General features: G+C 60.3%; 49 protein-coding genes, 5 tRNA genes and 1 riboswitch (1 of these 55 running past the window's edge). Of the genes, 37 read left to right on the top strand and 17 right to left on the bottom strand.

The genetic code is table 11. The annotated features are described in order from the left end of the window. Positions 1-172 precede the first annotated feature (172 nt). Entirely contained in the window at positions 173-847 is a 675-nt protein-coding gene (locus tag BUB62_RS05630; protein ID WP_073107216.1) for a DedA family protein, read from the top strand. A 97-nt stretch (positions 848-944) separates the two neighbouring features. After that, on the top strand, positions 945-1685 hold the full coding sequence (locus tag BUB62_RS05625; RefSeq protein ID WP_073107215.1) for a shikimate dehydrogenase family protein: 741 nt from the start codon (positions 945-947) through the stop codon (positions 1683-1685). Between the two features lie 114 nt (positions 1686-1799). Here BUB62_RS05625 and BUB62_RS05620 read toward each other — a convergent pair whose 3' ends face one another. The 3 genes from BUB62_RS05620 to BUB62_RS05610 all read right to left on the bottom strand — a co-directional run bounded on the left by BUB62_RS05620 (position 1800) and on the right by BUB62_RS05610 (position 6353). Then, positions 1800-4382: a TonB-dependent receptor gene (locus BUB62_RS05620; protein WP_073107213.1), complete on the bottom strand. Its 2583-nt coding sequence runs from the start codon at positions 4380-4382 to the stop codon at positions 1800-1802. 202 nt (positions 4383-4584) lie between these two features. Then, on the bottom strand, positions 4585-5427 hold the full coding sequence (locus tag BUB62_RS05615; protein WP_073107212.1) for an ABC transporter permease: 843 nt from the start codon (positions 5425-5427) through the stop codon (positions 4585-4587). Beyond that, positions 5424-6353, bottom strand: coding sequence for an ABC transporter ATP-binding protein (locus tag BUB62_RS05610; RefSeq protein ID WP_073107210.1), 930 nt, complete (start codon positions 6351-6353; stop codon positions 5424-5426). The genes BUB62_RS05615 and BUB62_RS05610 overlap by 4 nt, the downstream gene beginning before the upstream one ends. A 225-nt stretch (positions 6354-6578) precedes the next feature. On the opposite strand from BUB62_RS05610, the gene BUB62_RS05605 reads away from it, so the two are divergent. Together BUB62_RS05605 and BUB62_RS05600 are read left to right on the top strand one after the other, a co-directional pair. Further along, on the top strand, positions 6579-7793 hold the full coding sequence (locus tag BUB62_RS05605; protein WP_084538845.1) for a sensor histidine kinase: 1215 nt from the start codon (positions 6579-6581) through the stop codon (positions 7791-7793). Next, positions 7790-8527, top strand: a complete 738-nt coding sequence (locus BUB62_RS05600; protein ID WP_073107206.1) for a LytR/AlgR family response regulator transcription factor — start codon at positions 7790-7792, stop codon at positions 8525-8527. Before BUB62_RS05605 ends, BUB62_RS05600 begins: the two co-directional genes overlap by 4 nt. Positions 8528-8659: 132 nt before the next feature. On the opposite strand, the gene wrbA is transcribed toward BUB62_RS05600, so the two are convergent. Further along, positions 8660-9274, bottom strand: coding sequence for an NAD(P)H:quinone oxidoreductase (wrbA, locus tag BUB62_RS05595; protein ID WP_073107203.1), 615 nt, complete (start codon positions 9272-9274; stop codon positions 8660-8662). Between the two features lie 423 nt (positions 9275-9697). On the opposite strand from wrbA, the gene BUB62_RS05590 reads away from it, so the two are divergent. The 3 genes from BUB62_RS05590 to uvrB all read left to right on the top strand — a co-directional run bounded on the left by BUB62_RS05590 (position 9698) and on the right by uvrB (position 14439). Then, on the top strand, positions 9698-10390 hold the full coding sequence (locus BUB62_RS05590) for an RNA polymerase sigma factor (RefSeq protein ID WP_084538844.1): 693 nt from the start codon (positions 9698-9700) through the stop codon (positions 10388-10390). Further along, on the top strand, positions 10371-12035 hold the full coding sequence (locus BUB62_RS05585; RefSeq protein WP_073107201.1) for a hypothetical protein: 1665 nt from the start codon (positions 10371-10373) through the stop codon (positions 12033-12035). Before BUB62_RS05590 ends, BUB62_RS05585 begins: the two co-directional genes overlap by 20 nt. 370 nt (positions 12036-12405) lie before the next feature. Next, positions 12406-14439 (top strand): excinuclease ABC subunit UvrB, encoded by a 2034-nt coding sequence (uvrB, locus tag BUB62_RS05575; protein ID WP_073107196.1) that lies wholly within the window; start codon positions 12406-12408, stop codon positions 14437-14439. Between the two features lie 206 nt (positions 14440-14645). On the opposite strand, the gene BUB62_RS05570 is transcribed toward uvrB, so the two are convergent. Continuing rightward, positions 14646-16019: a T9SS type A sorting domain-containing protein gene (locus BUB62_RS05570; RefSeq protein WP_073107193.1), complete on the bottom strand. Its 1374-nt coding sequence runs from the start codon at positions 16017-16019 to the stop codon at positions 14646-14648. A 203-nt stretch (positions 16020-16222) separates the two neighbouring features. On the opposite strand from BUB62_RS05570, the gene uvrA reads away from it, so the two are divergent. Further along, complete coding sequence (gene uvrA / locus BUB62_RS05565) at positions 16223-18769, top strand: excinuclease ABC subunit UvrA (protein WP_073107191.1); 2547 nt, start codon at positions 16223-16225, stop codon at positions 18767-18769. A gap of 82 nt (positions 18770-18851) precedes the next feature. Here uvrA and BUB62_RS05560 read toward each other — a convergent pair. Beyond that, positions 18852-18924: transfer RNA gene (locus BUB62_RS05560), tRNA-Gly, on the bottom strand. Between the two features lie 129 nt (positions 18925-19053). On the opposite strand from BUB62_RS05560, the gene BUB62_RS05555 reads away from it, so the two are divergent. The 4 genes from BUB62_RS05555 to BUB62_RS05540 all read left to right on the top strand — a co-directional run bounded on the left by BUB62_RS05555 (position 19054) and on the right by BUB62_RS05540 (position 21686). Further along, positions 19054-19284 (top strand): hypothetical protein, encoded by a 231-nt coding sequence (locus tag BUB62_RS05555; protein WP_073107188.1) that lies wholly within the window; start codon positions 19054-19056, stop codon positions 19282-19284. Positions 19285-19313: 29 nt separating this feature from the next. Next, on the top strand, positions 19314-19550 hold the full coding sequence (locus BUB62_RS05550) for a hypothetical protein (protein ID WP_073107186.1): 237 nt from the start codon (positions 19314-19316) through the stop codon (positions 19548-19550). A gap of 18 nt (positions 19551-19568) precedes the next feature. After that, positions 19569-20105: a GNAT family N-acetyltransferase gene (locus tag BUB62_RS05545; RefSeq protein ID WP_073107183.1), complete on the top strand. Its 537-nt coding sequence runs from the start codon at positions 19569-19571 to the stop codon at positions 20103-20105. A 192-nt stretch (positions 20106-20297) separates the two neighbouring features. Next, positions 20298-21686, top strand: a complete 1389-nt coding sequence (locus tag BUB62_RS05540; RefSeq protein ID WP_143164041.1) for a serine aminopeptidase domain-containing protein — start codon at positions 20298-20300, stop codon at positions 21684-21686. A 231-nt stretch (positions 21687-21917) separates the two neighbouring features. Here the strand turns inward: BUB62_RS05540 and BUB62_RS05535 are convergent, their stop codons facing one another. From BUB62_RS05535 to BUB62_RS18930, 3 genes are all read right to left on the bottom strand, one after another. Further along, positions 21918-24179, bottom strand: coding sequence for a B12-binding domain-containing radical SAM protein (locus BUB62_RS05535; RefSeq protein WP_073107177.1), 2262 nt, complete (start codon positions 24177-24179; stop codon positions 21918-21920). Between the two features lie 218 nt (positions 24180-24397). Next, positions 24398-24970 (bottom strand): AraC family transcriptional regulator, encoded by a 573-nt coding sequence (locus BUB62_RS05530; RefSeq protein ID WP_084538843.1) that lies wholly within the window; start codon positions 24968-24970, stop codon positions 24398-24400. Next, positions 24967-25326, bottom strand: a complete 360-nt coding sequence (locus BUB62_RS18930; RefSeq protein WP_143164040.1) for a hypothetical protein — start codon at positions 25324-25326, stop codon at positions 24967-24969. Before BUB62_RS18930 ends, BUB62_RS05530 begins: the two co-directional genes overlap by 4 nt. Before the next feature lie 217 nt (positions 25327-25543). Between BUB62_RS18930 and BUB62_RS05525 the strand changes: the two genes are divergently transcribed. Beyond that, complete coding sequence (locus BUB62_RS05525) at positions 25544-25807, top strand: hypothetical protein (RefSeq protein ID WP_073107175.1); 264 nt, start codon at positions 25544-25546, stop codon at positions 25805-25807. 92 nt (positions 25808-25899) lie between these two features. On the opposite strand, the gene BUB62_RS05520 is transcribed toward BUB62_RS05525, so the two are convergent. Then, positions 25900-26973, bottom strand: a complete 1074-nt coding sequence (locus BUB62_RS05520; protein WP_159437408.1) for a YncE family protein — start codon at positions 26971-26973, stop codon at positions 25900-25902. 45 nt (positions 26974-27018) lie between these two features. After that, on the bottom strand, positions 27019-28977 hold the full coding sequence (locus tag BUB62_RS05515) for a TonB-dependent receptor (protein WP_073107170.1): 1959 nt from the start codon (positions 28975-28977) through the stop codon (positions 27019-27021). 160 nt (positions 28978-29137) lie between these two features. Further along, positions 29138-29367, bottom strand: a riboswitch (cobalamin riboswitch). 203 nt (positions 29368-29570) lie between these two features. Between BUB62_RS05515 and BUB62_RS05510 the strand changes: the two genes are divergently transcribed. Further along, positions 29571-30170, top strand: coding sequence for a DNA-3-methyladenine glycosylase (locus BUB62_RS05510; protein WP_073107168.1), 600 nt, complete (start codon positions 29571-29573; stop codon positions 30168-30170). A 109-nt stretch (positions 30171-30279) separates the two neighbouring features. Here BUB62_RS05510 and BUB62_RS05505 read toward each other — a convergent pair whose 3' ends face one another. Both BUB62_RS05505 and BUB62_RS05500 read right to left on the bottom strand, forming a co-directional pair. Next, positions 30280-31479: a class I SAM-dependent methyltransferase gene (locus BUB62_RS05505; RefSeq protein WP_073107166.1), complete on the bottom strand. Its 1200-nt coding sequence runs from the start codon at positions 31477-31479 to the stop codon at positions 30280-30282. 33 nt (positions 31480-31512) lie between these two features. Further along, a complete protein-coding gene (locus tag BUB62_RS05500) occupies positions 31513-32073 on the bottom strand; it encodes a hypothetical protein (RefSeq protein WP_073107163.1) in 561 nt (186 codons plus the stop codon). A gap of 222 nt (positions 32074-32295) precedes the next feature. Here BUB62_RS05500 and BUB62_RS05495 point away from each other — a divergent pair, with 222 nt between their 5' ends. Together BUB62_RS05495 and ahcY are read left to right on the top strand one after the other, a co-directional pair. After that, positions 32296-33045, top strand: a complete 750-nt coding sequence (locus tag BUB62_RS05495) for a DUF4397 domain-containing protein (RefSeq protein WP_084538842.1) — start codon at positions 32296-32298, stop codon at positions 33043-33045. Positions 33046-33169: 124 nt separating this feature from the next. Continuing rightward, positions 33170-34489, top strand: a complete 1320-nt coding sequence (gene ahcY / locus BUB62_RS05490) for an adenosylhomocysteinase (protein ID WP_073107159.1) — start codon at positions 33170-33172, stop codon at positions 34487-34489. A gap of 56 nt (positions 34490-34545) precedes the next feature. Here ahcY and BUB62_RS05485 read toward each other — a convergent pair whose 3' ends face one another. Beyond that, entirely contained in the window at positions 34546-35202 is a 657-nt protein-coding gene (locus BUB62_RS05485; protein WP_073107156.1) for a class I SAM-dependent methyltransferase, read from the bottom strand. Between the two features lie 315 nt (positions 35203-35517). Here BUB62_RS05485 and BUB62_RS05480 point away from each other — a divergent pair, with 315 nt between their 5' ends. The 7 genes from BUB62_RS05480 (at position 35518) to nadD (ending at position 40861) form a co-directional block, all read left to right on the top strand. Beyond that, on the top strand, positions 35518-36291 hold the full coding sequence (locus BUB62_RS05480) for a glycosyltransferase family 2 protein (protein WP_073107153.1): 774 nt from the start codon (positions 35518-35520) through the stop codon (positions 36289-36291). Further along, positions 36288-37328 (top strand): glycosyltransferase family 9 protein, encoded by a 1041-nt coding sequence (locus tag BUB62_RS05475; protein ID WP_073107151.1) that lies wholly within the window; start codon positions 36288-36290, stop codon positions 37326-37328. The genes BUB62_RS05480 and BUB62_RS05475 overlap by 4 nt, the downstream gene beginning before the upstream one ends. A 27-nt stretch (positions 37329-37355) precedes the next feature. Beyond that, positions 37356-38651 carry an O-antigen ligase family protein gene (locus BUB62_RS05470; protein WP_084538841.1) on the top strand — a complete coding sequence of 432 codons (1296 nt, stop codon included), beginning with the start codon at positions 37356-37358 and terminating at the stop codon, positions 38649-38651. A gap of 68 nt (positions 38652-38719) precedes the next feature. Continuing rightward, positions 38720-39358 carry a sigma-70 family RNA polymerase sigma factor gene (locus tag BUB62_RS05465; protein ID WP_073107143.1) on the top strand — a complete coding sequence of 213 codons (639 nt, stop codon included), beginning with the start codon at positions 38720-38722 and terminating at the stop codon, positions 39356-39358. A gap of 28 nt (positions 39359-39386) precedes the next feature. Further along, complete coding sequence (locus BUB62_RS05460; RefSeq protein WP_143164039.1) at positions 39387-39674, top strand: hypothetical protein; 288 nt, start codon at positions 39387-39389, stop codon at positions 39672-39674. A 9-nt stretch (positions 39675-39683) separates the two neighbouring features. Further along, complete coding sequence (gene gmk / locus BUB62_RS05455; protein ID WP_073107138.1) at positions 39684-40268, top strand: guanylate kinase; 585 nt, start codon at positions 39684-39686, stop codon at positions 40266-40268. Next, complete coding sequence (nadD, locus tag BUB62_RS05450; RefSeq protein ID WP_073107135.1) at positions 40265-40861, top strand: nicotinate (nicotinamide) nucleotide adenylyltransferase; 597 nt, start codon at positions 40265-40267, stop codon at positions 40859-40861. The genes gmk and nadD overlap by 4 nt, the downstream gene beginning before the upstream one ends. Before the next feature lie 172 nt (positions 40862-41033). On the opposite strand, the gene frr is transcribed toward nadD, so the two are convergent. From frr to BUB62_RS05435, 3 genes are all read right to left on the bottom strand, one after another. After that, a complete protein-coding gene (frr, locus tag BUB62_RS05445; protein ID WP_073107132.1) occupies positions 41034-41597 on the bottom strand; it encodes a ribosome recycling factor in 564 nt (187 codons plus the stop codon). Positions 41598-41688: 91 nt separating this feature from the next. Then, positions 41689-42477 (bottom strand): UMP kinase, encoded by a 789-nt coding sequence (gene pyrH, locus BUB62_RS05440; protein ID WP_073107128.1) that lies wholly within the window; start codon positions 42475-42477, stop codon positions 41689-41691. Positions 42478-42579: 102 nt separating this feature from the next. Continuing rightward, on the bottom strand, positions 42580-43083 hold the full coding sequence (locus BUB62_RS05435) for an acyl-CoA carboxylase biotin carboxyl carrier protein subunit (RefSeq protein ID WP_073107125.1): 504 nt from the start codon (positions 43081-43083) through the stop codon (positions 42580-42582). A gap of 98 nt (positions 43084-43181) precedes the next feature. Here BUB62_RS05435 and BUB62_RS05430 point away from each other — a divergent pair, with 98 nt between their 5' ends. The 14 genes from BUB62_RS05430 to rpoC form a co-directional block, all read left to right on the top strand. Further along, positions 43182-45782 carry a M1 family aminopeptidase gene (locus tag BUB62_RS05430; RefSeq protein ID WP_073107354.1) on the top strand — a complete coding sequence of 867 codons (2601 nt, stop codon included), beginning with the start codon at positions 43182-43184 and terminating at the stop codon, positions 45780-45782. Positions 45783-46036: 254 nt separating this feature from the next. Then, positions 46037-46116: transfer RNA gene (locus BUB62_RS05425), tRNA-Tyr, on the top strand. Positions 46117-46203: 87 nt separating this feature from the next. Beyond that, positions 46204-46276: transfer RNA gene (locus tag BUB62_RS05420), tRNA-Gly, on the top strand. A gap of 103 nt (positions 46277-46379) precedes the next feature. Further along, positions 46380-46451 (top strand) — tRNA-Thr (locus BUB62_RS05415). Between the two features lie 167 nt (positions 46452-46618). Next, positions 46619-47809 carry an elongation factor Tu gene (gene tuf / locus BUB62_RS05410; protein ID WP_073107122.1) on the top strand — a complete coding sequence of 397 codons (1191 nt, stop codon included), beginning with the start codon at positions 46619-46621 and terminating at the stop codon, positions 47807-47809. A gap of 127 nt (positions 47810-47936) precedes the next feature. Beyond that, positions 47937-48007: transfer RNA gene (locus BUB62_RS05405), tRNA-Trp, on the top strand. A gap of 53 nt (positions 48008-48060) precedes the next feature. Then, positions 48061-48255, top strand: a complete 195-nt coding sequence (gene secE, locus BUB62_RS05400; protein ID WP_073107351.1) for a preprotein translocase subunit SecE — start codon at positions 48061-48063, stop codon at positions 48253-48255. 12 nt (positions 48256-48267) lie between these two features. After that, positions 48268-48828 (top strand): transcription termination/antitermination protein NusG, encoded by a 561-nt coding sequence (nusG, locus tag BUB62_RS05395; protein WP_073107120.1) that lies wholly within the window; start codon positions 48268-48270, stop codon positions 48826-48828. A 127-nt stretch (positions 48829-48955) separates the two neighbouring features. Continuing rightward, positions 48956-49399 (top strand): 50S ribosomal protein L11, encoded by a 444-nt coding sequence (gene rplK / locus BUB62_RS05390; RefSeq protein WP_073107117.1) that lies wholly within the window; start codon positions 48956-48958, stop codon positions 49397-49399. An 18-nt stretch (positions 49400-49417) separates the two neighbouring features. Further along, on the top strand, positions 49418-50113 hold the full coding sequence (rplA, locus tag BUB62_RS05385) for a 50S ribosomal protein L1 (RefSeq protein WP_073107114.1): 696 nt from the start codon (positions 49418-49420) through the stop codon (positions 50111-50113). 17 nt (positions 50114-50130) lie between these two features. Beyond that, the gene (gene rplJ, locus BUB62_RS05380; RefSeq protein WP_073107113.1) at positions 50131-50685 is read left to right on the top strand and encodes a 50S ribosomal protein L10; all 555 of its coding nucleotides are present in this window, start codon (positions 50131-50133) and stop codon (positions 50683-50685) included. A 66-nt stretch (positions 50686-50751) separates the two neighbouring features. Further along, on the top strand, positions 50752-51132 hold the full coding sequence (rplL, locus tag BUB62_RS05375; RefSeq protein WP_073107110.1) for a 50S ribosomal protein L7/L12: 381 nt from the start codon (positions 50752-50754) through the stop codon (positions 51130-51132). A gap of 229 nt (positions 51133-51361) precedes the next feature. Continuing rightward, positions 51362-55228, top strand: a complete 3867-nt coding sequence (gene rpoB, locus BUB62_RS05370) for a DNA-directed RNA polymerase subunit beta (protein WP_073107107.1) — start codon at positions 51362-51364, stop codon at positions 55226-55228. A gap of 339 nt (positions 55229-55567) precedes the next feature. Next, positions 55568-57671, top strand: the 5' end (the start) of a protein-coding gene (rpoC, locus tag BUB62_RS05365; protein ID WP_073107105.1) for a DNA-directed RNA polymerase subunit beta'. 2252 nt of this gene lie beyond the right edge of the window; 2104 of the gene's 4356 nt are visible here — the first part of the coding sequence; it begins with the start codon at positions 55568-55570; its stop codon lies beyond the right edge, outside the window.

Here is a 57671-nt window from a genome sequence, read left to right as displayed (position 1 = left end):
CAACGACAGTCGTTCGCTCATGATAAGGTCCTTCGCAAGCTCAGGATGACAGACAGTGGCCACCTGAAAACCGGAAACATTCGGGCCGCAGGCTGCCACTTTGCCGGCAGCCTGTTTTCTTTGTAGCATAATTGATTGACGGCGGCCGTCCTTTTCCTTACCCAATCTTGCAATGGAGATTATCAAGCACTTTTTTGACCTCGTTCTACACCTCGACAAAACCCTGATCGACGTGGTGCATCAGTACGGCACGCTCACGTATCTGATTCTGTTCCTGATTATTTTCACCGAAACCGGGGTCATCGTATTTCCCTTTCTGCCCGGCGATTCGCTGCTGTTCGTGGCCGGCACGCTGGCGGCCCAAACGGCCAACCCCGGCTCGCCCGAAACGCTGCTCAACATCTGGCATCTGATTCCGCTGCTGTTCGCGGCCGCTTTCCTCGGCGATAATCTGAACTACTTCGTGGGCGACTATCTGGGGCCGCGTGTGTTCCGCGAGGATTTCCGCTTTCTGAAGCGCAAGTACCTAGAGCAGACCCAAGCCTTCTATGCCAAGCACGGCGGCAAAACCATCATTATGGCGCGCTTCGTGCCCATCGTGCGCACGTTTGCGCCGTTTGTGGCGGGCGTGGGCACCATGAAGTACAGCTACTTTATCAGCTACAGCATTGCCGGAGCGCTGTTCTGGGTGATTTCGCTCACGGCGGCCGGTTACCTGTTCGGCAACATTCCGGTGGTGAAAAACAATTTCACACTGGTGATTTACGCCATCATCCTGGTGTCGATACTGCCGCCGATGTTCCAGTTTCTGAAGTCGAAGCTCAGTGGCAAGCCGGCGCAGGCATAAGCTTGGCTTTGGATTATTTTTTTAGAAAACCGCCTCACTCCTACGGAAGTGGGGCGGTTTTTTTGTTTTTTCGGGTCCTCATCAGCTACGCCAGCCCATGCGCGAATTCGGCCTTATCGGGCAGTCGCTCGGACATTCCTTTTCCCAGACCTACTTCAATCAGAAATTCCATAATCTGGATATTGACGATTGCCGCTACGATCTGTTTGAGCTGCCCACCATTGCGCACCTGCCCGCGCTGCTGGCCCAGCGGCCGGGCCTGGCCGGGCTGAACGTGACCATTCCCTATAAAGAGCAGATCTGGCCCTACCTCGACGAAGTGGCCCCCTCGGCGGCCCGCGTGGGAGCCGTGAACGTGGTAGAGTTTGCCGCCGACGGCCGCCGCATCGGCCACAACACCGATGTGACCGGGTTTCGGGAGTCGGTGCGCGGCTTCTATCCGGAGCGGGGCGAGGCTGCTGGGGCGCTGGTGCTGGGCACCGGCGGGGCTTCCAAAGCCGTGGAGGCGGCGCTGGCCGAGCTGGGCATCCGGCGCTGGGTGGTGTCGCGCAACGAGCTGGGCCGCGGCCTTACCTACGCCGACCTGACCCCCGCCATTCTGGAAGCGCACCCGCTCATCATCAACTGCACGCCGCTAGGCACCGCGCCCAACGTGCACGAGTGCCCGCCCATTCCCTACGCTGCCCTCACGCCCCAGCACTACCTCTTCGACCTGATCTACAACCCCAGCGAAACCCTGTTTCTGCAAAAAGGCCGCGAAGCCGGCGCCCAAACCAAAAACGGCTTCGAAATGCTCTGCATCCAGGCCGAAGCCGCCTGGGATATCTGGAATAAGTGAAATGGTGAGATAGTGAAATGGTGAGTTTGCTGTTCAATCTGCGCTAAATGCGCCGCTTGCGCCAGATGCGCAGATTGAACAGCAAACTCACCATTTCACTATCTCACCATTTCACTACTGCTGTCCCTGGTTGCTTTCGCCTTGTTTCACGTCGTCGTTCTGGATGCCACGGCGGCGCTTTTGGGGCTGGGCCGATACCTTGCCGAAGCGGTAGTTGAAGGCCAGGCGCACGCCGCGCATGTAGATATAGTTGTTGCTTTCCTGACGAAACTGGTCAGTGTCGAGCGTGGCGCTCAGGTTGCGGGTGGCTTGCAGAAAGTTGTCGGCGTTCAGGGTCAGGTCGGCTTTGTCCTTGAGCAGGCTTTTGCGCAGGCCCACCGAGTAGAACGTCCAGGCGGCTTGGCGGCCCTGCAGCTGCACGCGGGGCGAGTTCAGGCCGCCGTTGAACTGCAGGCTCAATCCCTTGTCGAATTTGTAGCCGGAGTTGATATTCAGGCTGGCTATCATCCCGGAGTTGCTGAGGCCCAGCGAAGGGCTTTTCAACGACACGTAGTACACGTTCAGCGTACCGCTCACGTCCCATTTCGGCACCGGCTTCACCGAGCCAAACACGCTCATGCCGTAGGTGGCGTTGCGCCCTATGTTGCGGAACGTCTGATTCTGCACCAGGCGGTCGGGGCGGCCGGCTACGCGCACGGTATCCACGAAGCGGAAGGGCTCGATGGCGCTGCCGGTGCGGCGGGCGTAGGTTGAAATGGTCAGCACCGAGCCCTTGATGAAGGTGGTGTAGCTCAGCTCCACGTTGTGCGTCCGCTCCGGCTCCAGCTGCGGGTTGCCGTAGGTGATGTTGAGCGAATCGGTGGCGTTGACGAACGGATTCAGGTAGAAAATCTGGGGGCGCTGAATACGCTGCGAGTAGGCCGCGCGCAGACTCTGGCCGGGCATTTTGGGGTTGCCGGGCTGGTAGCTCAGGCTCAGGTTGGGCAGCAGCGTGGTGTAGTCCTGCTGCACGCCCTGGTCGGAGCCCTGCTTAAAGCTGCCATCAATGCGGGTCTGCTCGACGCGGGCGCCGGCTTTGCCGCTCACCTTTTTGTTCAGGCTGAAGCCGTAGGATCCGTAGGCCGCCAGCACATCCTGGTCGTAGCTAAAGTTGTTGGAGCGGGGCTTATTGGTCTGCAGGCTGCTCTGGCCGGTGGGGTCGGTCTGCACGGTGTAGTCGCTGCTCACGCGGCGCATAATGGCTTTAGCTCCGGTTTCGAGCGTCGTGGTTTCCGAAAGCGGATGCACGTAGTCGGTCTGCAGCGTGGTTTCCAGGTTGCGCGAGAGGTTCAGGCTCTGTTCGCGGTAGTTGGGGTTCGCCGCCACGCCCTCACCGGGGTATTGGTCGAGGCTGAAATCCTGGTTGTTGCGGTTGCGGGTGTGCTGGCCCAGCACGTTCCACTCGCGGCGCTTCTGCGCAAAAGTGCGGGTGTAGCTGCCGCTCACGTCGTAGCTCTGGGTATGGAAGCTGCGCTCGGAGTCGCGGGTGAACCGGTTGCTGAACGCGGGCGTGGGCGTGCTTTCGTTGAAGAGTTGATTGTCGCCGCTGTTGCGGAACATGCTGCCCTGCACGGCCAGCGTGAGGCTGTGGTACTGGGCGGGGTCGTAGTCGAGGCCGAGGCGGCCGAAGCCACCGCCGCCCAGCGAGTTGCCCTCGCCGCGCTGTAGCAGGGTCAGGCGCTCGGTGCCGTCGGCGTTTTTCAGATAGCGCTCCAAATCATTGCGGTTGGGACTGTAGTAGGCAAAGCCGCTGGCCGAGCTGGTCAGCCCAACTTTGCCCTGGCGGTAGTTCAGGGCCGCGTTGGCGTTGGAGCTGCGCGTGCCGCCAGCCAGCCCCAGGCTGCCGTTGGTGCCCTGCAGGTTGTTTTTCTTGAGCGTGATGTTGATAATGCCGCCGCTGCCCTCCGCATCATACTTGGCCGAGGGCGAGGTAATAACTTCCACCGTCTTGATCTGGTCGGCCGGAATCTGCTTCATGGCATCGGCCACCGAGCCCGCCACAATGCCCGAGGGCTTGTTGTTGATGAGTACCAGCACGTTGCTGGTGCCGCGTAGCTGCACGTTGCCCTCGGGGTCCACGCTCAGCAGTGGTACTTTGCGCAGCACGTCGGCCGCGGTGCCGCCGGCGTTGGTGAGGTCCTTTTCAGCGTTGTAGACGATGCGGTCAGGCTTGGTTTCCACCACGTCCCGCTCACCGGTCACGGTCACCTCGCCCAGCTTCTGGACCGCCGAGGTCAGGGCCACAGTGCCCAGATCGGTGCTGCCTTCGCCCACGGTCACGGTCTCGGTGCGGCCGGTGTAGCCCACAAAGCTGAGCTGCACGCGGTAGGTGCCGGGGGCCAGCCCTTTCAGCACGAAGCGGCCTTTTTCGTCGCACACGGTGCCGTCGAGCGGGGTGGTGCCGGTGGCGGGCAGCAGGGCCACGGTGGCAAACTCCACGGGCTTTTTGGTGGCCGCATCTAGCACCGTGCCCGTCAGGCGGCCCGTCCCGCGCGGGACGGTGGACAGGGCCAGCGGCTTAGGAGCCGTGGGGGCCGGCGCGCCGGCTGGTAGGGTAGGGCGGGCAGTTGGTGGGGCTCCGGCGGGCGGGATAGTCTGGGCGAGGGCGGGGGCGGCCAGCAGGCCACCGAGCAGTACGGGTAGATAAGCGTGCTTCATCAGATATAGAAACTCAAGTGGGTAGGAACCGGAAGGCGGGACAAAGAGAAGGCAATGCCCGCCCACCGACAACTAAAAAAGGTTAAGTGGTTACAATTCGGCCCTGAAATGCAGCAGCCGGGAGATGAATGGGAGAAGATCAGGTCTGCCAAGGGTCACACCGGTGGCGGCGGGGTTGCACGAGGCCGGCCGGAATCCGGCATTATTCGCTTTGTCGGAAGCGCAGCAGCGCGTAACCCAGCAGCACCGCGCCTCCAAACCAGGCCAGGCTATACCATTCGGCCAACGACACGGCCGGGTCCACCGTCAAGACTGCTTTGCCGCTCAGCGCGTGCAGCACCCGCGCCGGCGCCGCGTACGGAATCACATCGACATGCTCCCAGCGCAGCAGCGTGAGGCCCGTGACGATGCCGCCGATACCCAGGGCCAGCGGCACCACGAAGCTGCGCCACCACAGCGCCGCCACGTACTGAATGCCCAGCAGGCCCAGCGTAGCCAGGAAGGTATGCCCCAGCATCAGCCCCACCGGCCCCAGCGCGATGCTGCCAGCCCGAAACCCCAGCTCCGGCCGCAGCCAGCCCAGCACCCCGCCCGCCGCCAGCAGCAGCCCCGCATACAGCATCTGGGCCAGCAGCGTGAGCTGGAGCAGAATCAGCAGCTTACTGACGTAGACGGCTCCCCGGCCCACCGGCAGGGCATGCACATGTTTCCAGCCCACGGCCTGGTGCTCAATGGCGGCCAGCAGGCCCGTGAGCAGCACCACAAACAAGGGCAGCAAAAAGGCCGAAGCCGTCTGCCAGCTCATCGTCACGTAGTGCGGCCATGGGTTCTGGCCCGGCTTCACCAGGTATTCGCCTTTGAAGTAGAAGATACAGAAGTTGAGCAGCACCGGCAAAGCGCCGCCGGCCAGCGCCAGCCACAGGGCCGGCGTGCGGTACAGCTTGCCATAGTCGGCGGCGAGGCAGCGCCGCAGTTGCGTGAGGGCACCGGGGGCGGCGGGCAGCGTAGCCCAGTGCGGCGGGGGAGGGGTGGTCAGGGTTTTCATAGGGCCGTGCTGGTTTCGGTGAGCTGGAGAAATGTGTCTTCGAGGCTGGGCTGCTCCTGGCGCAGGCCGTAGATGGGCTGGCCGGCCGCCACCAGGGCCTGGGCCAGCGTGGCCACCTGGTCGGGAGTGGAAAAGGGCAGCCGGAGCGTGCCGGGGCCGGTTAGCAGGGCGCCGCTCAGCAGCTGGGGCAGCAGGTTGCGGCAGGTGTCGGCGCTGGCGGTATCGAGCACCAGCCAAGTCTGGTCGGCCTGCCGGTGCTGCAGCGCCGCCAGGCTGCCCTGAAAAACCAGCCGGCCCTGCTGAATGACCCCCACATGCGTGGCTACTTTCTCAATCTCGCTGATCAGGTGGCTCGACAGCAGAATGGTTTTGCCGTGCTCCTGGCGCAGCCGCAGCAGCAGGCCGCGCATCTCCATGATGCCGTTGGGGTCCAGGCCGTTGGTGGGCTCATCGAGCAGCAATAGGTCGGGGTCGGGGAGCAGGGCCAGGGCCAGCCCCAGGCGCTGGCGCATCCCCAGCGAGTATTCCTTCACCAGCCGGCCGCCCGAGTTGCTCAGGCCCACTAGCGCCAGCACTTCGGTCGTGCGGTGGGCGGGCAGGCCCCGCAGGCGACGGGTGGCCTCTACGTTTTCGCGGCCCGTGAGGTGGCCGTAGAGCGAAGGGTTTTCGATGAGCGCGCCCACCCGGCTCAGCAGGGCCACCTGGTGCCGGGCTAAGTCGTGCCCGAACAGCTGGACCGTGCCGGCCGCCGGCCGCAGCAGCCCCAGCAGCAGGCGCATAGTCGTGCTTTTGCCGGCCCCGTTCGGCCCCAGAAAGCCGTAGATGCTGCCCGGCGGCACCTGCAGGCCGATGTCGTGCAGAATGGGGCGCTTGCCAAAGCAGAAATGCAGCCCCTGGGTTTCCAGCAGCAGATCAGAAACAGCCATCGTATCGGGTAGTGAGGTGGAACATGGTGGCAAACCTAGCCGCCCGTCGGCAGTGCCGGCCGACTATTCTACCAACCAGCCCGCGGGTGTCGGCAATGGTGGTTTTGGGGTGGCCAACGCCGGCTGAGGCCCCCGGCGCGCTGGGCTCCGGCGTTGGCGGCTGCTGGCGGGCCGTTGGGCTGGCCGGGGGCGGTGTTGGTTGAAAACTATAGCCGCAATCCGTGGATGCTGGTATCTTCCGGCGTGGAAATCGTACTGCCCGCTGCTTTGCCCCCTGCTGTTTCACCCGCCTCCGGCCGATGGAGCCGTGTGCGGGCCTTTTCCCGCCTGCACTGGTGGCCCCACGCCGATGGCGCGGCCGTTCCGCTGTGGGTTCATCTGCTCTTCTGGGGCATTCTGCTGCTGTTTGATGGGATGATGCTGGCCTATGAGCCGACCAAATTCGGCAGCCGCCTGGGGCTACGCGGGTTTCTGCTCCGGGCCGGGCTCACCGACCTGCTGGCGGCGGCCATGTTCTATACCAACTGGATGCTGCTGATTCCGCGCACCCTGAGCCGGGGCCGGCTCATTCCCTACATCATCGGGGTGCTGTTGCTGCTGCTGCTCTACGTGCCCGCCCGTTTTGGCGCTTCCGTGCTCATCGGCGGAGCCGCCGAGCAGGCCCGCACTCAGCCGCAGACGCTGGCCATGATTGTGCCCTATACCCTGATGGGGCTGATGGCCATTTTCTTCAGCTCGGCGCTGCGCATCACCGGCGACTACCTGCGCGGCCTGCGCAACCGCCGCGAGCTGGAGCACCAGCAGTTGCTCACGGAGCTGGCCATGCTCAAAACCCAGATCAACCCGCACTTCCTCTTCAACACCCTCAACAACATCTATTCCCTCACCAGCCGCAAATCCGACCGCGCCCCGGAGGCGGTGCTGCGGCTGGCTGAAATCATGCGCTACCTGCTCTACGAAAGCAGCACCGACACCGTGCCGCTGAGCCGGGAGCTGGTGCATCTGCGCGCCTTCCTCGATTTGCAGCGCCTGCGCCTGCCCGCTTCTGCCCCCGAGGCCATCTGCTTTCAGGTCGAAGGCATCGCGCCCGATTCCGCCCATCCCATTGCCCCGCTGCTGCTGCTGCCGCTGGTCGAAAATGCCTTTAAGCACGGTGATCTGACCGTGCGCCCCGTCGCGGTCCACATCAGCCTGACCCTGCTGCCCGACGATGGCCGGCTGCGCTTCACCGTGCTCAACCACCTGCCGCCCGCCGATGAAGGCCGCCACCTGCCCGAACAGCCCGGCGGCGTGGGCCTCGCTAACCTGCGGCGGCGCCTCACGCTGCTCTACCCCGGCCGCCATGTGCTGGATGTGCAAACGCCCCCCGGCCAGCACCTAGTCACGCTCACGCTGTGGCCTGATAGCCGCCCGGCCTCTCCTTCAACCCCCGCTCCATGACCTGCGCTATTCTCGACGACGAACCTCTGGCCCTCGATCTGCTGGCCGATTATTGTGCCCAGATGCCCGGCCTGGAGCTGAAGGGGCAGTTTGATGATGTTCTGGCCGGGCTGGCCTTTCTGCAGGACAATCCCGTGGATGTCGTGTTTCTGGATATTCACATGCCCCGGCTCACGGGGTTGCAACTGGCCCAGCTGCTGCCCCAGCCGGGGCCGCGCATCGTCTTCACCACCGCCTACGACCAATATGCCGTGCGCAGCTACGAGCTGAACGCCACCGATTATCTGCTCAAGCCTATTGCCTTCGAGCGGTTTGTGCAGGCCGTGCAGAAAGTGCGGCACCAGCTGGCCCCCAGTGCCCCCAATGCCCTGCTGCCCGCCGATGCCAGCCCGCCGCCGGCGGCGCTTGGCAGCCCGAAGGCAATGTTCGTAAAGAATGAGAACCGCCTGCAGCGCGTAGATTTCGATGATATTCTCTACATCGAGGGCATGAAGGAATACCTGATGATTTATACCACGGCGGGCAAAGTCCTCACCCTGCAGTCGTTTCGGCGGGTGGAAGAGGTGCTGCCCCCGGAGCGATTTGCCCGCATCCACAAGTCCTATCTGGTGGCCCTGGGCTGCATCGAGCACGTGGAGCGGGGCAAGGTGCAGGTGGCCGGCCGCCTGCTCCCCATCGGCGACACCTACCGCGAGGCCTTTGCCAGCCTGATCAAAGCCTACAATCAGCTTTGAACCAGGGCAGACGGATGGCTGCCAAGCCCCGATAAAACAACAGCAGCCAACCGAGAACGGCTGGCTGCTGCAGGATGCAATAGAAGTGCGAAGAAGCGGTAAGTACCGCATTTAATCCGAAAAAAGCGAGGGTTATTTTGCCGCCAGCTTGCGGGCAATTTCGGCCGTGTGCCGGCCCTGGAAACGCGCGCCTTCCAGCTCGTTGGCGCTGGGCTGCCGCTCACCTTTGCCGCCCGCTATGGTGCTGGCGCCGTAGGGCGAGCCGCCGGTTATCTCCTCAATATTCGTCTGCCCCTGCCAGGAGTAGGGCAGCCCCACGATAACGAAGCCGTGGTGCAGCAGCTCGGTGTGGAAGCTACGGATGGTAGTTTCCTGCCCCCCGTGCTGGGTGGCCGTGCTCACAAACACGCCGCCGACTTTGCCCACCAGCGCCCCCTTGGCCCACAGGCCGCCGGTGCCATCCAGAAACGACTGCATCTGGCCGCACAGGTTGCCGTAGCGCGTGGGCGTGCCGAACAGAATGGCGTCGTATTGGGGCAATTCCTCCACGGTAGCCACGGGCAGATGCGCGAAGGCCTGCTGGGCCTGCGTGGCCCCAATCTGGTCGAGCAGCGCCGTGGTCAGCGTTTCGGGCACGCGCTTTATCACTACTTCATTGCCGGCCACCTCGCGGGCACCCTCGGCAATGGCTTCCGCCATCTTGTAGATATGGCCATACGTGGAGTAAAACAGAACCAGGGTTTTCATGGGGCTTGGGCGGAAAAAGTGAAAGAATAGCTGGGCAAATCTGCAGCGGCCGGGGCAAAAAAGGCCCAGACCGCCCCGCAAGCTGCCCTAGCCGCCGTGGGCAGCTAGGTGTGTACATACATGTATTTGGCAAGCCGGGTTGTAATGACTTATTTTTTGCCAGCAACATCTTCATTGTAAATGCTTTCCTTAGGGCATTGCAGATTTTTACGGTCCTTGTGCAACCTTCTGACGGGCGACCTTATCTTCCTTTTGCCGTCCGGGATTTTAGGCCGCCGGGCGCATCGATTTTAGCGCATTCTACCCGTCGCATATGCCACACGCTATTCTCACTTGCTCGCTGCTCCCGGAGCCAGCCGCTATTTCTGCTAGTCCCCGTATGGTTGCACGCGCTAACGACGGCCAGCTGGGCCGCTCCTGGTAATGGGCGCGCTATCTGCCGCGCTGGGCACTGCAAATGGGCTGCGCAGCCTGCTGCCGGATGGCCTGTCGGCTTCCCGTCCTGCTTCCTCCCCGTCCTCGTCGTCTGCTGCTGTGCGCCACCTCACTCCGCCCTCCCAGCTCAGCGAGGCCGAGCTGATTGATGGCTGCCTGGCCGGCAGCCGCCTGATGCAGAAACACCTCTACGACCGGTTTTCGGGCAAGATGATGGCCGTGTGCCTGCGCTACGCCCAAACCACCTTCGAGGCCGAAGACGTGCTCCAGGAGGGCTTTATCACCGTGTTCAACAACCTGCGCGGCTTCCGCCGCGAGTGCCCGCTGGAGTTCTGGATCCGGCGCATCATGGTGAATGCCGCCCTGCGCCAGCACCGCCGCAACGCGCCGCTGGTGGCCGTGAGCGAGGGCGAATACCCGCAGGATCTGGCCGGCGAGGAATTTACGCTCTCCAACTACGCTTTCGAGGAAATGCTGGCCATGGTGCAGGAGCTGGCTCCGCGCTACCGCATGGTGTTCAACCTGTTTGCCATCGAAGGCTACGGCCACAAGGAAATCGGGGAAATGATGGGCATTTCCGAAGGCACCAGCAAGTCCCAGTATTCGCGCGCCCGCGCCATTCTCAAGTCCAAACTGGAGCGTCTCGACGCCCACCGTCCTAATGCTACCTTCCGAAACTAATCATACGCCGCCTTCCGGCCCGCCCACCGGCGACCTGGAGCACCTGTTCCGCCAGAAATTCGCGGAAGCCGAGGTGCCGCCCCGCGCCAGCCTCTGGGAGCAGATCGACCACAACCTGGTGGTGGGCCAGAACGAAACTTACCGCCGCCGGCTGCTGCTCTACCGCTGGGTAGCGGCCGCCAGCGTGGCGCTGCTCGTGAGCTTTGGCAGCTGGTTTGGCCTGCGCTACGGCGGCCTGTCGGGCGGAAAGCCTGAGCTGGCGGCCCGTACTGCGGCTTCGGCGCAGCCCGGCCGGGCCAGTGCTGTCGGTACTGACGCTGCTTCATCGGCCGCCGAGCGGCTGGCGCTGGGGCAGTCGGCAGCGGAAGCTGCTACGGCTGCTGCATCCAGCACCATGAGCAGCAGCGGCATGGCTGCGAACAATGGCGCGTTGGCCGCAGGTTCGGCTTCGCCGCAGGCCGCAGGAGCGGTGCTGGCTGATGCGGCCGTCGCAGCCAGCCAGCGGGCCGCGGGCTTCGCGGCCCGGCTGGGTGCCCTGGCCGGCGCGGAAGCCCCGCGGGCCGGGCGCACTGGTACTGGCTCCGGCTCCGCTGACTTCCGTTCGGGCGTGGCCCGCTCGGCCGGTGCGGCTGGTGGCCCGGCGCAGCTGGCCCTGGCTTCGGGCCCGATGCTGGCGGCGGCTTCCCAATCGTCGCAATCTGCCGGATATTCGGCTGCGCTGGCCGAATTGGATGCCCGGCTGGCAGCGCTGCAAAGCGGCCTGAGCTACGGCCGGCCCGCGCTGCTGCCTCAGCAGCCGCTGGTGGCCAGCCTGACTTCGGCCCCCGGCCAGCCCGCCGACGCAGAGCAGAAGGAAACGGCCGGCCGGCCCCGCCGGTGGCGGCTGCTGGGCTCCTATGCCGCCTCAGCGTATTCGCCCAACGCCGACTTCTCCCGTCCCGGTGCCAGCGCCACCTACTCCAGCCGAAACGCGCCAGTTGGCAGTCCGGACTCGTATGGGGTGGCCGCCGCCGAATACCGGCAGCACCTGCGGGCCGGCCTCGGCCAGCGCGCGGCTCTCACGGCCAGCTACACCATGAACAAGCACTGGACGCTGCTCACGGGCCTGGAGGCCGCCGAACAGCGGGCCTCGTCGCGCACCTCCTACGGCTTTCTGGACAGCCACCACGCCGCCGTAGAGGCCGGCGCGGCCAACATGGACCCCGATATCATTCAATACCGGGCGCCGGTGTCGCATGCCACGTATTACCGCTACCGCACGGCCGGCTTGCCGGTGGGTGTGCGCTACGGCACGGCCAAGCCCGGCGTATCGGTGTATGCCAAAGTAGGGGCAGTGGTGAACGTGCTGCTGAACAGCCGCGCCGAGCTGGAAGGCGCACCCGAAGCCACCAAAGTCTACAATCTGGCCTCGGCCAGCTCGCCCTACCGGCGGGTGCAGCTGGCCGCCCGCGCCGGGGCCGGAGCCCGCTACCAGCCCGCCAACGCCCGCTGGAGCGTATCGGTAGGCCCTACGGCCGAGGCCGGCCTGAACACGCTCAATGCCGACCCCAACCAGTCGGTGCTGCGCCGCTCGCGGCCGTACTCGGTGGGCCTGGAAGCCAGTGTGGAATTCGGTGGCAAGTCGAATTCGCTGCTAACTCCTTAAATTGCGCAACGCAACGGTTTTTTTATCTTACCCTAACGCTTATTCATGATGAAAACAGTACTCTTACTTTTAGCGGTTTGGGTGTGTTTGGGACTGGTGCGGTTCGGCGAAGCGCCGGCCCGGCCGGCGGCTCTCGGACCAGCCAAAGCGGAAAAGCTACTGCCCCAGGCTGCGTCGTCAGGCGCTGAGGCCACCGGGTCGCCCACGGCTTTCCCGCTGAGCAGCATCACCCGCTTCTGACAGCGACCCCGCAATGCGCGAAAAAAAACCCGTCGGGCCACCCGGACGGGTTTTTTCGTTTCCAAAGAAACCTACCTTGCCGCAATGGAGTTATCCGGGGCTGCCTTAGTCGCCAAAATTTTCCTTCTGCATGGAGTATAAACTGACCTCTGAATTCAAACCTACCGGCGACCAGCCCAGGGCCATTGCCCAGCTCGTGGCGGGCGTGGAAAGCGGCGAGCCGGCCCAGGTGCTGCTGGGTGCCACCGGCACCGGCAAAACCTTCACCGTAGCCAACGTGGTGGCCCAGACCGGCCGCCCCACGCTGGTGCTCTGCCACAACAAAACCCTGGCCGCCCAGCTCTACAGCGAGTTCAAGTCGTTTTTCCCGAACAACGCCGTCGAGTACTACATCAGCTACTACGACTACTACCAGCCCGAGGCCTACATTGCCAGCACCGACGTCTTTATCGAGAAGGATCTGGCCATCAACGAGGAGATTGAGAAGCTGCGGCTGCACTGCACCGCCACGCTGCTCTCGGGCCGCCGCGACATCATCGTGGTGGCCTCGGTGTCGTGCATCTACGGCATCGGCAACCCCGAGGAGTTCAGCAAAAACGTCATTTACCTGGCCCCGGGGCTGAAATACTCGCGCAACAACCTGCTCTACCAGTTCGTGCAGATTCTGTACTCGCGCACCGAGGTGGAGTTCACGCGCGGCACGTTCCGGGTGAAGGGCGACACGGTAGACCTGTATCCGGCCTACGCCGACTTTGCCTACCGCATCTTCTTTTTCGGCGATGAAATAGAGGCCATTCACAAGATTGACCCGCAGAGCGGTAAGAAGCTCAGCGATGAGGACAGCGTGACGCTCTACCCGGCCAACCTGTTCGTGACCGGCAAGGACACGCTGAACCAGGGCATCAAGGAAATCCAGTTCGACCTGGTGCAGCAGCACGCCTACTTCGAGAAGGAAGGCCGCGACTCGGAGGCCAAGCGCATTATGGAGCGCACGGAGTTCGACCTGGAGATGATCCGGGAGCTGGGCTACTGCTCGGGCATTGAGAACTACTCGCGCTACTTCGACGGCCGCCAGCCCGGCGGCCGGCCCTTCTGCCTGCTCGACTACTTTCCCGACGACTACCTGATGGTGATTGACGAGAGCCACGCCACCATTCCGCAGGTGCGGGCCATGTGGGGCGGCGACCGGAGCCGCAAAACCGCACTGGTCGAGTACGGCTTCCGCCTGCCGAGTGCGATGGACAACCGTCCGCTCACGTTCAACGAGTTCGAGAGTATGTACCGGCAGGCCATCTACGTGTCGGCCACGCCTTCCGATTATGAGCTGGCGCAGTCCGGCGGCGTTATCATTGAGCAGATCATTCGCCCCACGGGCCTGCTCGACCCCGAAATCGATGTGCGGCCCAGCGTAAACCAGATCGACGACCTGCTGGATGAGGTGGACAACCGCGTGAAGATGGGCGACCGGGTGCTGGTGACCACGCTTACCAAGCGCATGGCCGAGGAGCTGCAGAAGTATATGGAGCGCCTCGGCATCAAGTCGCAATACGTGCACTCCGACGTGAAAAGCCTCGACCGGGTCGAAATCCTGCGGCAGCTGCGTTTGGGTGTTATCGATGTGCTCATCGGCGTAAACCTGCTCCGCGAAGGCCTCGATTTGCCCGAGGTGAGCCTGGTCGCCATTCTGGATGCTGACAAGGAAGGCTTCCTGCGCGACCAGCGCAGCCTGATTCAGACGATGGGCCGCGCCGCCCGAAATGAGAAGGGCAAAGTCATTATGTACGCCGACCGCATGACCGGCTCTATGCAGCGCGCCATTGATGAAACCAACCGCCGCCGCGCCGTGCAGCTGGCCTACAACGAGGAGCATGGCATCACGCCCCGCACCGTCCGCAAGTCGCACGACGAAATCAACGCTTCCACGTCTTTGTCGGATAAGCGCCGCATCGAGCCGGATGCCTACGCCGGGCCGGACACGGATACCATGCTGCTGGCCGCCGAGCCCGTCATTGCCATGATGACCAAAACGGACCTCGAAAAGCTCATCAAGCAAACTGAAAAGCTGATGGAAGGGGCCGCCAAAGACCTCGACTTTCTGCAGGCCGCCAAGTACCGCGACGAACTGGCGCAATTGAAGCAGATGGTGAAGACGAAGCGGGAATAGGTTGTTTTAGACAAAAGGAACGTCCTGCTGAGCTTGTCGAAGCATCTCTACTGCTTCATCTGATTAGTAACTCAACGAAGCGGTAGTGATGCTTCGACAAGCTCAGCAGGACGTTCCTTTTGGCCGATAGTTATTAAAAAAAGCGCCCTGGCCATACTGGCCGGGGCGCTTTTTTTAATACACCAAGCGGTAAGAAACGCCGCCGCTTACTGAATCACCAGCTTCTGCTGGGCGGCACCGCCTTCGGTTTTCACCTGTAGCGTGTAGATGCCCGCGGCCTGCTGGCCCAAGTCCAGCGTGAGGGCCGGCGTGGCGGCTTTGGCCGCGCGGCTGAATACTGGCCGGCCCAGCGCATCGAACACGGTCAGTTGGGCGTCGGTGCTGAGGCTGGCCAGCTTCACCGTGAAGCGGCCGTCGGCGCTTGGGTTCGGAAACACGCTCAGACCGCGCTGCAGCGCCACATCTTGGCGGCTGCCGAGCACGGTGCTGGTCAGCTTGTAAGCTCCCAGGCCGGTGCCGGTAGCCGGAGCAAAAGCGCCGGACCAGGCCACCGTGGGCGAGGCTACATCCAGCGCTACGTGGCTGCGGGTATTTTCAATATTAACCCAGGTCTGGCCGTTGTCGCGGCTGTAGGAGGAGCCCGCGTCGTTGTTGCCACCCAAACTGCTCAGGTCCGCGCCGACGGAAAGAAACTGGCTGGTGCCGGGTACGTTGTCGAGGGCCATAGGGTGCAGTGGGCCGGTATAGGGGAGCATTTGCCAGGTGGTGCCGCCGTCGGTGCTGCGGGCCAGCTGGTGGTTGGCTCCGCCGGTATCGTCGAGGCCGATGGCCAGGCCGTTGTTGGCATCACGGAAAGCGACGCTCTGCCCGCTAAGCCCGAGGCCCGCGTCGCTGATTGTCCAGGTGAGCCCTTTATTGGCCGACTTGAGGACCCGGCCCTCGCTGGTCAGGCACCACACGGAGTTGCCAACCACCGAAGGCGTAATCTGGTTATTCAGCACCCCATTATAAGCAGGGAATTCGTCGGCCAGGGGCACGGGTAGGGTCGCGTCCGGGATGCGGGTCCAGGTAGTACCTGCATTGGCGGTGGCATAGATTTCGAAGCTGTTGTCGCCGGGGAGTTTATCGCCTACGCATACGCCTTCGGTAGGACTGAAGAAGGCAATCATATCCGGGAAGCTGAACTGGCCGCCAAACTGGGTGGCGGTAGTCTGCACCGTCCAGGTCGTGCCGCCATCGATGGTGCGCAGGATACTGCCCCCGCCTTGGTCATTATGCACGCAAATCAGCGCAACGGTGGCGCTTAACCCCACAAGGCCCGTCACGGATTGGCCATCTAATAGTGTGGGGATGGTCGTTACCGTCCAGGTAGCGCCGCCGTTGATGGTGCGGGCTACTTGCCGGTCGCCGATGGAGGAAGGGTAGTCAAAATCGGCGGCCCAGGCTACGTTCGCATCCACCGCATCAATGTAGGCAGGCGTAGCATCGTAGCGGAAGCCGATGGGCTGCAGCGCCCACTGGGCCTGCGCCGCCGCGCCGCTCAGCAGCAAACCGGCCAGAAATAGTACTGTTTTTTTCATACGGGTAATCGGTGATAGATGAGGAAAAATGAGGTTTGGAACCAAAGATAGAGAACTGCAGAGTGTGGGCGGAGTAGTTGCGGCGAATTGAAGAGAATCAAACAATAGAGCGCTCCGGCGGGCGGCTGTCCGGTCGCGCCGCAAGCCGGCACGCAGGCCAGCCCCGTCATAACCGTGCCCCGGCCCGCACCGTTAGACCGCGTATGCCAAACCACCCTTCCCAGCCCACTCTCAATGATTTCACCGGCTTCGTGCAAGTGCGCGGGGCCCGCGAGCACAACCTCAAAAACGTCAGTCTCGATATTCCACGCGATGCGTTGGTGGTGTTCACGGGCGTGTCGGGCTCGGGCAAATCGTCGCTGGCCTTCGGGACGCTGTATGCTGAAGCCCAGCGGCGCTACCTGGAATCGGTTTCGCCCTACGCGCGGCGGCTGTTTCACCAGATGGCCGTGCCGGAAGTAGATACCATTGAGGGCTTGCCGCCGGCCGTGGCGTTGCAGCAGCAGCGCGGCACGCCTACCACGCGCTCCTCGGTAGGCTCGGTCACCACGCTTTCCAACCTGGTGCGGATGCTGTATTCGCGGGCCGGGCAGTATCCGGCGGGGCAAAGCATCGTGTATGCCGAAGCCTTTTCGCCCAACACGCCCGAAGGCGCGTGCCCCACCTGCCACGGCCTGGGCCGCATCTACGAAGTGACGGAGCAAAGCATGGTGCCCGATCCTTCGCTCACCATCCGCGAGCGGGCCATTGCGGCCTGGCCCCAGGCCTGGGGCGGCCAGAACCAGCGCGACATCCTCGTCGCGCTCGGCTACGACGTGGATACGCCCTGGCGCGACCTGCCTCAGCAGGACCGCGACTGGATTCTGTTCACTGATGAGCAGCCCGTGGTGCCGGTATACCCCGGCTACTCACCCGAGGAAACGAAGCGCGCCCTGAAGCGCAAGGAGCCGCCGAACTATATGGGCACTTTCACCGGCGTGAAGCGCCATGTGCTGCACACCTTCGCCACCACTCACAGCCCGCTGATGAAGAAGCGGGCGTTGCAGTATATGCTCAGCAGCGAGTGTCCGCTGTGCCACGGCAAGCGGCTGCGGCCCGAGTCGTTGGCTGTAAAGTTCGCGGGCGTCGATATTGCCGACCTCTCGCGGCTGCCGCTGCAGCGGGTGGCGGCGCTGCTGCGCCCGTATGCCGCGGGCCACAGTACCGGCAACAAAAAGCAGGACATTGCTCACCCCGAGCAGGCCGTAGTGGCCCAGCGCATCGCCGCCGACCTCTGCGCCCGCCTGCAGGTGCTCCTCGACTTAGGCTTGGGCTACCTGGCGCTGGAGCGCAGCACGCCCACGTTGTCGCCGGGCGAGCTGCAGCGGCTGCGGCTGGCCACGCAGCTGTATTCCAATCTGTTTGGGGTGGTGTATGTGCTCGATGAGCCTTCCGCCGGCCTGCACCCGGCCGATACCGAGGCCCTGCTGGCGGCGTTGGCCGAGCTGAAGCGCGCCGGCAACTCGCTGTTTGTGGTAGAGCACGATCTGGACGTTATCCGGCAGGCCGACTGGCTGGTAGACGTAGGTCCCGCCGCCGGCGAGAAGGGCGGCGAAGTGCTCTATAGCGGCCCGCCCGCCGGCCTGGCCCACATCGCCGCCTCCCAAACCCGCCGCCACCTCTTCGACCTCGCGGCCCTGCCGCCCCGCCAGCCGCGCACCCCCACCGGCTGGCTAAAGCTAGCCGGCGTAACGCGCAACAACCTGCACAATCTCAGCGTGGAGTTTCCACTGGGCGTTTTCACGACGGTCACGGGCGTGTCGGGCTCCGGCAAATCGAGTCTGGTAAGCCAGGTGCTGGTAGATTTGGTCGCCGCCCAGCTCGGCCACGAGCTACCGACGGAAGAAGAGGAGCTGGATCCGCTGGAACGCGCCGCGCCCCCGGAATCCGGGGGGCGCATCGTGGGCGGCATGGAGCACCTCAAGCGGCTGGTGCGCGTCGACCAAAAGCCCATCGGGCGCACGCCGCGCTCCAACATGGCCACCTACACTGGCCTGTTCGACCACGTCCGGAAGCTGTTTGCTGCCACCCCCGAGGCCCGCAAGCGCCGCTACGATGCCGGCCGCTTTTCCTTCAACGTAGCCAAGGGCCGCTGCGAAACCTGCCAGGGCGAAGGCTTTGTGATGGTGGAGCTGCTGTTTTTGCCCAGCGTGTATTCGCCCTGCCCCACCTGCCACGGGGCCCGCTACAACGCCAAAACCCTCGAAATACAGTATCAGGAGAAGAATATCGCCGAAGTGCTAGCTCTGAACGTGGACGATGCCTGGGACTTCTTTGCCCAGGAACCCACGGTGCAGCGGGCCCTCACGGTGCTGCGCGAAGTGGGCCTGGGCTACCTGCGTCTCGGTCAGCCCGCCACCGAGCTATCGGGCGGCGAGGCCCAGCGCATCAAGCTGGCCACCGAGCTGCAGCGCGCCCAGCGCGGCAACTCCCTTTACGTCCTCGACGAGCCCACCACCGGCCTGCACCCCGCCGACGTAGAAAAGCTTCTAGTGCAGCTCGACGGCCTGGTAGAAGCGGGCAACACAGTGATAGTAGTGGAGCACGACATGCGCGTAGTAGCTGGCTCCGACTGGGTGCTGGACATTGGCCCCGGTGCCGGCGAAGAAGGCGGCCACGTAGTAGCCGCCGGCCCGCCCGCCACCGTAGCCAAAGCCACCAAAAGTCGCACCGCGCCGTATCTGGCGCGTTTCCTGGCGGGCGGGGCATAGGGCAGGCCTGGGTCTGCAATAGCCGCCGCGGCGAAAATAAAACAGCCACCCAAACTTGCGTTTAGGTGGCTGACTCTAACTGAGCGAGAAACGAGGTTCGAACTCGCGACCCTCAGCTTGGGAAGCTGATGCTCTACCAACTGAGCTACTCTCGCTGAAAAACTTTGGTAGGCCAAAAGTACGCACGTAAAACCAATTTGCAACCCCGCCCGGCCGGCTGGGCTACCGGGCAACGGCAGCCAGTGCGAATTTCCTACTAAGTTTGCCTTTCAACCCCCGTTTCTATGGCCACTCCCCACCCCGACCGCACCCGGAGCATGATATACCTGCTGGCGGGCGCTCTGCTCCTCATTGTGCAGGCCATGCGCTTCCCGCAGTTCTACACCGACTGGGCGGCCAATAGCCTGGACAATACCCGGCTGGTCATCAGCCTGATTGGCATTGTGGTGGCGCTGTTTATGATGCGCACGGGCTGGCGGCTGCGCCGCAACAGCCGCAACGACGTTATCGACTAACCGCCACCCGTTGGCCCCGCCGTGTCCGTATGCCGCGCAAGCTCCATCCCGTTTCCCAGAAGATAGTCGGCTGGCTGTTCCTGACGGCCGGCGTGCTGCTGCTGCTGGGCCTGGCGCTGCAGGTGGTGGTGGCGTACTACCGCTGGCAGCAGACGGGCCAGACCGGCCTCGGCGGCCAGCAGCTGGTGCTGGGACTGGCTATGTTGGCCGCCGCCGGTATCATGGTACGCATGGGGTGGCGCATGCGCACCGACCAGGACAGGTAGCTTAACTCTCTCGCCTTCATGACTTCTCCGCTTCGCATCACCCTGGCCAAACGCACCGCGTCCGTAGCCGCGCAGCTCGCCGTGCTGGGCCGCCAGACGTTTCACGATACCTTCGCCGCCGTCAACACGCCCGAGGACATGGCCGCTTTCCTGGCCTCAACCTTCAGCCCTGAGAAGCAGCTGGCCGAGCTGGAAGACCCTGAAAGCATATTTCTATTGGCCCAGATGGTGCAGGAAGTGGTGGGCTACGCCAAGCTGCGCCTCGGCTCGGCGCTGGGGTTGGAGCCCGGCCAGCCCACCGCCGGCCGCCTGGAAATAGAGCGGCTCTACGTGCGCGAAGACTGGATTGGCACCGGCCTGGGCGCGTCGTTGATGCGCAAGGCCCTTGACCAGGCCCGCGCCCACGGCTGCCGCACCGTGGTGCTGGGTGTGTGGGAACACAACCCGCGGGCCCTGGCCTTCTATCAGCGCTTCGGCTTCAAGCAAATCGGCACCCACGAGTTCCGCCTCGGGCAGGATATTCAAACTGATTTGATTTTGCGCAAAGGTCTTTAAAGGTGAAGTTGTGAAAAAGGCTCTGTCATCCTTCATCTGGCGTATGCTTGCTAAGGACCTTATGGAATGAGAACGGCAGACGTAACAACGACTCGTTCAACTGACATAAGGTCCTTCGCAAGTTCAGGATGACAGAGCCTTTTCCACAACTTCACAATTTCACCCTCCACAACTTCATAACTCCGCAACTTCGTGAGCAACGGCAGGTCGGTCTTCTCTTTGGGTAAAGCGGGCCACACCGTGGCGGCCGGGCTGCTGGGCGCGGCCCTGCTCGCCGCCTGCTCCCCGGATAGCGGCCCGAAGGCCCTGCCGCCGCCCACGGGCCATTTTGAGGGCCGCGTCACGTATCAGGGGGCCGACCTGCGCACGACCCTCGACCTGCGCGAAACCCGACCCGGCCAGCTCCAGGCCGACCTGCGCTTTCCCGATTTGCAGGGGCTGGGCTTTCCGGCCGAAAACCTCACGTTCAAGTCGCCGCAGCTGCGCTTTGAGCGCCAGCCGGGGGCAAAAGCGGGTAACCTGGTCGTGGAGGCTATCCGGGAAGGCGACTTCCTGCGCGGCCTGCTCACCACCGACAGCGTGAAGGCCGACTTGCTGCTGGTGCGCCGCGGCAAGCCCGATCCGCGCCCCTACCGCGAAACGCCGGTCCGCTTCCGTAGCGGCCCGCTCACGCTGGCCGGCACCCTGCTCATCCCCACCGCCGATACACTGCGCCGCCACCCGGCCGTGGTGCTATTGCATAGCAGCGCCTCCCCGCACCAGCGGGCCCTCCGCGCCTACGCCGACCTACTGGCCCGGCATGGCTTCGCCGCCCTCCTCTACGACCGCCGCGATGCCGCCCGCCCGCCCGCCATTCCCAGCCCTCCGGAGCTGGCCGAAGATGCCCTGGCCGCCGTGCAGGCCCTGAAGCGCAACGCGGCCGTCGATTCGGTGCACATAGGCTTGTGGGGCATTGGGCAGGGCGGGCACGTGGCGGCGCTGGCGGCCGGCGGGCCGGGCAAAAAGGTGGCCTTTGTGGTGGCCGTATCGGGGCCGGGCGTGCCGCTGGCTACGGCCACTCGCTTTCAGGCTATGGCTGCTTTGCGCCAACGTGGAGCCGCGCCGGCCGAGGTGCGGCAGGCCACGCAGGCTTTTGAGCAGCTGGAGCGCTACGTGCGCCGCAATGGCCAAGGCGACACCACGCAGCTGCACCAGACGCTGCAAACCCTCTGGCAGCAACCCTGGGCCGCTTTCACCACGCTGCCCCGCCGTATTCCGACCACCACTGAGCTGCAAACCCAGCCGCGCTGGCGCGACCTGCTGCTGGACCCGCGCGCCGCCTGGCAGCAGGTGCGCGTGCCGGCCCTGCTGCTCTACGGCGCAGCCGACGACCAGCAGGATGCCCGCGAAAGTGCCCGCCGCCTGCGCGGCGTGGTGGGCTACCGCCGCGGCTCAGTAGTGCGCGTATACGCCAATGCCAATCACGAAATCATGCTCCCCGCCGGCGTACGCCCCGATACCGACGGCAAATGGGACTGGCCCCGCCCCGCCCCCGGCTACATCGACGATATGATGACCTGGATGAAGCAGGCAGCGAAATAAAACAGCCCCAGCAGGGTAGCATATCGGTAGAAAGTATAGGCGCACACATAACAGAAGCCCCAGCGAGGCGGCACCAATCGTTGAACAAAGGTGCCGCCCCGCTGGGGCTTTAATCGTTTGGGTACGTCGGTTTTCTACCAAGATGCCGCCCCGCCGGGGCTTGGATGCTGCTTCCGTTTGGCGCTATGCTGCTGTTCAGCGCCACTACAGGACGCTAAAAGTGAAGGTGCCTTAAAACAATAGCAACCCCTTTTCGCGGAGCAAAAGCCAGGCAGGCGACTGCAGAAACGCCTCGGACGACGTGCCGGCATCCGGCGGGAAAGTAGCGGCGGCATCTTTCAGCAGCACTTTGGTGCTGTAGTCGGTGCTTAGCCTGGTAAGCAGATCGTGCAGCCACTGGCCTAGCGCGGGGGTAGTTTTTAGCTCGAAATCTTCGGCCTGCTCGTAGAAGGTGAGCGTGGCGCGGGCACCGGGGCGCGGGTCGAGAGGCGGCAGCTCGGGGGCGTTGCCCAGCCAGAACAGGCGAAGGTTCTGCTTCGCAAAATCCGGCTTTGGCGCTTCCTGAAGGGCTTTCTGGATGAGCTGGCGCGGCACGGTGGGGCGCGGAATGCGCAGGCCATCGAACCAGAACTGGAGGGGCTCGTGCAGGGCCACACCGTGCATGTAGTTGTAGAGGGCTTTGGCCAGACCGGGGCCGAACTGCTCGTGGTCGGTGCCGGTGGGGTCGTCGTGCCAGAGGTCGTTCCAGGCGAAGTCGCCGGGCTCGGGGCCGATGGCAGCCACTTGGTACTTCGCGGGGTTTTTGCCTACGGGCGAGTGCGCCGTCATGGAGAAGCGGTGCCAGTAGCCGCTCTGCACGATGCCCGCTTGGAACAGCTGGCGCACTACTTCCAAAGAGTCCACGGTTTCCTGGGCGGTTTCGGTGGGGAAGCCATACATCAGGTAGGCGTGCACCATGATGCCGGCCTGGGTGAAGCCATCCGTGACGCGGGCCACCTGGGCAATGGTAACGCCCTTTTCCATGAGGGCCAGCAGGCGGTCGGAAGCCACTTCCAGGCCACCGCTCACGGCAATACAGCCGCTGGCGGCCAGCAGGCGGCACAGGTCGGGGGTGAAGGTTTTCTCGAAGCGGATGTTGCCCCACCACGTAATGCTGACCTGCCGGCGTAGCAGCTCTACGGCCAGGTCGCGCAGGGCCAGGGGCGGAGCGGCCTCATCCACGAAGTGAAAGCCAGTCTGGCCGGTTTGCCGCACAATCTGCTCGATGCGGTCCACGAGCAGGGTGGCGGGCGCGGTTTCGTAGCGGCCGATGTAGTCCAGGGTCACGTCGCAGAAGGAGCAGCGCTTCCAATAGCAGCCGTGGGCAATGGTGAGCTTGTTCCAGCGCCCGTCGCTCCAGAGCCGGTGCATCGGGTTCAGCACCTCAATCACCGACAGATATTCCGTGAGCGGCAAATCGGAATAGTCGGGCGTGCCCACCTCGGGGTGCGGAATATCAGGGTAGGGGTGGTTGATGTACTCGACCTCACCGACCGCATTGCGCAGGAAGGTGCGTTGGAGGTTAGTTGTTAGTTGTTGGTTGTTGGTTGTTGGTTTCTCGCCTGAAGAATCAGGCACTTCACTAACAACTGACAACTGACAACCAACAACTAAATCCAATATCCGCAGCCACGGCCCTTCGCCATCGTCCAGGGTCAGATAATCGACATAATCGAAGAAGCGCGGCTCCCGGATCTGGCGCAGCTCAGTGTTGGGGTAGCCGCCGCCCATCAGAATTTTCACCGTCGGCCGCAGCTGTTTGATGCGCCCGGCCAGCCGGAGCGCCCCGTACAGATTGCCCGGAAACGGCACCGTGAAGCCCACCACATCCGGCTGCACGCGGGCTACCAGCGCGTCGGCCAGCTCCAGCAGCATCCGGTCTACGAGGTTGGGCGGGGTGTGCAGGGCTTCGTGCAGGGCATCAAAGCTCGTGGCCGACATGGCCAGCTTTTCGGCGTAGCGCGAGAAGCCAAACTGCGGCCCCACGGTTTCCTTGATCAGGTCGGCCAAGTCTTCGAGGTAGAGCGTGGCCAGGTGGCGGGCCTGGTCGGTGAGGCCCATCGTGCCAAAGGCCGATTCCAGGTCGGCCACGTTGTCGAAGCGGCCGGCTTCGGGCAGAAAGCGGCTGTGGCAGATGCGTGGGGCCAACGTATTGTCCTTGTTCTGCAGAAAGCGAATGACGGGCCCGATGGTGCTCAGGTAGCTGCGCTGCAGGCGCACCATGCGGCGGGCGTTGTCGGAAAGCTCGAAACCCCCGGCTTCGATTTCGGCGAAAACCCTAGCCAGCCCTTCTTCCGAAAACAGCTTCAATACCAGCTCCAGGCCCAAATCGGCCTGGGTGCAGGCGTAGCCGCGGCTGCCCAAAAAGCCCTTCAGGTAGGCCGTAGCCGGGTAGGGCGTGTTCAGCTGGGTGAGCGGCGGGGTAAGAAGCAGAATACGGGGGGAAGCGGACACAGCAGCGGAGCAACGGGCGAGCCGCAAAGATACGGCAAGCCACAACGAGACGCGGTGGCGCTTCCGTTCCCATATTCTCCTCGCGCGGGGCTCGGCCTTATGACAATGCAGAATGCTCAAAATAAGGACAGAAAGAAACTGCCGAGCATTAAAGAGAAATTATTCCTTCAATGCCCGGCAGTATTCTTTGTCCGGATGTGTGCCAGTAGGCCTACGATCTACGCCAACTCGTCCAGCGAAAGGCGCTTGGGCATCAGGTCGCGGCGGAACTCGCTGACGGAGCGTCCCGTGACCTGGCGGAACTGGTTGCTCAGGTGCTGACCGCTGCTGTAGCGCATCTGGTCGGCAATTTCGCCCAGCGTCATTTCGCCGTAGCTCAGCATTTCCTTCACCCGCTCTATTTTCAGTCGAATCAGGTATTTCTCGATGGTGAGGTTGGCGGTGCGCGAAAATACTTTGCTCAGGTGCGAGTAGGTGGCGGCAAACCGGTCGGTGAGGAAGGCGGACGTGGTGAGCGGCATGCGGGCGGTGCGCAGGTGCTCCAGATATTCGCCCAGCGCACCTTTTATCTGTTCGGTCAGCTGCTCGGCGCGGCCCAGCAGCACATCGAAACCGGCTTCCTGTAGCAGCGGGGCCACGCTGGCAGGGTCGATGGGGGTAGTCTGGTCGAGTTGGGCTTGGCCCAGGGTAACTTCCGTGGGCCGATACCCGGCTTGCTCAAGAAGACCGCGCACGGCTTCGATGCAGCGAGGGCAAACCATGTTTTTGATGTGCAGGAGCGTAGTTTTCACGGGCGTTTCGAGAATGAGTCTGGCCGGGCAGCGGGCCGCCCGACTTTCCGGATAGGAGAAGAGACAGGGGCAGAACGGGGAATGCGTCGCGCGGGTTCCGGCGGCATTTCAGCCCATGCTTTCCCAAACCAATTGGCGGCCGCCCAGTTCACAAAGGGCACCACGCCCAGAAACGTAACGGCTAACAGCCAGAATATTACGAAAAAAGCACCACTTAGCCGCCCGAAGAAATGATTGGAGAAGCCAAACACGTAGCCAGTCAGCATCAGGGCCAATACCAAGCTTGTGGCGGCCAGCCAGCCGGTTCGGCGCACCCAGGGCAAATGTGCAAAGTGATAGACGCGGGAAACTTTCATAAGCAAAGAACTGAGCAACAAATATATTGAGTTGCGCGACTTTCGTCAGCCCGGCCGTGGCCCGTTGGCAGCACCTGCCTGCCCAACCCGCCCGGAAACGCAATTTTTTCCGAGCTGGGCGGCTGGCGCGCCAACCCGGAAAAACCACCGCGCCGCGCCGCCGTACGTATCCTGTACACATCAGTAGCTCGCTCTTTCCCGTTTCAGCCCCTCAACCATGAAAACTGTTCTGTTCCGACCTCTGGCCCTGGCCCTGCTGCTGGGCTGCGCTTCCCTCTCCGCCTGCAATACCGGCACCGGCTCCGGCGATACCAACGTGGAGCGCGGAGCCGACAAGACCAAAGACCCCGACCCCGGCCAGCGCGCCAGCTCCAACACCAGCGGCCTGCCCACTGACACCACCCGCACTACCACCGGCAAAGACCTCTACGACAATGCCGCCACCGCCAAAGACCGCAACAACGACGGTCTGGCCGACTAGCAAGCGGAATTCTTGATTAGTCTTTGAACAAGAAAAAAGCCCTTCTGCCAGCTGGCAGAAGGGCTTTTTGGTGTGGCACTGGCTCCGAAAGCCTAGTAAAACACGAAGCCGTTCGGGCCGATGTTCACGTCGAACGAGTCGATGGCCGCGCCGGTTTCCTGGTAGCGAATGAACTTGCCGGTGGTGGAAAAGGGTGCGACGGAGCCGTAGATGGTGTTGTCTTTGGGGTCAATGTCCATCCCGTAGAAGCTGCGCCGGATGAGCGGCGTGGCGGGCAGGCTGGTGGCCGTGGTGGCCATGCGGTATACGCCGCCCGCGTGACGGTAGTAGAGCTGGTCGGCGGCGGCATTCAGGCGCAGTCCGCGGGGGTGGCCGGCGAAGGGCAGCACCGTCTGGGCGGTAGGCGTGGCGGGCGCGAATTTCACGAGGTTGCCGGGCGTGTCAGAAAGGATGGCGTATGGCGCTTTGGTGTCGTACTTCGTGATGCCCTGGCACAGCACCCAAATAGCGCCGACCTTATCGAGTACCAGGCTGCCGGGCGCGTCCTTCAGCTTGATTTTGGCTTCCACCGCGTCGGTAGCGGGGTTGATGACGCGCAAGGTGTCGTCGCCGGTATTGCCCACGTACACGCGGCCGTTGGCCACCAGCAGCTGCTCGGGCTGCATGCCCACCGCAATGGTTTTCTTCACGGTGTTGGTGGCCAAGTCGATAACGGCAACGCGGCCCTTCTTATCGAAGTTGATCCACTCGCTCACGTAGGCCTTACCGCCCACGGCCACCATATAGCGCGGCTGCTCCAGGCCTTTGATGGTGGCCACCGTCTGGAACGTCTGCATGTTCACCACTTCCACTTTCTGGCTGTTGTTGGCCACAATGTAGCCCTGCCCATTCAGCACGGCCATCGACTGCACCACGTCGCCCAGCTCGCGCTGGTTCACCGTCTGGAAAACGCTTTTATCAACCAGCTGTTTCTTGGTTTTGCTGAAGTAGGATACGGCCCCGTTGGGCGTGCCGTATTTGCCCTCGTTCAGCACAAACACGTTGCTGCCATCGGCGCTGAAGTTGTAAATGGGGCCGTCCACCTTATCGTCGGTGCAGCCGAGCAGGGCCAGCGCCCCGCCGCCCGTGAGCAGGAGTTGTTTAAAGAGGGAGGAAAATCTTGACATGGAAAACATAAAAAAGAAGGAAAAGGGAAAAGGAGAAAAAGCGAATCAGTGCCACGCCACGCGCAGGCTCACGTTGGCCGAGCGCAGCGGCATGGCGCGGTACTCGTAGCTATGATACACGCGGTTGGTCAGGTTGAAGCCCTGGGCCAGCAGCGTGAGCGAGTAGTGGGCCGCCACGCGCACGGTGCGGCCGGCGCTGGCATTGAGCAGCAGGTAGCCGGGCAAAAAGCTGGTGGCCGAGGCATCCGTGAAGCGCGGCCCGGTGTAGCTGAGCTGGTAGCTCAGCAGCCACTGGCGCCATGTATGGTCGGTGCTGAAGGCAGCCGCGTGCTGCGGCACGTAGGGCAGTTGCCGGCCGGCCGGGTCGGGGTCGGCGGCGTGGCCGCGCAGCTTGGTGGCCTGCGTGAAGGCGTAGGAGGCCCGCGTCTGCGCGGCATAGCGGCCGTGGTGCCAGCCAAGCTGCGTGCTCAGCTCCAGGCCCTGCGTGCGCACCAGCCGCAGGTTGCGCGGCGAGTACTGGCCCTGGCTGTTCGGAATCCACTGCACCCAGTCGTCGATACGCTGGCGGTAGGCCGTCAGCTCAGTTTGCAGCGCGAAGGCGGCCGGTTTCCATTCGTGCCGCAGCCCGGCCTCGTAGCCAAACCCTGATTCCGGCGCAATATTCGGGTTGCCCGTACGCCAGTACCGCTCGTTCAGGGTGGGGGCGCGGTAGCTGCGCGAGGCGCTGGCTTTCAGCGTGAGCTGTTGGGTAGCGGCCTGTCGTAGCTGCCACTCTGCGCCCAGCGTGGGAGCCAGCGGAGCGCGGCGGCTGGGCAACACGGCTTGGCGCAGGTTGGCCGTGAGGCGCAGGGTAGGGGCGGGGCTGAAGGACAGCAGCGCAAAGCCGGTAAAGCGGTTTTCCCGCACAGTATAGATATCTACCTGCCCGGCAAAATGCTGCGCTTCGGCTCCCACGCGCAGGCTGGTAGTAGGCCCAAAATTGAGCGTGTGCTCTGCCTGGGCCTGGGTGGTGCGTACGCCCGAGCGGCTTTCCACGTCATCGGAGCGGTAGTTCAGAATATCCTCAAACCACGCCACCCGCACCGCCGACTCGTGCCGGGCCGTGGTGCGGCGGTAGCCGGCTAGCAGGCGGCGGCTCTGGTCGCGCTCCTGGGCGTGGTTGTTGGCCGAGCCGGTGGAAGGCTGAATCTGGCGGTCGGCATCGGTGAGCCAGGCGGCGGCCGTCCACTCGGCACTCTGGCCGGTGCGCAGCGTCAGGTCCTGGGCGAGGCTCCATTGGCGCAGGGCGGCATTTTCCTGCCGCCGCCGCACCGGCCCGCCGGCTTCGCGCACGGTGTAGGCAAAATCGTTGCGGGCCGAGCGCTGCGAAAGGGCCGTACGCACGGCTATGCGCGCGTTGCTGAAGCTGCCTTCCAGGCTATTGGCCCGAAACCCGAAGCTGCCCCGCTCGCTTTGCGCCGTGCCCCGCGCCCCCGCTTCCCACCGCACCGGCGACGACAGCAGCACCGCCCCGCCCATAGCCGCCGTGCCGTAGGTGCCCCCGGCCGGACCATGCTGCACCACCACCTGCGTATTGCCGGAGGCCGGCAGCAGCGCAAAATCGGCCTCGCCCAGCGAAGGCAGGTTGATGTTGAAGCCGTTCCAGAGCACGGCCGTATGCCGCGCCGAAGTACCGCGCAGCGAAATGGAGGCAAGCTGGCCGGGGCCATAGTTTTTCAGGTAGAGCGGCGTACGGCTGGCCAGCACATCGGCCAGGGTGCCACTGCGGCTAAGCGCCAGCGCCAGCGAGTCGAGCTGGGTGACGCGGCTGCCCACGGCGAAGCGGCCGGGGGCCACGCCCTGCACCCGCACAGCCGGCAGCTGCGCCGCCATGCGCCGCGCTGAGTCGGGCGCGGCGGCTTGCTGCGCCCACGCGCCGGCTGATGTGCTGAGGATACTCAGCAGGCAAATGCTGCCAGAAAGCGAACCGGGAAGCCGAAGCCGCGCAACTTGATAGGTACTCATGATCCGAACTAAATTTCCGGTACCGGAAAATTCAGTTCAGAACTCCACGCTGGCTTCCCCGAAGGAAAAGCTGCCGCGAAGCCGAGGCCGAAAACAGAGATATCAGCCACCCGAAGGTGGCCACTGCCATCATTCTCCGCCTTTCCTCCGAAGGCGCTGAACACTAAAAAGCGTATAGGCAGGTCTCCTGGCTTGCTTCGGGTGGGCCGCCTTCCCATTTCTCCGGCTCCCTGGCTTGGCAGAAAGCTTTCACAGAAACAGTGGCTGGGGGATGGGCCCACCGGGTAACGGAAGCGTACAGTTGCGGGGACAGCTCCGGAGTTGAACCGGATTCCCTTTTCAGCCTCGCCCCCCAATCGGGGTCCGGCCACCTATAACGAGGGCAAAGATAGGGTTGATTTGCTGATTTTATGATGTGCTGATGTGTTGATAGCTATCTGAGCACCTGCAGAAGTCATCGGCATTGTATGCGTACGAGCTATATCGCACGAGCACAAAGTGGCTTTTGCCGGTCAGTACGGCCGATCCATCGTAAAAGCAGTACATCAAAGAATCAGCACATTAGCACATCATAAAATCAGTACATTAAAAAAATGAAGCTTCCCGCCGCCTTTTACCAGCGTTCCGATGTAGTGCAGATTGCCCGCGAGCTGCTGGGAAAGTATCTGTTTACCAACATAAATGGCGTGCTTACCGGCGGCCGCATCGTGGAAACGGAGGCGTATGCGCATATTAATGACCTGGCGTGTCACTCGCACCTGGGGCGCTATACCAGCCGCACGAAGGTGATGTATGAGGCCGGCGGGGTGGCCTATTGCTACCTTATATACGGCCGCTACACGCTTTTCAACATCATCACCAACGTAGCCGGCAAAGCCGATGCCGTCCTGATTCGGGGCCTGGAGCCCACTGAGGGCATCCCGGAAATGCTGCTCCGCCGTGGTCTGACCGCGCCGGCCCGCAACCTCAGCGCCGGCCCCGGCCTGCTCACGCAAGCGCTGGGCATCACAACCAAGCATTACGGCACCGACCTTAGCGGCAATCTAATCTGGATAGAAGACCACCAAAAACCTGTTCCCGACGACCTTATCCTGACTTCTCCCCGCGTCGGCATCGACTACGCCGGCCCCGATGCCGCCCTGCCCTGGCGCTTCCGCCTGCAAGGCAGCCCCTGGACAAGCCCGGCGAAGTAGTGAGATAGTGAAATGGTGAGATAGTGAGTTTGATGTTCTGGCTGCGCAATACGCGCATTTGGCGCATTTGGAGCAAGCAAAACATCAAACTCACTATCTCACCATTTCACTATCTCACTACTTTTTCACACACCAGCACTACCATGCGGTTGCGTAGGTCGGTAGTGGCGAAGAGGTAAAGGTCGCCGCCTTCGCGGATGCCGGTGTGCTGGCGGAATTCGGCCACGGTATCGGGAAAGTTGCGGGTGGTGACGTGGGCGCGGGCCTCGGGGCCGAGGTGGGCGCGCAGGGCTTTGCGGTCATACTTCTCGGCGGCTATGATGCGAAAAATGCGGCCCGGAAAGTCCGCCCGCAGTGTGTCCGACATGTAGAGGTGACTGTGCTGGTGCAGCTTCAGCAGCTCAAACGCCGTACCCACGCTGCGGAAGCCGCCGGCTTTGAGCACGGCCACGTTAGGCTCATACAGGTAGCCCTGCGGCAGCGGCTCGGCGTAGCGGGCCACGGCGCGGGTTTCACGGGCTTTATTCAGCCGAAATTCCTGCTGCTGGCCGTTGCGAAGCAGGTTTATGGTGTAGCGCTCCGGGTCCACGGCGGGCTCGGGGCCCAGCTCATACAGCACCTCCTTGCACTCATTATCGACGGCCAGCACCCACAGCCGCCGGACCTGCTTCAGCTCCAGCAACGCCTGCTCGATGTCGAGCATGGGCGAGGTTTTGAGCAGCACGCGGTTGGCTTTGTGCAGCAGCAGCGGCAGCAGGCGTAGCACGTCGGGCTCGCAGTCCTGCAGCCGGTAGATCTTGCGGTCGGCGGTGTCACGGCGGGCGGGGTCGAGGTAAATCCAGTCGAAAGTATCGGGCGTGCTTTTCAGGAATTGCAGCGCATCGGCGGCGTGACACTGCACGTTGCCGATGCCCAACTGGGCCAGATTATAGCGTACCACCGCCACCAGAGCCGGGTCGCGCTCCACGTAGTGCACCTCCGGAATGCGGCTAGCGAAGCAGGACGCGTCGACGCCAAAGCCGCCTGTCAGGTCGGCCAGGCGCTGCCCGTTCACCAGACTGGCCTTAAAAGCGGCCGTGCGGGCCGAGGAGGCCTGCTCGACCGACAAAGCCGGCGGAAAAATAAGGTCGGGGTTGTCGGCCCAGGCGGGCAGCTTGGTGCGGGCTTTCTGGCGGGCCTGAATCTGGCGCACCAGGTCGGGCACGGGCAGGCCCGGATAGCGGCGGGCCTGCAGAGCCAGCTGAGCGGGGTCGTCGTGCAGATGCTCGGCAACGTATTGCCGGGCCGCTGCCGGCAGCGGATATTCCATGAAAGAAGCGTACGAAAAAAAACGCCGGCCGGCTTACCGCAGGCTCCAGCGCAGGGCCAGCAAGGGCTGACCGCCGGCCGCAGCCGTCAGGCCGATAGCGGAAGGAGCCAGCCGCCGCAGCCCACCTACATGGGCCGACGACAGCCCGGCATTGTACTCACCCACGGCCCGCTGAAAATGGTCGTTGGTGTGGCGCGAGATAAAGGCGTTGGACAGCAGGCTGAACGCCGCTACCCCAATGGCAATCTTCTGGGTGTTGTTGAAATACTGCTGCTCGCCGGAGCCAGCCAGCACCTGCTGACTGTATACGCCCACGGTGCTCACGAAAAGCACTCGTTCGGTCAGAAATAGCCATTTCTGCCGCCGGTAGCGGTTCAGGCTGGCAATGGCCTCCGTATTACCGGCCAAATAAGGCCGCAGGCGCTGCCCGAAGAACCCGGCATTTTCATACTTGGCATTGGGTGCTGGCCGCGTGGTGAAGTAGAAATTCTTCTGCGGGCCGCTCTCCCGCCGGTCTTCGTCCTCGGGGCTGAGCTGAATAAGCGGTTTTGCGGGAGCCTGTTGGGAATGGGCCGCACCAAAAGCAAGCAGCAAAGGCAATAAGAAAACGAAACAACGGCGCATAAGGCAGGAAACGAAGAAAATGGAGCGGCAGCGAACAGCCAAAGATACGGGAGTATATAGCACCATAGCAATGCGTTGATCGAAGGAAAAGTGCAATTGGTCGGGAAAAACTTCTGCCCGGCCATCCAACAAAACCCGCTGGGCTTACGTTCTGAGCCCAGTTCACTTTGTCTTTACCCCCATTTCTGACGTATGAAAACTCTCGCAACTGCTCTACGCCGCACCCTAGTGCTAACTGCTTTGCCCGCTGTGCTAGCCTTCGCCGGGTGTGGTAAAGACGATGATCCGGTGGTGACACCAGCGCCCGAACAAGGCCGCGTCAGTGCCTTCCATATGGCGGCCAGTGCCAATGTCGGCGTGAAAGTGCTGGTTGATGATGTGGACAAGGCCACGCTCACGTATGGCCAGAACTCGGGCTATCAGGGTATCAACACCGGCGCTCATACCCTGAAAGTAAATGTGGCCTCCTCGGGTGCCAATGCCCTGACGCAGGCCCTGACCGTGGAAAAGGACAAGAGCTATTCGTATTTCGCCTACGCCAATGCCCCTACCACGGTAGCTGGGCTGCTGATTCCGGACGATTTGACGGCCCCCTCGGCCGGTAAAGCCAAAATTCGTTTCGTGCATCTGGGCCAAGGCTCCCTGACGCCGCTCAAGCTTTCTACCACCGTTGCATCGGTAGCCGATATTGCCAACACGGAGACGCAGTTCGCTAACGCCTCTTCTTTCGTAGAGATTCTGCCCGGCTCCTACAACATAGCTGTTACCAGCGGCCCGGCTTCGGTAGTAGTTACCAACGTGGGTGACGGCAGCGGCTCGGGTACAGTAGCCAACAAGACGTACGAATCTGGTAAGATCTATACCGTAGTGCTGCGCGGTATCACGGGCGCACTCGTAGATCCTGCGCTGCAGCCCAAAGCAGTCTTGATTCAAAACAACTAGTATTCTTCGCGCCGCACCAAAATCAGCGAAAGCCTGAACCTACTCGGTTCGGGCTTTTTTGCGCCCCGCCCGCAGCGAACAAAACCTGTATCTTTGCAGTTGATTCGCAAACATCCTCTGTATCATGGTTGAGACCAAGACCACGGCTTACGTTCCGTACAAAGTAAAAGACATGTCGCTGGCCGAGTGGGGCCGCAAGGAAATCCGGCTGGCTGAGGCGGAAATGCCCGGCCTGATGGCCCTGCGCGACGAGTTCGGCGCTTCGCAGCCGCTGAAGGGTGCCCGCATTGCCGGCTGCCTGCACATGACCATCCAGACGGCCGTCCTCATCGAAACGCTCATCGCGCTGGGTGCTGACGTAACGTGGTCGTCGTGCAACATCTTCTCGACTCAGGACCACGCCGCCGCCGCCATTGCGGCCGCCGGCATTCCGGTATATGCCTGGAAAGGCATGAACGAGAAGGAATTCAACTGGTGCATCGAGCAGACGCTGTTTTTCGGCGAAGACCGGCAGCCACTGAACATGATTCTGGACGACGGCGGCGACCTGACCAACATGGTGCTGGATCAGTTCCCGGAGCTGGCCGCGGGCATCAAAGGCATTTCGGAGGAAACCACGACCGGCGTACTGCGCCTGCTGGACCGCGTGAAAAACGGGTCCCTCCTCATGCCGGCCTTCAACATCAACGACTCGGTTACCAAGTCGAAGTTCGATAACAAGTACGGCTGCAAAGAGTCGGCCGTGGATGCTATCCGCCGGGCTACCGACGTGATGATGGCCGGCAAGATTGCCGTAGTGGCTGGCTACGGCGACGTAGGAAAAGGCACCGCTGCCTCACTGCGTGGGGCTGGTGCCCGCGTCATCGTCACGGAAATTGACCCGATCTGCGCCCTGCAGGCCGCTATGGACGGCTACGCGGTGAAGAAAATGGCTACTGCCATCAAGGAGGCCGACATCGTGGTAACCGCCACCGGCAACTGCGACATCATCACCGAAGAGCATTTCCGCGCCCTCAAGGACAAAGCCATTGTCTGCAACATCGGCCACTTCGACGATGAAATCGATATGGCGTGGCTGAACGGCAACTACGGCCACACCAAAGACACGGTGAAGCCCCAGGTGGACCTCTACAACATCGACGGCAAGGAAGTCATCATTCTGGCCGAAGGTCGCCTCGTGAACCTGGGCTGCGCTACCGGCCACCCATCATTCGTAATGTCGAACTCCTTCACCAACCAGACGCTCGCGCAGCTGGAGTTGTGGGCGAATTCGGCCAACTACGAGAACAAAGTGTACACGCTGCCCAAGCACCTCGACGAGAAAGTGGCGTACCTGCACCTCGCCAAAATCGGCGTGGAGCTGGACGAGCTGAAGCCTAAGCAGGCCAGCTACATCGGCGTAAAGGTACAAGGTCCGTTTAAGTCGGATGCTTACCGGTACTAGGTCACAGACGTGTGTTTAGCTAATAAAATCCTCTTCTGATTCGTCGGAAGGGGATTTTATTTCTCGGCAACTACCAGAAACTGCTTTCCCATTATCCGCCAAGCCAGCGAAATGTTCAGGTAGGTTTTCACCGTGAGGGAGGTGACAGGCAGATAGCCACCGCTACGAAAGGAAAGAGGAAGAAATTTGTCGATGATTTTGATAATCTTGAACCCTGCGCCATACAAGTGTTCAGCGACGCCCATCTCAGTCAGGATGACAGTATGGTCTGCGAAGTCGAAATATTCCTTATAAGTGTGTCGAAAGTTAGGACCCATAACGACGATGCGCCCGCCTTTCTTCATGCTAGCATACATCCGGCCTAGCAAAGCGGCTACTTGCACCTGAGTGTTTAGATGCTCTAAGAAGTTGGAAATAAATACTGCGTCGAAGTGATTTTGTGGAATATCGACCTCTAGGTTATTGCCTACTTGTATGTTTACATTGGGTGCGGCATGCTTGCGAATGAAGTCTGCTTCTAGATCTATAGTCCATTTTTCGGCGGCTGGTATGGCATTAATAAACTCGCACAAGCCACCAGCTGGGTCCAACACACTTTGTGGACGGTTGAGGTAGCCATTGTAGAGCCATGTAGCTAACTCAGTCCAGACGACTTGCTTTTTGGCTGCATTAGTATTCTGAAATCTATACTGATATATACGATTGTAATTCATTAGTGCTAAGGTGCGAATTGTATGGAAACCAGATTCGGATTACCGTTATTATGAAAAGTGTTACACAAGGTGCAAGTTATGACCACTAATTAGGCCTTTTAGCCGCTGAAGCATCTACAAGAAATTAGTGAACAATGCCCGATCAATACTGCCAAGACCTAAAACTGCATCAAAGTAGGGATATATTTTTGAGTACTCTCCTAATCGTTTTAAATGAAGCAGGAAACGCAAAAGACCTTATGATGAAAAAGCCTTTTCTACTGATATGGAATAGAGATGGTGAGGAGCCTGCGAATGTCGATATTTGCACCCTCTATGCCCGTTCCTCTCTCCGTCGTCATCATCACCTTCAACGAAGAAGCCAACATTGCCCGCTGCCTCGCCGCAGCGCAGGGTGTGGCCGACGAGGTACTGGTAGTGGACAGCTTCTCCACCGACCGCACCGTGGAAATCTGCCGCCAGTTCGGAGTCCGCGTCGTTCAGCACGCCTTTGAGGGTTATGTAGAGCAAAAGAACTATGCTACCGCTGCCGCTCAATATGACCATGTGCTGCAGCTCGATGCTGACGAAGTGCTGACCGAAGAGCTGCGCCAGAGCATCCGGGCCGCCAAAGCCGACTGGCAGCACGCCGGCTACACGCTGGCCCGCCTCACCAATTACTGCGGCACCTGGGTGCGGCACGGCGGCTGGTATCCCGACCGCAAGCTGCGCCTCTACGACCGCCGCCAGGGCCAGTGGCAGGGCCTGCTACTGCACGAGCGCTACGAAGTGGCCGCCGGTCAGAGCGTTGGGAGCCTTGCCGGCGACCTACTCCACTATTCTTACTATTCCGTCGAGCAGCACGTCAGCCAGCTCAACCGCTTTACCAGTATTGCGGCCGCCGAGCTGGCATTGCGCGGCAAGCGGCGCGTCACGCTGTTTCACCTGCTGCTCAAGCCGCTCTGGAAATTCGTGCACGGCTACTTTTTTCGGCTGGGCTTGCTCGATGGTTTCGCGGGGCTGTGCATTGCCGGTATTTCGGCCTGGGGCGTGTTTCTGAAATTCGCCAAGCTGCGCACGCTGCCGGCTATTCCAACTGCTGCCGAATGAGAACATTTCTGGTCAGCCGTACCGATGCCATCGGCGACGTGGTACTCACGCTGCCCGTCTGCGGCCAGCTCAAGCGTATGTTTCCCGGTTGTCGCGTGGTACTGCTGGGGCGCACCTACACCCAGGCCGTAGCCGAAGCATGCCCCTGGATAGACGCTTTTCTGAACTTCGACGACCTGCTGAAGCTGCCTGAAGCGGAGCAGGTAACCATGCTTCGTCAGCAGCAGGCCGAGGCTATTGTCCATGTGTTTCCCAACAAGCAGGTGGCGCGGCTGGCTCAAAAGGCGGGCATTCCAAGCCGTATTGGCACCCGCAACCGCTGGTTTCACTGGCTCACCTGCAACCGGCTGGTGGCGCTCAGCCGGCGCGAATCGCCGCTACACGAGGCGCAGCTGAACCTGGCGCTGCTTCGCCCCTTGGGCCTGACTGTTACGCTGCCCCTGCCGGAAATAGTGCCGCTGGTACGCCTGCAGCCGGCCGCCGTCCTTCCTCCGGACCTAGCTCAGCTGCTGCGGGCCCGGCAACCCGGCCAGCTCAACGTCATTCTGCACCCGCGCAGCCGCGGTAGTGCCCGGGAGTGGGGCCTGGCTCATTTCGGCACTTTGGTGCGGCTGCTGCACCAGGCCGGGCACCGCGTCTTCATCACCGGCACGGCGGCGGAAGGGGAGGAGCTGCGCCCCTGGCTGACGGAGCACGCCGCCGCGCTGGCCGCCAACCTCACCGGCCGGCTTTCGCTGCCGCAGCTGCTTGCCTTCATTGCCGCCGCCGATGGGCTGGTGGCCAATAGCACCGGTCCGCTGCATTTGGCCGCCGCGCTGGGCCGTCATGTCCTGGGCCTGTATCCGCCCATGCGGCCCACGCATCCCGGCCGCTGGGCTCCGCTGGGCCCGCACGCCGAGTACCTGGTTTTCAACCGGCCCGACTGTTCCGATTGCCGCCAGCAGCCGGCTTCCTGCAGCTGTATTAAGGCCATTGAGCCAGCCCAGGTGCTCAGCCGCATTGCGCTCTGGCAGCCCTTGCCGCCGGTAGCATCCTGATTTTTTCTGCTTTATCATTGCTGTAGTATGATGTCAAATTCGCCGGCCAGTGTCTTTCGGCAAGCCTACGCCGATGGCCGCCTGTCGCAATACCTGCTACTGCTGGCCTGTGTGGCGGGCGTAGTGGGCCTGCTGGCGGCCCGGGCCTTGGTGGCCATTAGTCCGCTGGTGGGCGTGGCGGCAGCGCTGGCCAACCCGCAGCTGCGCCAAGCCGTGCCGGGCTGGCTGCGCAGCAGCAGCGTCTGGTTGCTGGCTTTGCTGTATGGCTTATTGCTGCTGAGCGGCTTCTACACTACGGCCTGGGACGTGTGGCGGCACGAGCTGTACCGCCAATTGCCGCTTATCGGGGTGCCGCTGGCCTTCGCTTTGGCCGTCCCGCTGAGTGGCCGGCAGCGGTTTGGGGTCGGCGTGCTGTTCGTAGTGGGGCTGGCCCTTGTTGGCGCGGCCACGCTCGGGCGTTACCTGCTGGATCCGGCCGGGTTCATCAGCCTGATCAACGTGGGCCAGAATCTGCCTTCCATCACCCGCATCTTCCACATTCACTTCAGCATTATGCTGGCCCTGGCCTTCTATTTTGGCCTGCTTTTGAGCCGCAGCCAATGGGCTACGCCAATATGGCGTGGGCTTTTGCTGGCCTCGGCGGCTACGGCGGCCATCGTGCTGCATGTGCTGGCCTATCGCACTGGCTTGCTGGTTTTCTATGTGATGCTGCTGGCTGATGCGGTTTATTTTCTGCTGGTGCGCCGGCAGCTACTCATCAGTCTGGCCCTGCTACTGCTGTTGGCCGGTGGCCCGCTGCTGGCTTACCGGGCATTGCCATCGGTGCGCGAGCGGGTCACAAACACGCTCTACGACATCGAGCAATTCCAGCAAGGCCGCGACCTGAACAACTACTCCGTGGCCAGGCGGCTGGCCGCCTGGGAAACGGCCCGCACCATTGCCACCAACAACCCCTGGCTGGGCGTAGGGGCCGCCGATGCCTACGATGCCATGATGCGGCAGTACGAATATCAGGATTTCGGCATCCGCCCCGAAAATAGGGTGATGATTCATAACCAGTATCTGCACTACCTGATTAGCGGTGGAATCACGGGGGTATTTCTGTGGCTGCTGGTCTTGCTGGGGCCGCTGGCGCAACCCAGCCAGCGCCGCAATCCGTACGTAGGACATTTCCTGCTGATACTGGGCACGGCTATGCTGGTCGATTCGCTGCTGGAGCTGCAGATCGGGTTCAACCTGTTCGTGTTTCTCTACGGCTTCCTGATTGTGGCTACCGAGCGGAGCAGCCAGCCCACGCCGCCAACCCCAGCGCGGGCTGCGTAGTATAATCTGTACATTTGTTTACACGGCTGTCTATATTCGTCCAACGATAGCCGCAATTTCCAGCGTCCATGAGCGACTCCCCCGAACGGGTTCCTAAGTTGAGCAAAGAGGAGAAAGACCGCCGGTTTCAGGCGGAATTAATGCCTGTTCTCGACTCTCTGTACAACTTTGCCTTCCGTCTTACCCTCGATGAAGACGATGCCAACGACCTCGTCCAGGAGACGTACCTGAAGGCCTACCGCTTTTTTGAGTACTTCGAGCAGGGAACCAACGCCAAAGCATGGCTGTTCCGCATCCTGAAAAACTCGTTTATCAACGACTTTCGGAAGAAAAGCAAGCAGCCCGCTAAAGTAGACTACAGCGAAATAGAGGGCTACTACAATACGGAAGACGTGGAGGCCGACGGCGACGCGGGTAGCACTTCGTCGGATATGCGCCAACAGTCCGTGCGCGACCTTATCGGTGATGAGGTGGCCAGCGCTCTGAACTCGCTGCCCGTGGATTTTCGCACCGTCATTATCCTCTGCGACCTGGAAGGGTTCACTTACGAGGAGATGGCCAAAGTGCTGGATATTCCCATCGGAACCGTGCGCTCCCGTCTGCACCGGGCCCGCAACTTCCTGAAGGATAAGCTAGAAAAATACGCAAAATCGATGGGCTATGGTAACGATACCGATGGCACCGATGTTGAGGACGACAACGAATAAAAATCACTGCTTGTAAACCGGCCCGGCTATGGAACACACTACTACTACATCAACCAACCAGAACGCTTCTTCTGCCGAAGGACCTGACTGTGAACGCGTGAACACAATTCTCGACCAGATCATCGTAGGCCAGGAGCCTAGTGCGGATGATGAAACTTACTTCCTGGACCACGCTAAAGACTGCTCGCCGTGCTTCGACAGCATCGATAAGCAGCGCGTCTTCGTGGATTTCTTGGCTGCCAAAGTGGGCCGCAAAGGTGCCCCTGCTACCTTGCCTCAAACTATTTTAGCGCGGCTTCAAGCAGAAATGGCCTAATTTTACCCCATGCAGGGTAAAATCATCGCTTTTTCGGCTCCTTCTGGGGCCGGCAAGACCACCATCGTCCATCGGCTGCTGGATCGTATTCCGGAGCTAAGCTTCTCTATTTCAGCCTGTACGCGCGACAAGCGCGGCCGGACCGAAGCCAACGGGAAGGACTACTACTTCATTTCGGTGCAGGAGTTCCAGGAGAAAATCCGGCACGATGCCTTCGTGGAGTGGGAAGAAGTGTACGAAGGGGCCTTTTACGGCACGCTTAAAGAAGAAATAGAGCGCATCTGGGAAAGCGGCAAGCACGCCGTGCTTGATGTTGACGTGAAGGGCGGCCTCAGCATCAAGGAATTCTACAAGGACCGCGCGCTGGCGGTGTTCGTGAAGCCGCCGTCCCTCGAAATTCTGGAGGAGCGCCTGCGTACCCGCGCCACCGATTCGGCGGCCAGCATCTCGGCCCGGCTCTACAAAGCCAATTTTGAGCTAACCTTTGAAGACCGCTTCGACGTGACCGTCATCAACGATGACCTCGACCACGCCACTGCCCAGGCCGAAAAGCTGGTGCGCGACTTCATTACTGCCGAATCGGCCATTCTGTGAGCCACGAGTCCCGCGCCACGAAGGTGGGCCTGCTATTTGGCTCCTTCAACCCCATTCATACCGGTCACCTTATCCTGGCGCACTTTATGGCCACGCACACCGATCTGGACGCGGTGTGGCTGGTAGTGTCGCCCCAAAGCCCGTTTAAGGTAGGGCAGGAGATGCTGGCCGAGCAGAAACGCTACGAGCTGGTGCAGCTGGCCATTGTCGGCAATGAGCGACTCCGCGCCCTGAACATCGAGTTCGACATGCCCAAGCCCAGCTACACCATCGACACGCTCGATGAGCTGGCCCGCCGCCACCCCGACCATCGTTTTGTGCTGCTCATGGGCGAAGACAACCTGCCCGGCCTGCCGCGCTGGAAACAGGCCGACCGCATCCTGGCCGAGCATGAAGTGTACGTGTACCCGCGGCCCGGCGTAGATGCCACCGACGTAAACGCCCACCCCGGTGTGCGCGTGGTAGATGCCCCGCTGCTCGACATCTCCGCCACCTTTATCCGCGACTGTGTGCGGGCCGGCAAGTCCATCCGCTACCTGGTGCCCGAGCCCGTAGAAGCCCGCATCCTGCGTGATGCCTACTGGCGCGAGTAAACCCACCTGTCATTGCGAGGACGAAGGACGAAGCAATCCGTCCTGGACAATAAGATGAACCTTGATTAAACAGGAAGCCCTGATGTATCGCTACGTCAGGGCTTTCTGTTTGATCAAGGCTTTTTATATTTCAGAGGACGGATTGCTTCGTTCCTCGCAATGACAGCCGAAATCAGATGGTCATGATTTCCACTTCCTTCTTGCTCATCAGGTCGTCTACTTTGCTGATGTAGCTGTCGGTGGTCTTCTGCACTTTGGCTTCGGCATCCTTGATGGCATCTTCGGCGGCGCCGTCTTTGAGCAGCTTGCGGAGCGAATCGTTCACATCCTTGCGAATGCCGCGGATGCGTACTTTGCCCAGCTCGGTTTCGTTTTTCACCTGCTTCACCAGCTCCTTGCGGCGCTCCTGCGTCATGGGCGGAATGTTCAGGCGCACTCCTTCGGCATCCGACTGCGGGTTGAGGCCCAGGTCACTGTTCTTGATGGCTTTCACCACCTCGGCAATGATGTTTTTCTCCCAGGGCTTAATCATCAGCGTGCGGGCATCGGGCGTAGTGATGTTGGCTACCTGCGCAATGGGCGTGGGCGTGCCGTAATAATCCACCCGCAGGCTGTCGAGCATGGCCGGCGAGGCCTTGCCTGCCCGGATGCGGCTCAACTCCGAACCGGTATGTTGCAGCGACTTGCTCATTGACTCTTCAGCCTCGCTCAGGTAAAACTGGATTTCCTCGTCCACTTTGAAAATGTTAAGTGTTGAAAGTTGAGTTTTGAATGTGAAATGATGCTGCGTCTTGAACGTCAAACTCAAGACGTAGCACCTAAAATTTCTACGCTTGCTCCGCTGGCGTATCGAGGGCGGGCTGCAGGCTGCTGTGCTTGGGGTCGAGCAGCGGGGCTGCGGAACTAGCATTCATGGTCACGAGCGTGCCCACTTTCTCGCCATCGATCAGGCGCTGCAGGTTGCCGGGCTTGTTCATATCGAACACGATGATGGGCAGGTTATTCTCCTTGCACAGCGTGAAAGCCGTCATGTCCATCACACTCAGATTCTTCTCCATCACCTCATCGAAGGTGATTTCGGGGTAGCGCACGGCAGTGGGGTCCTTCTCGGGGTCGGCGGTATAGATGCCGTCTACGCGGGTTCCTTTCAGCACCACGTCGGCATCCATCTCAATGGCCCGCAGCGAAGCGGCCGAGTCGGTCGTGAAATACGGGGAGCCGATGCCGGCGCCGAAAATCACCACGCGGCCCTTTTCCAGGTGGCGCAGCGCCCGCCGCCGGATGTACGGCTCGCAGACGCGCTGAATGGTGACACCCGACAGCAGGCGCGTGCTCACGTTGATTTTTTCCAGCGCACTCTGCAGCGCCATCGAATTGATAACGGTGGCCAGCATACCCATATAGTCGCCCTGCACCCGATCGAGGCCGAAGGCTTCGGCCTGCACGCCCCGGAAGATGTTGCCGCCGCCAATCACCACGGCAACCTGCGTGCCGGTGGCCGCGGCCGTCTTGATTTCCTCGGCGTACTGCATCAGGCGCTCGGCATCGATGCCGTATTGTTGCTGGCCCATCAGAGCCTCGCCGCTCAGCTTCAGCAGAATTCGTTTGTACTTCAAGGGGGTGGGGATTAAGCGTGAATCAGAAAGCCAGCTGGCGGACCAGAGTGCGGAAAAGGGCCGGAAAACTGCCTCGTTCCACTCCTGCGCTCTGGCTGAAGATTAATTGAACTGGACGAGAACCTGCCCTTTGGTTACGTTGTCGCGCAGGTTTACCTTAATGGCACCCACGACACCATCGGTCGGTGCTTTTAGGATGTTTTCCATTTTCATGGCCTCCAGCACCAGCAGCGGGTCGCCTTTCAGCACGGCCTGGCCTGGCTCTACCCGAATGGCCACGATAAGGCCCGGCATCGGAGCTTTCAGCTCGTTCACCTTATTGGCGGCCACGTTGCTCATGCCCAGCTTATCAAGCAGCAGATCGAAGCGGTCTTTGGCCTGCAGCTCTACCAGTTGGCCGTTTATCTTCACCTGAAATGCCTTGGCGGCATAGTCGGCGCTGACAACCTCGGCCGAATAGGAGCGGCCCTCCAGCAGAATGTGGTAGCGGCCCTGACCCAGCGCCGCAATGTCCCACGCGAATGGCTCGCCGTCAACCTGGCTGGGGCCCTTGGGCTGATACTCGATATCCCAGTGCTGGTCGGGGGTGGTACGTACCTGTAGCATACTGAATAGGGTCAGGGTGGGCGGAAAAGGGCTTAAAGATAGGCCAAATCTGAAATAATTTCGGAACTTGAGCCTTCAATCCCCTATTGCAGCAATACATGAAATATTCGGTCCTCGGCGTTCTTGGCCTGGTCCTCACCTGCCATTTAACGGCTCCTGCTCAGACAGTTAAAACCAGCAAGCCCACCTCGCAGAAGGCGGCTGCTCACAAGAAAAATACGCCCGTTGCCGAAGCTGCGCCGGCTCAATCTTCCGCCGCTACCATCATCGTTCCGTCGTGGCTGCCGCCTACCAACCCCGTGCAGCCCACCGCCACCATCGTCACCGATGTGCTGGATACCAAGCTGGATGTGAAGTTCGACTGGGCCAAGCAATGGCTGCTCGGCAATGCCCTGCTCACGCTGCGCCCCCACTTCTACCCCCAAAACCAGGTGGTGCTCGATGCCAAGGGCTTCGACGTAAAAAGCGTGCGGGCCGTGATTGGGGGCAAGGAGAAAAACCTCAACTACACCTACGACAAGCGCAAGCTGACCATCAGCCTCGACCGGATGTATGCCCGCAACGAGCAGTATCAGGTGCGCATCAGCTACGTGGCTAAGCCCAACGAGCTGGAGGCTGGCGGCAGCGCGGCTATTACCAGCAGCAAAGGGCTCTACTTTATCAATCCGCTGGGCACCGACAAGAACAAGCCCCGCCAGATCTGGACGCAGGGCGAGACGGAAGCCAATTCCTGCTGGTTTCCGACCATCGACAAGCCCAATCAGCGCATGACCCAGGAAATCACCATGACGGTAGATGGGCGCTACAAAACCCTGTCCAATGGCCTGCTGATTTCCTCCAAGAAGAACGCCGACGGCACCCGCACCGACATCTGGAAGCAGACCCTGCCCGCCGCACCCTACCTGACCATGATGACCGTGGGCGAATTTGCCGTCATCAACGATACCTGGCGCGGCAAAGCCGTCGATTATTACGTGGAGCCCGGCTTTCAGGGCACGGCTAAGGCCGTTTTTGGCAATACCCCGGAAATGCTGGATTTCTTCTCCCGCAAGCTTGGGGTCGATTTTCCGTGGGAAAAGTACGCGCAGGTAGCCGTGCGCGACTTCGTATCGGGGGCTATGGAAAACACCACCGCCACCACCATCCGGCAGGAGTGGGTGCAACTGACCAAGCGCGAATTGCCTGACCAAAGCTACCAGGCCGAAGGAACCATTGCCCACGAAGTCTTTCACCAGTGGTTTGGCGACTACGTGACCAGCGAGTCGTGGTCGAATTTGCCCCTGAACGAATCCTTCGCCGATTATTCGGAGCTGCTCTGGGCCGAGCATAAATACGGCGCCGATGCCGCCGCGCTGGTGCAGCAGCAGAAACTCACCAACTACCTCACCGAAGCCGAGAGCAAGCGCGAGCCTCTTATTCGCTACCACTATGCCACCCGCGAAGACATGTTCGACCGCCACTCCTACGACAAGGGCGGGCGGGTGCTGCACATGCTGCGCAAATACGTCGGCGACGAAGCTTTTTTCGCGTCCCTGAACCGCTACCTGACTCAGAACAAGTTTTCGTCTTCGGAAATAGCCAAGCTGCGACTGGCCTTCGAGGAAACCACCGGCGAAGACCTCATGTGGTTCTTCGATCAGTGGTTTATGCAGCGCGGCCACCCGGAGCTTTACATTTCGCACACCTACACCAACGGCCAGGTGAATCTGCGCGTGGAGCAACGCCAGGATTCTACCTTCACCCCGATATATCGCCTGCCAGTTACCGTATCAGTCTGGACCGGCAACCAGAGCCAGCCGACTGACTACAAGATTGTCGTCACTAAGGCGAATCAGATGTTCACGTTACCCGCTTCGCAGCGCCCTAACCTCGTCAAGTTTGATGCGGAAGGGCAGTTGCTGGCCAAAGTTCAGGAGCAGCGCACCCAGGACGAGCTGCTGTTTCAGTACTACCACGCCCGCAACTACCTGCAGAAGTACGAAGCCATCGACCAGCTGCGCGGTAAGCTCGGCGACCTGGCCGTGAGTGGAATGCTGCGCAATGCCATGAATGACCCGTTTTGGGCCGTGCGCCTGGCCGCCGTCGAGGGTTTCCGCCGCTACAAGGGGCCCGAAGGCAACGCCGTGCGCAAAGAGCTGCGCCGGGCCGCTACTACCGACAAGAAAAGCCAGGTGCGGGCCATGGCCGTCACCACGCTGGGCGCTTTTCTCAACGAGGATTTCAGCGATGTCTATGCTACCGCCCTCAACGACAGCTCCTACTTGGTGGTAGGAGCAGCCATCAACGCGCTGGCCCGCAACCCAAGCATTGGTACCCGCGATGCTCTCAATGCGCTGCAGGATACTCACAGTCCCGTGCTGCTCAACGCATTGTCAAATTACTACTCCCTCAATGGTACTGCCGACCAGTACCAATGGTTTCTGCGCCGCATGAACGACGTATCGGAGGACGAACTGTATACCTACCTGCAGAATTTCGGCCTGCTGATGCAGCGAATGCCCCCCGTAGAGCGCGACAAGGGTATTCAGCGGCTGGAAGCCTACGCCCGTACCCACCCCAACATCACCGTCAAGCTGGGCGCTTACCGCGGGCTCAGCTCGCTCGTGCCCAGCACCGCCACCATGAAGGCTACGCTGCAGGATATTCGGGCCAAAGAGAAGAATGACCAGCTAAAAGCGGCCTACAGCCTGATTCAGTAAAAATTATTTTTGCTGGCACCAGGCAATTCTGCTGAGAGCAACGGCCTCCGTTGTTGCTCCTGAATCAGGCGGTTAGCTACCAAAACCCTTCTGACAAGATGCCGCTGCCGGAAAAATAATTGCAACCTTTTTGACCGTACGCTTGACTTGCATGAGAAACCCTCTAATTTTGCAACTCCTTTAGCAACCCACCCACTTTGGCAGGGCAAGCGAAAAGGAAAATGTTCTGCGCAAAAGGCGGAGAAAAACAAGCTGGGGGTATCGCATAGCGGCAATTGCGGGTGACTGTAACTCACCTCCTTCGGGTTCATAGGTTCGAGTCCTGTTACCCCCACAGCTGAATTGAGAATTGTAGATTAAGGATTAAGAATCGGCTTGGCTGGGTTTTAATCCTTAATCCCCAATTTTCAATTCCGACTACGCGGGAGTAGCTCAGTTGGTAGAGCGGCAGCCTTCCAAGCTGCAGGTCGCGGGTTCGAGCCTCGTCTCCCGCTCTTTTTAACGGCTTTTAGCGGTTGGCTCTTCGCTGTTAGAATTAACAAGTATCTTTGCAGGCCCTGGCAATTTTCTCGCGAATAATGCTTGTGTCAAAAATCAGCCGTTTTAGCTCAGTGGTAGAGCACTTCCTTGGTAAGGAAGAGGTCATGGGTTCAAATCCCATAAATGGCTCACAATTACAGATTACAACGGAGCAGCGCGACTTCCCCGTTCAGATCTGTCACAGGTAAAGCGACGTGCAGTTGACCCCACTAAGCGGCGCTGCGTTTCGCTTTCTTGCGGTATAGTTAAGTCGCGTTTTCTCCTCCTTCCTTAAAATTCCTCTTAATCTCTTTACAATGGCCAAAGAAAATTTTGATCGTTCCAAGCCGCACGTGAACATCGGTACGATCGGGCACGTCGACCACGGCAAAACCACCCTGACCGCTGCTATCACGATGGTACTGGCGAACAAAGGTTTGGCCGCCAAGCGTGACTTCTCGTCGATTGACAACGCTCCCGAAGAAAAAGAGCGCGGTATCACGATCAACACGTCGCACGTAGAGTATTCTACCGAAAATCGTCACTACGCTCACGTTGACTGCCCCGGTCACGCTGACTATGTGAAGAACATGGTAACGGGTGCTGCCCAGATGGACGGCGCTATCCTCGTGGTAGCTGCTACCGACGGCCCAATGCCCCAGACGCGTGAGCACATCCTGCTGGCTCGCCAAGTAGGTGTTCCTCAGCTCGTAGTGTTCATGAACAAAGTGGACATGGTGGATGACCCCGAACTGCTCGAGCTTGTGGAAATGGAAATCCGCGAACTGCTCTCGTTCTACGACTTCGACGGCGACAACATTCCAGTTATTCAGGGCTCGGCTCTGGGTGGCCTGAACGGCGATGCTGCTTGGGTTCCAAAGATCGAGGAACTGATGGCCGCTGTTGACAGCTTCATTCCAATTCCAGCTCGTCTGACCGACCTGCCCTTCCTGATGCCAGTAGAGGACGTATTCTCTATCACGGGTCGTGGTACGGTAGCTACCGGCCGTATCGAGCGTGGTGTTATCAACTCGGGTGAGCAGGTTGACATCCTCGGTATGGGTGCCGCTGCTGGTCTGAAGTCGACGGTGACGGGTGTGGAAATGTTCCGCAAGATCCTCGACCGTGGCGAAGCTGGTGACAACGTAGGTCTGCTGCTCCGTGGCATTGAAAAAGAAGCCATCCGTCGTGGTATGGTTATCTGCAAGCCCGGTTCCGTAACGCCTCACCAGAAGTTCAAGGCTGAAGTTTACGTTCTCTCGAAAGAGGAAGGTGGTCGTCACACGCCGTTCTTCAACAACTACCGTCCGCAGTTCTACCTGCGTACCACCGATGTTACCGGTATCATCACCCTCCCAGAAGGTGTTGAAATGGTAATGCCCGGCGACAACATCACCATCCAGGTTGAGCTGATCAGCAAGGTGGCAATGGAGAAAGGCCTGCGTTTCGCTATCCGCGAAGGTGGCCGTACGGTAGGTGCCGGTCAGGTAACCGAAATCCTCGACTAGTTTCGTTTAGAAACCGGTAAATCAATACAATCCGCCTCTGATATTTTCAGGGGCGGATTTGTTTTGTATAAAGAGTTCAGTACATTTGCAGTCCCAATCCGGCTTTCATGCTTTGCGGGACGCATACACGGGCGTAGTTCAAGGGTAGAATAGAGGTCTCCAAAACCTTTGATGGGAGTTCGAATCTCTCCGCCCGTGCAGGATAAGCTGTTTCAACAGCTACAATAGGTACAGCCAAACCAGGCGTGAACATGAGCAAGCTGACGAATTATTTCCGCGACACCACCGAGGAGATGCGCTACAAAGTAACGTGGCCTTCTTTCGATGAACTGCAGAAGAGCGCCGGCTTGGTGCTCATTGGCTCGCTGATCTTTGCCATCGTTGTCGGCATCATGGACATCGTGTTCAAAACCGGCCTGGAGGCATTTTACAATTCATTCCGTTAATCGGCTGATCTAATGGGAGAGTTGAAATGGTACGTAGTCCGCTCGGTTAGTGGACAAGAGAAGAAAGCCAAGCAGTACTTGGAAACCGAGATTGGCCGTCATGGCCTTTCTGAGTTGGTGCCCCAAGTGTTGATTCCAGCTGAGAAGGTGTATGAGATGCGCAACGGCAAGAAGCGGGTGCGCGAGCGTAACTTCTTTCCCGGCTACATCCTCATTCACGCCGACCTGTCGCACGGCGAAGTTGACCACATTATTACCAGCACGCCGGGCGTAATTGGTTTCCTAAGCGACAAAGAAGGCAAAACGGCTAACACCAAGCCTGTGCCCCTGCGTATGGCCGAAGTGAACCGCATCCTGGGCATCGTGGACGAGGCCGAGGAAGAAACCGCCAGCTTGGATACCCCCTTCGTGGTGGGTGAGCTGGTGAAAGTAGTGGATGGTGCCTTCAGCGGCTTCTCCGGCAATGTGTCCGAGATATTTGATGAGCGCAAGAAGCTGAACGTGATTGTGAAGATTTTCGGCCGTAGCACTCCCATGGAGCTTAGCTACACGCAGGTCGAGAAAGAATCTTAAGCACATATAGATAGTACGTCGTTGGTTCGTCTGCTCCGGCCAATGGTGGCTTCCACTTTTTAGGAGCAATAGTTAAACTGAGGAGAGTTGGTGTTACGACTATACTCTCCGAAGCCTTTCAATCCCAATGGCCAAAGAAATTAGAGGTTATCTGAAGCTTCAGATAAAGGGAGGCGCTGCGAATCCTTCGCCGCCGGTTGGACCTGCACTTGGTAGCAAAGGCCTTAACATCATGGAGTTCTGCAAGCAGTTCAACGCGCGCACCCAGGATAAGGCCGGCCAAGTATGTCCCGTACTGATTACCATGTACACCGACAAGTCGTTTGACTTCGTCGTGAAAACCCCTCCGGTACCAGTTCTCCTGATGGAAGCTGCCAAAATCCAGAGCGGTTCGAAAGAGCCTAACCGGAACAAGGTTGGCTCCGTGTCGTGGGACCAGGTTCGCACCATTGCCGAAACGAAGATGCCCGACTTGAACTCGTTCAAGATTGAGTCGGCCATGAAACTCGTTGCCGGTACGGCCCGCAGCATGGGTATCACCGTCTCGGGAGCTTCTCCTTTCGCTGCATAATCAAACGGAGAAGAACTCATGACGAAGATTAGCAAAAAACGCAAGGACGCCCTTGCCAAGCACGACCTGACGACAGCTCGCAACTTGGTAGAAGCAGCCAAAGTGGTAAAGGATATTACCTATACCAAATTTGACGCTTCTGTCGACATCGATGTACGTCTGGGCGTAGACCCCCGCAAAGCTGACCAGATGGTACGTGGCGTCGCCACGCTGCCCCACGGCACCGGCAAAACCGTTCGTGTACTGGCTCTCGTGACCCCTGACAAGGAAGCCGAAGCTACTGCCGCCGGCGCCGATTTCGTTGGTCTGGACGACTACATCGCCAAGATCGAAAAAGGCTGGACTGACATCGACGTAATTATCACGATGCCGTCGGTAATGGCCAAAGTAGGTCGCCTGGGCCGCGTGCTCGGTCCCCGTGGTCTGATGCCAAACCCGAAGTCGGGTACGGTAACGACCGACGTGGCCAAGGCGGTGCAGGAAGTGAAAGCTGGTAAAATCGACTTCAAGGTTGACAAGACCGGCATCATTCACTGCAGCGTAGGCAAAGTATCTTTTGATGACCAGAAGCTGGCGGAAAACGCCATCGAAGTAATCCAGACCCTCATCCGTCTGAAGCCTTCGTCCGCTAAGGGTACTTACATCAAGAGCATCACGCTGAGCAGCACGATGAGCCCGGCCGTTCCGGTTGAGACTACGGTAACTTCCGCTTAATTCACAATCAACGAGATATGACAAGGGAAGAAAAACAAATCCTCGTCGACGAGTTGAGCGAAAAGTTTCAATCGCACAACGCGTTCTACATTACCGATGCTTCGGGAATGTCGGTGGCGAAAATCAACGAATTCCGCCGGTTGTGCTTCAACCGTGGCCTGGAGTTCAAAGTGTACAAGAACACGCTGATCCGCAAAGCCCTCGACACGCTGGGCGGTGACACGTCGGAGATGGATGCGGCGCTGAAAAGCCAGTCGGGCGTGCTGTTCTCGAAAGAGGCCGGTAATGCTCCCGGTAAGCTGCTGAAGGATTTTTACAAAGCTCAAGCCTACGGCCGCGGCGTAACTCCGAAGCCAGCGCTGAAAGGTGCTTACATCGACTCCAGCGTTTATATCGGCGCTGACCAGCTTGAAACACTGAGCACACTGAAAGGCAAAAACGAGTTGATCGGTGAAGTTATCGGTCTGCTCCAGTCGCCTGCCAAGAATGTTATCAGCGCTCTGTCGAGCGGTGGCAACAAGCTGGCCGGTATCCTCAAGACGCTTTCCGAAAAAGAAGAGGTTGCTGCTTAATTGCGAGCCGTCTTTTTCCCCCTCAATTAAATTCAACAACCCCCTTTTTTTTAACAATCTACAGAAATGGCAGATTTGAAAGCATTCGCTGAGCAGCTCGTTAACCTGACGGTGAAAGAAGTAAACGAGTTGGCTACCATCCTGAAGGATGAGTATGGCATCGAGCCAGCTGCTGCTGCTCCGGTAATGATGGCTGGTGGTGGCGCTGGCGCTGCTGCTGACGCTCCTGAGGAGAAAACGTCGTTCGACGTGATCCTGAAGTCTGCTGGTGCTAGCAAGCTGGCCGTAGTTAAGTTGGTGAAAGACCTGACCGGTCTGGGCCTGAAAGAAGCCAAAGAACTGGTTGACGGCGCTCCTAAGCCTTTGAAAGAAGGTGTAACCAAGGACGAGGCTGAAGGCCTGAAGAAGCAACTGGAAGAAGCCGGCGCTGAAGTAGAGGTTAAGTAAGCTGCCCCGCGCTTTTTCTCTTACGAACATGGATAGGCCTGGCAACTAAGCCAGGTCTTTTCCTGTTTGTAGCCTACAAACCTAAGAGGATTGCCTTTCCGCGCCGCATTGCGGCTTTTTGTGCCTACGGGTACGCAGAAAGCACCAATTAGTTTAGTGATTACCGTACGCTTCAGTGTCCATTTCTTAACACCCAACCGCATTGGCTACACCGAAAGCAAAGGCTTTGATGCAGAAAGCCATCGAGCGAATCAACTTCGCCAAGATTAAGAAAGTTATCGAGTATCCGGATTTCCTGGACGTGCAGCTGCAATCGTTCCAGGATTTCTTTCAGTTGGAAACGGCCGCCGAAAGCCGCACCGACGAGGGTCTGTTCAAGGTATTTGCCGAGAACTTCCCGATTTCGGACTCGCGCGAAAACTTCGTCCTGACCTTCCTCGACTATCACGTGGATCCGCCGAAGTACTCGGTGGACGAGTGCATCGATCGGGGCCTGACGTACTCCGTGCCGCTGAAGGCCAAGCTGCGCCTGGTCTGCAACGACAAGGACAACGAAGACTTCGAGACGATTGAGCAGGAAGTGTTCTTGGGCAACATCCCGTACATGACCGAAAAGGGCTCGTTCGTCATCAACGGCGCTGAGCGCGTTATTGTATCGCAGCTGCACCGCTCGCCAGGCGTGTTCTTCGCCCAGAGCAAGCACACCAACGGCACCAAGCTGTATTCGGCCCGTATCATCCCGTTCAAGGGCTCGTGGATTGAGTTTGCCACGGACGTGAACAACGTGATGTACGCCTACATCGACCGGAAGAAGAAATTCCCGGTAACCACCCTGCTGCGCGCCATCGGCTACGGCACCGACAAAGATATTCTGGACCTGTTCGGTTTGTCGGAGGAAGTGAAGGCTGATAAGAAGGCTTTGAAGAAAGCCGTCGGCCGCAAGCTGGCCGCTCGGGTGCTGCGCACCTGGACGGAGGACTTCGTGGACGAGGACACCGGTGAGGTAGTTTCCATCGACCGCAACGAAGTGCTGCTGGAGCGGGACTCGACCATTCAGGAAGAGGACATCGACACCATCCTCGAAGCCGCCCCCAAGTCCATTATCCTGCACAAGGAGAATGTGAACATCGCGGACTTCGCCATCATCTATAACACGCTGCAGAAGGACAACTCCAACTCGGAGAAGGAAGCTGTGGAGCAGATCTATCGTCAGCTCCGGAACACGGAGGCTCCCGACGAAGAAACTGCTCGTGACATCATCCAGAAGCTGTTCTTCTCGGATAAGCGCTACGACCTCGGCGACGTGGGCCGCTACCGCATCAACAAGAAGCTCGGCCTCGACAAGAACTGGGAAGCCCGGGTACTGACCAACGAGGACATCGTCCTGATCGTGAAGTACCTGATCGGCCTGATCAACTCGAAAGCCGTGGTCGATGACATTGACCACTTGAGCAACCGTCGGGTGCGCACCGTGGGTGAGCAGCTCTACGCCCAGTTCGGCGTGGGCCTGGCCCGCATGGCGCGGACCATTAAAGAGCGCATGAACGTGCGCGACAACGAGGACTTCAAGCCGGTTGACCTAATCAACGCCCGTACGCTCTCGTCGGTTATCAACTCCTTCTTCGGCACCAACCAGTTGTCGCAGTTCATGGACCAGACCAACCCCCTGGCTGAGGTGACGCACAAGCGTCGCGTATCGGCGCTGGGGCCGGGAGGTCTGAGCCGCGAGCGTGCCGGCTTCGAAGTACGGGACGTTCACTACACCCACTATGGCCGCCTCTGCACCATCGAAACGCCGGAAGGACCCAACATTGGTCTGATTTCGTCGCTGTGCGTGCACGCTCGGGTAAACGGCATGGGCTTCATTGAAACGCCTTATCGCGCCGTGAAAGAGGGTAAGGTGGACGTGAGCCACACCGTGAAATACCTGACGGCTGAGGAAGAAGACACCCACCACATTGCCCAGGCCAACGCCCGCATCGACGACAAGGGTAACTTCATCAATGACCTCGTAAAAGGCCGTTTCGAAGGCGACTTCCCCGTAGTGGCTCCCCAGGAGTACACCTACATGGACGTGGCCCCCAACCAGATTGTATCGGTGGCTGCGTCGCTGATTCCGTTCCTGGAGCACGATGACGCCAACCGGGCTCTGATGGGCTCGAACATGCAGCGTCAGGCAGTGCCGCTGCTCCGTCCAGAAGCCCCGATTGTGGGCACGGGCCTGGAGCGCCGCACGGCCATTGACTCGCGGGCTTTGGTAGTTGCTGAAGGCGATGGTGTGATTGACTATGTAGATGCTAATAAAATCGTAGTGAAATACGATTTGACGGCTGACGATATCATGATCAGCTTCGACGCGGAGAAGATTTCCTATGATCTGATCAAGTTCCGCCGCACCAACCAGGATACCTGCATCAACCTGACGCCGCTGGTGAAGAAAGGCCAGCGCGTAACCAAGGGTGAGCCGCTCTGCGAAGGCTACGGCACCAACAAAGGTGAGCTAGCCCTGGGCCGCAACATGCAGGTGGCATTCATGCCGTGGCAGGGCTACAACTTCGAAGATGCCATCGTCATCTCGGAGCGAGTAGTTCGCGACGATATTTTCACCTCGATTCACATTGAGGAGTTCGAGCTCGAAGTGCGGGAAACCAAGCGCGGCGAGGAAGAGCTTACTTCGGAAATCCCGAACGTGAGCGAAGAAGCTGTGCGCAACCTCGACGACAACGGTATCATCCGTTTGGGCGCTGAGGTGAAGGAAGGCGACATTCTGATCGGTAAGATTACGCCGAAGGGCGAGACTGACCCGACTCCAGAAGAGAAGCTGCTCCGCGCCATCTTCGGCGACAAGGCCGGCGATGTGAAAGATGCCTCCCTCAAGGCGCCGCCGTCCCTGCAAGGGGTGGTTATCGGCACCAAGCTGTTCTCGCGGCCTAAGAAAGACAAAAACCTGCGGGCCAAGTCGAAGAAGGAAGTAGAAGAGTTGAAGGAGGCCTATTCCAAGGATCTGCGCGCCGTGCGCACCATCATGGTTGAGAAGCTGGTGCAGCTGTTGGAAGGCAAAACCTCCCAGGGCGTGAAGCACAAGTTTGGCGACGAGGTCATCAGCAAGGGCGTGAAGTTCGGAAAGAAGAACATCAACGAAGGGCTGTTCCCCGAGAAGAACCTCTATAAGGACGAGAGCAACTACGCCGTTCCGGAAGAGGTGAATATCTTCAAGGACCTGATTCTGGACAACTGGACGGCCGACGAGCGGATCAACGGCATGGTGCTGCAATTGGTGAAAAACTACGCCAAGCGCCGCAACACCATCACGGCCCGCTTCAAGCGCGAGCGGTTCACGCTGGAAGTTGGCGATGAATTGCCAGCCGGCATCGTGCAACTGGCCAAAGTATACATCGCTAAGAAGCGCAAGCTGAAGGTGGGGGATAAAATGGCTGGTCGTCACGGTAACAAAGGCGTGGTAGCCCGCATCGTGCGCGATGAGGACATGCCGTTCCTAGCCGATGGCACGCCGATGGACATCGTGCTGAACCCGCTGGGCGTACCAAGCCGGATGAACATCGGGCAGATTTACGAAACCGTACTGGGCTGGGCTGGCCTCAAGCTGGGCCGCACCTACGCTACCCCGATTTTCGACGGTGCTACCGAAGAGGAAGTATCGAAGGAGCTCACGGAAGCCGGGTTGCCCAAGTTCGGCCGTTCGTACCTGCACGATGGTCTGACCGGTCAGCAGTTCGACCAGCCGATTACGGTGGGTGTTATCTACATGCTGAAGCTGGGTCACCTGGTGGACGACAAGATGCACGCCCGCTCCATCGGGCCGTACTCGCTCATCACGCAGCAGCCGCTGGGTGGTAAGGCGCAGTTCGGTGGTCAGCGCTTCGGTGAAATGGAAGTGTGGGCCCTGGAAGCCTTCGGCGCGTCGAACGTGCTGCAGGAAATCCTGACGGTGAAGTCGGATGATGTGGTAGGTCGGGCCAAGGCCTACGAAGCCATCGTTAAAGGCGACGTACTGCCCAAGCCGAATATCCCCGAGTCGTTCAACGTACTCATCCACGAGCTACGCGGACTGGCCCTGGAAATCACGCTTGACTAAGGTCTGAATACGGAGTTGCCGGTGCTGGTGCATCGGCAGCTCCCGTTTCAGTGCCTTTTGAACATACGCGGATCGGGCAACCGATACATACTGCCGCCGGCGTCGTTCCGAGATAAGGTCAGAACGAGACTACTTCCCGGCTTAAGTTGACCGCAGCCGCCCGGACTTGCCCAAGTTCAGGCGTATCTATCCTGACCTAGCAAAATCTACTGCGCGGCGTACCTATCCGAACCGCAGAGCACTTTTCGCAGAGTCGAACTGTTCCGTTCTTTCCGACCAGCCTTAAGGCCGGCGCATCTAACGGACAGCATACAAAGCCAACAGCTAACAGCTTTCTACATGGCGTTTGCAAAAAACAAAAAACTGGTGCAGGACTTCTCGAAAGTCACTATCTCGCTGGCCTCGCCCGAATCCATCTTGGAGCGGTCGAACGGCGAGGTTGTGAAGCCCGAGACGATCAACTACCGGACGTACAAGCCCGAAATGGGCGGCCTGTTCTGCGAGCGGATTTTCGGTCCGGTGAAGGACTGGGAATGCCACTGCGGCAAATACAAGCGGATTCGCTACAAAGGCATCATCTGCGACCGTTGCGGCGTGGAGGTGACCGAGAAGAAAGTACGCCGTGAGCGGATGGGCCACATCGAGCTGGTGGTGCCCGTTGCCCACATCTGGTACTTCAAGTCCCTGCCCAATAAAATCGGCTACCTGCTGGGCCTGCCCACCAAGAAGCTCGACCAGATTATCTACTACGAGCGGTACGTAGTTGTCCAGCCGGGCGCCCTCGCCGAAGAAGGCGTGCAGCAACTCGACTTCCTGACCGAAGACGAATACCTCGACATCATCGATAAGCTCCCCCGGGAGAACCAGATGCTGCCGAACGAGGACCCCAACAAGTTCATCGCCCGCATGGGTGCCGATGCCTTGTACATGCTGCTGGAGCGCATCAACCTCGATGAGCTTTCCTACAGCCTGCGCGACTCGGCTGCCCACGAAACCTCGCAACAGCGGAAGGCAGAGGCGCTAAAGCGCCTGCGCGTGGTGGAAGCTTTCCGCGACGCCGCCACCCGCGTGGAAAACAAGCCCGAGTGGATGGTCATCCGCATGGTGCCCGTGATTCCGCCGGAGCTGCGCCCCCTCGTTCCGCTCGACGGTGGCCGTTTCGCCACGTCCGACCTGAACGACCTGTACCGCCGCGTGATTATCCGCAACAACCGTCTCAAGCGCCTGATCGAAATCAAGGCGCCGGAAGTGATTCTGCGGAACGAAAAGCGCATGCTGCAGGAAGCCGTGGATTCGCTGTTCGACAACTCGCGCAAGGTGAATGCCGTGCGCGCCGAAGGCAACCGCGCCCTGAAGTCGCTGTCCGATATGCTGAAAGGCAAGCAGGGCCGCTTCCGTCAGAACCTGCTCGGTAAGCGCGTCGACTACTCCGGTCGTTCGGTTATCGTGGTAGGCCCCGAACTGAAGCTGCACGAGTGCGGTTTGCCCAAGAACATGGCGGCCGAGCTGTTCAAGCCGTTCATCATCCGCAAGCTTATTGAGCGCGGTATCGTGAAGACGGTAAAGTCGGCCAAGAAGATTGTGGACCGCAAGGACGCCGTGGTATGGGACATCCTGGAGAACGTGCTGAAAGGCCACCCAGTATTGCTCAACCGGGCTCCAACTCTGCACCGCTTGGGTATCCAGGCGTTCCAGCCGCGCCTCATCGAGGGTAAGGCTATCCAGCTGCACCCGCTGGTTTGTACGGCCTTCAACGCTGACTTTGACGGTGACCAGATGGCTGTGCACGTGCCCCTGGGCCCGGCCGCTATTCTGGAAGCCTCCATGCTGATGCTGGCCTCGCACAACATCCTGAACCCGGCCAACGGCGCGCCCATCGCGGTACCGTCGCAGGACATGGTTCTGGGTCTGTACTACGTGACCAAAGGCAAGCGCAGCACGCCCGAGGAGAAAATCGACGGCGAGGACATGATGTTCTACTCCGACGAGGAGGTGGTTATTGCCATCAACGAAGGAGTTCTGTCGAAGCACGCCTACATCAAGGTGCGCACGATGGTGCGCGATGAGCAGGATGAGTTGGTGCCGAAAATCATCGAAACCGTGGCCGGCCGCGTGCTCTTCAATCAGCTCGTGCCCACCGAAGTCGGTTTCGTGGATGAGCTGCTGACCAAGAAAAAGCTCCAGCAGATCATTTCGATGGTGTTCAAGCGCACGGGTATGGCCCGCACCGCGCAGTTCCTCGACGACATCAAGACGCTGGGCTTCCAGTCGGCTTACAAAGGTGGTCTGAGCATGGGTCTGGGCGACATCCAGATTCCGAAGGAGAAGGATGCCCTGGTACTGCAGGCGCAGAACGACGTGAAAGCGGTAACCCAGAACTACCAGATGGGTCTGATTACCGACAACGAGCGTTACAACCAGGTTATCGACATCTGGACGCGTA

It is taken from the genome of Hymenobacter daecheongensis DSM 21074 (assembly GCF_900141805.1).
GTDB lineage: Bacteria > Bacteroidota > Bacteroidia > Cytophagales > Hymenobacteraceae > Hymenobacter > Hymenobacter daecheongensis.
This window is presented reverse-complemented; position numbering and strand designations above follow the sequence as displayed.

Bases quoted from the DNA above. Each gene is read 5' to 3' on its own strand.
- BUB62_RS05630 (WP_073107216.1), top strand. From the start codon at position 173: ATGGAGATTATCAAGCACTTTTTTGACCTCGTTCTACACCTCGACAAA.
- BUB62_RS05625 (WP_073107215.1), top strand. From the start codon at position 945: ATGCGCGAATTCGGCCTTATCGGGCAGTCGCTCGGACATTCCTTTTCC.
- BUB62_RS05620 (WP_073107213.1), bottom strand. From the start codon at position 4,382: ATGAAGCACGCTTATCTACCCGTACTGCTCGGTGGCCTGCTGGCCGCC.
- BUB62_RS05615 (WP_073107212.1), bottom strand. From the start codon at position 5,427: ATGAAAACCCTGACCACCCCTCCCCCGCCGCACTGGGCTACGCTGCCC.
- BUB62_RS05610 (WP_073107210.1), bottom strand. From the start codon at position 6,353: ATGGCTGTTTCTGATCTGCTGCTGGAAACCCAGGGGCTGCATTTCTGC.
- BUB62_RS05605 (WP_084538845.1), top strand. From the start codon at position 6,579: ATGCTGGTATCTTCCGGCGTGGAAATCGTACTGCCCGCTGCTTTGCCC.
- BUB62_RS05600 (WP_073107206.1), top strand. From the start codon at position 7,790: ATGACCTGCGCTATTCTCGACGACGAACCTCTGGCCCTCGATCTGCTG.
- wrbA (WP_073107203.1), bottom strand. From the start codon at position 9,274: ATGAAAACCCTGGTTCTGTTTTACTCCACGTATGGCCATATCTACAAG.
- BUB62_RS05590 (WP_084538844.1), top strand. From the start codon at position 9,698: ATGGGCGCGCTATCTGCCGCGCTGGGCACTGCAAATGGGCTGCGCAGC.
- BUB62_RS05585 (WP_073107201.1), top strand. From the start codon at position 10,371: ATGCTACCTTCCGAAACTAATCATACGCCGCCTTCCGGCCCGCCCACC.
- uvrB (WP_073107196.1), top strand. From the start codon at position 12,406: ATGGAGTATAAACTGACCTCTGAATTCAAACCTACCGGCGACCAGCCC.
- BUB62_RS05570 (WP_073107193.1), bottom strand. From the start codon at position 16,019: ATGAAAAAAACAGTACTATTTCTGGCCGGTTTGCTGCTGAGCGGCGCG.
- uvrA (WP_073107191.1), top strand. From the start codon at position 16,223: ATGCCAAACCACCCTTCCCAGCCCACTCTCAATGATTTCACCGGCTTC.
- BUB62_RS05555 (WP_073107188.1), top strand. From the start codon at position 19,054: ATGGCCACTCCCCACCCCGACCGCACCCGGAGCATGATATACCTGCTG.
- BUB62_RS05550 (WP_073107186.1), top strand. From the start codon at position 19,314: ATGCCGCGCAAGCTCCATCCCGTTTCCCAGAAGATAGTCGGCTGGCTG.
- BUB62_RS05545 (WP_073107183.1), top strand. From the start codon at position 19,569: ATGACTTCTCCGCTTCGCATCACCCTGGCCAAACGCACCGCGTCCGTA.
- BUB62_RS18930 (WP_143164040.1), bottom strand. From the start codon at position 25,326: ATGAAAGTTTCCCGCGTCTATCACTTTGCACATTTGCCCTGGGTGCGC.
- BUB62_RS05525 (WP_073107175.1), top strand. From the start codon at position 25,544: ATGAAAACTGTTCTGTTCCGACCTCTGGCCCTGGCCCTGCTGCTGGGC.
- BUB62_RS05520 (WP_159437408.1), bottom strand. From the start codon at position 26,973: ATGTCAAGATTTTCCTCCCTCTTTAAACAACTCCTGCTCACGGGCGGC.
- BUB62_RS05515 (WP_073107170.1), bottom strand. From the start codon at position 28,977: ATGAGTACCTATCAAGTTGCGCGGCTTCGGCTTCCCGGTTCGCTTTCT.
- BUB62_RS05510 (WP_073107168.1), top strand. From the start codon at position 29,571: ATGAAGCTTCCCGCCGCCTTTTACCAGCGTTCCGATGTAGTGCAGATT.
- BUB62_RS05505 (WP_073107166.1), bottom strand. From the start codon at position 31,479: ATGGAATATCCGCTGCCGGCAGCGGCCCGGCAATACGTTGCCGAGCAT.
- BUB62_RS05495 (WP_084538842.1), top strand. From the start codon at position 32,296: ATGAAAACTCTCGCAACTGCTCTACGCCGCACCCTAGTGCTAACTGCT.
- ahcY (WP_073107159.1), top strand. From the start codon at position 33,170: ATGGTTGAGACCAAGACCACGGCTTACGTTCCGTACAAAGTAAAAGAC.
- BUB62_RS05485 (WP_073107156.1), bottom strand. From the start codon at position 35,202: ATGAATTACAATCGTATATATCAGTATAGATTTCAGAATACTAATGCA.
- BUB62_RS05480 (WP_073107153.1), top strand. From the start codon at position 35,518: ATGCCCGTTCCTCTCTCCGTCGTCATCATCACCTTCAACGAAGAAGCC.
- BUB62_RS05475 (WP_073107151.1), top strand. From the start codon at position 36,288: ATGAGAACATTTCTGGTCAGCCGTACCGATGCCATCGGCGACGTGGTA.
- BUB62_RS05470 (WP_084538841.1), top strand. From the start codon at position 37,356: ATGATGTCAAATTCGCCGGCCAGTGTCTTTCGGCAAGCCTACGCCGAT.
- BUB62_RS05465 (WP_073107143.1), top strand. From the start codon at position 38,720: ATGAGCGACTCCCCCGAACGGGTTCCTAAGTTGAGCAAAGAGGAGAAA.
- BUB62_RS05460 (WP_143164039.1), top strand. From the start codon at position 39,387: ATGGAACACACTACTACTACATCAACCAACCAGAACGCTTCTTCTGCC.
- gmk (WP_073107138.1), top strand. From the start codon at position 39,684: ATGCAGGGTAAAATCATCGCTTTTTCGGCTCCTTCTGGGGCCGGCAAG.
- BUB62_RS05435 (WP_073107125.1), bottom strand. From the start codon at position 43,083: ATGCTACAGGTACGTACCACCCCCGACCAGCACTGGGATATCGAGTAT.
- BUB62_RS05430 (WP_073107354.1), top strand. From the start codon at position 43,182: ATGAAATATTCGGTCCTCGGCGTTCTTGGCCTGGTCCTCACCTGCCAT.
- tuf (WP_073107122.1), top strand. From the start codon at position 46,619: ATGGCCAAAGAAAATTTTGATCGTTCCAAGCCGCACGTGAACATCGGT.
- secE (WP_073107351.1), top strand. From the start codon at position 48,061: ATGAGCAAGCTGACGAATTATTTCCGCGACACCACCGAGGAGATGCGC.
- nusG (WP_073107120.1), top strand. From the start codon at position 48,268: ATGGGAGAGTTGAAATGGTACGTAGTCCGCTCGGTTAGTGGACAAGAG.
- rplK (WP_073107117.1), top strand. From the start codon at position 48,956: ATGGCCAAAGAAATTAGAGGTTATCTGAAGCTTCAGATAAAGGGAGGC.
- rplA (WP_073107114.1), top strand. From the start codon at position 49,418: ATGACGAAGATTAGCAAAAAACGCAAGGACGCCCTTGCCAAGCACGAC.
- rplJ (WP_073107113.1), top strand. From the start codon at position 50,131: ATGACAAGGGAAGAAAAACAAATCCTCGTCGACGAGTTGAGCGAAAAG.
- rplL (WP_073107110.1), top strand. From the start codon at position 50,752: ATGGCAGATTTGAAAGCATTCGCTGAGCAGCTCGTTAACCTGACGGTG.
- rpoB (WP_073107107.1), top strand. From the start codon at position 51,362: ATGCAGAAAGCCATCGAGCGAATCAACTTCGCCAAGATTAAGAAAGTT.